This window comes from Bradyrhizobium liaoningense (assembly GCF_018130825.1).
GTDB lineage: Bacteria > Pseudomonadota > Alphaproteobacteria > Rhizobiales > Xanthobacteraceae > Bradyrhizobium > Bradyrhizobium liaoningense_B.
The window spans coordinates 56,452-112,601 of the sequence record NZ_JAFCJS010000005.1; the positions used below are offsets into that span (position 1 = coordinate 56,452).

Genomic DNA, 56,150 nt, shown 5'->3' on the forward strand with positions numbered 1-56,150 from the left:
GCGATGCTGGTCTACAGCCAGAACGGCGAGCGGCTCCGTCCGCAGCAAGGCTATCCGCTGCGTCTGCTCCTGCCGGGTTTCGAAGGCAACATGAGCGTGAAATGGCTGCGCCGCCTGCACGTGACCGCGGAGCCGGCTTATTCGCGCGAGGAAACTTCGAAATATACCGACCTCCTGCCCGACGGCACGGCGCGAGAATTCTCCTTCTACATGGAAGCCAAGTCGATCATCACCCGTCCCTCCGGCGGTCAGCGTCTGAGCGCACCTGGCTTTCATGAGATCACGGGTATCGCCTGGAGCGGGCATGGCAAGATCGCGCGCGTCGAGGTGTCCGTCGACGATGGGAAGAGCTGGCAGGACGCCCGCTTGCAGGAGCCGGTGCTGACGCGCGCCCTGACGCGCTTCCGCCTGCCGTGGCGATGGGACAGCAAGCCCGCCGTGATTCAGAGCCGCGCCATTGATGAGACCGGCTACGTGCAGCCGACATTGGCCGAGTTGCTTGCCGTGCGCGGAGAAAACTATTTCTACCACAACAACGCGATCTGGCCTTGGCGCATCGCGGCCGATGGCGAGGTGACCAATGCGCTGGCGTGAGACCTATGGGATCGGCATCGCAATTGGCCTGTATGCCATTCTCGAATGGAGCGCTGGCGCAGAGCCCGTACGGCATCGGGCGACCGGCGACAGCCGCTGAGATTGCGGGCTGGAATATCGATATCTGACGCGACGGCAGCAATCTGCCGGAGGGAAACGGCTCGGTCAGCCATGGGCGCGAGGTGTTCGCCCAGCAATGCGCTTCGTGTCACGGGGGGAGAGGTGAGGGTGGTTTGGGCGACCGGCTCGCCGGCGGACAAGGCACGGTCGGAACGCCCAAACCGATCCGCACCGTCGGCAGCTACTGGCCCTACGCGCCGACATTGTTCGACTACATCCGTCGCGCCATGCCGCAGAACGCGCCGCAGTCGCTGAGCGATGAGGACGTCTATGCGGTGTCCGCCTTTATCCTGAACCTGAACGGGCTGGTGGGAGCGGATGCGATTCTCGACGCGAAATCCTTGGCCGCCGTGAAAATGCCAAACCGCGACAGTTTCGTCGGCGATGCTCGCCCGGATGTGAAACGATGAACGGATCAAGTTCCGAGGGTTGGCGCGGAACTTGCTTAAGTCAAGCGGGGAACTCCGAGGGGCGCAATTGAATTAACCTGCGATAGGAAAATAGCGGATCCCTCAATGACGACTGATCGTTTCGCGAACTCCATCTCCACGGCGCTCCGTCATCCCGGCGTGATTGCGCTGATCGTGGCTGGCTTGACGATTGCCGCCATGCTGATCGTCGACCACGGACCGTGGAGTCGCGCCAAGACCCAGCCGGCCCATGTCGCGATGTATGCGACGACAGGGGAAGCTGCGCGCGCCGCAGGCGCTGCAGTGCTTCCGACCGAACCAAAGTCGCCGATCGAGCCCGCGCGGCCGGGGCCGAAGACATCCCCGACCGTCAATCCGGTGACGCCGTAATCCGCGTCAGCTCTTGCGACCGTAGTTGAGAAGGCCGCCGCTCGTTCTCGGCGGGTGCGCGCGCAATGCTTCCTCGTTCGGCTCAGTGCCCCAGCCGGGCCGGTCCGGGATAACCAGATGGCCATTCTGGATCTCGGGCTCGTGCGTGAAGAGCTCGCGGTCCCAGGACAGACGATCGATGTCGATCTCCATGATGCGCAGGTTCGGTACGGCGGCGCAGAAATGCGCGTTCATCATCGAGCAGAGATGGCCGTAGAAATTGTGCGGGGCGACGTTGACCTCGAACGCCTCGGCCGCGGCCGCAATCTTCATCGATTGCCAGACGCCGTTCCAAGGCGTGTCGATGATCGCGACGTCCATCGCCTGCTGATGGAAATAGGGCAGGAATTCCCGCAAGCCCAGCAGCGTCTCGCAGGACGAGATCGGATGCGGGCTTTGCCTGCGGATGTAGCCGAGCGCCTCCGGATTGAAACTGTCAATCTCGATCCAGAACATGTCGAGGTCCGCGATGGTGCGAAGTATCTTCAGGTAGCCCTCGGTTTTGGCGTTGAAGTTGCAGTCGAGCAGGATGTCGACGTCAGGGCCCGCGCCCTCGCGGATCGCTTCGAGATGCATGCGCAGGTCGCGCAGGATTTTCCTGTCGACATTGATCTCCGGCGCAAAGGGCGAGCCGAAGCCCGGCCGCCAGCCGGTCGGCTTGCCGTCGTCGTAGGAGAAAATGTTGGTCTTGAGCGCGGTGAACCTCTTCTCGCGCACCTCGTGCCCCATCGCCTTGACGCCGTCGAGGCTTTCGATCGGCGGCTTGTACCAGGAGGGATGATTGATCCGCCACGTCGCGCAATGGGACCAGTACACCCGGACACGGTCGCGGATCTTGCCGCCGAGCAGTTCGTAGCAGGGCACGCCGAGACATTTCGCTTTGGCGTCGAGCAGCGCGTTCTCGATCGCTCCGAGTGCCTGCGCCACCACGCCGCCGGCGGCGGGGCGGGTGGCTGCGAACAGCTCGGCGTAAATGCGCTCGTGCTGGAAGACGTTCTGCCCGATGACGCGGGCGGACAGGCGCTGGATCGCGGCGCCGACCCCGGGCGAGCCAAAGCCTTCGTCGAACTCGCTCCAGCCGACCACGCCGTCTTCGGTGGTGAGTTTGACGAAGTGGTAGTTTCTCCAGCCGGCATCACAGGCGAGGATTTCGAGGCTTGTTGCTTTTGATGATTTGGTCATGTTGCTCCCTGTTGCCCGGTCGGGACTTTGTTTTTGTCGTGGCGTGGTCGAAAGAGCCGCGCTCTGGTTGCAACTGTTAGGCCAAGAGCGGACCGGTGTGAAGCCCGCTGCAGCGCGCCGGGAGGCGCCTTGCGCCGACCTCGGCGAGGAGCCTGTAGACGACGGCACTGTCGCAAGATTGTCAGCCGATCACTGAGGAGCCGAGCAGCGCGAGGACGGCCAGCGCCATCAGCGCGGTGCCGAGCCAGCCCAGCGCGATCAACCACGACCGCGCCCTGAAACGGCCCATGATCGTGCGGCTCGATACGATGAGCATCATCATCGCCATGATCGGCACCGCGACGATGCCGTTGAGCACGGCGCTCCAGACCAGCATGTGCATGGAATCGATGCCAGTGAATCCCAGCCCGAAGCCGATCGCGGTCGCGGTCGCGATGATGGTGTAGAAGCCGACGGCCTCGTCGGGTTTCGCCTCGAGCGTGGCGTGCCAGCGGAAAATCTCCGCGACGCCGTAAGCAGCCGAGCCCGCCAGCACCGGGATCGCGAGCAGGCCCGTGCCGATGATGCCGAGCGCGAACAGGGCAAAGGTGAAATCGCCGGCGAGCGGCCGCAGCGCCTCGGCGGCGTCGGTCGCCGAATTGACGTTGGTCACGCCGTTGGCGTGCAGCACCGATGCCGTGGTGAGGATGATGAAGAAGGCGATGCCGTTGGAGAGCAGCATCCCTGCAATGGTATCGGCCCTGATGCGCGCGAGCTCCGGACTGCCGCCGTGCTTCAGTTCGCGAAGCGGCTGGTCGCGCGTGCCCTGGTTCATCTCCTCGACCTCCTGCGAGGCTTGCCAGAAGAAGAGATAGGGGCTGATGGTGGTCCCGAGCACGGCTACCACCATCATGAAATAGCCGGCACTGACATTCGCCTCCGGCCATACCGCGGCGAGCAGCGCCGTGCTCCACGGGATCTTCACGGTGAAGGCGGTCGCGACATAGGCGAACAGCGCCAAAGTGAGAAACTTCAGCACCGGTGAATAGCGGCGATAGGGCACGAACACCTGGAGCAGGGTCGAGCCGGCCGCGAAGATCAGGGCGTGCTCGTGGTTGAGGCCGCCGATGACGAGGGAGAGCGCCTCGGCCATCGCGGCGATGTCGGCGGCGATGTTGAAGGTGTTCGCGGCGACGAGCATGAAGACGAGCGCCAGCACCGCCCAGCGCGGCGCGACCCGCATCACGTTGGCGGCCAGCCCCTGTCCGGTGACCCGGCCGATCTGCGCGCTGACGAGCTGAATGGCGATCATGAACGGCGTGGTCAGAAACACCGTCCAGAGCAGCCCATAGCCGAATTGCGCGCCGGCCTGCGAATAGGTGGCGATGCCAGAGGGATCGTCGTCGGCCGCCCCGGTGATGAGACCCGGCCCCAGCCTTTTCAGGAATGTCGACGTGGATTTCGGCGGGGCGAGGGCGCTGTCGCTCATGAAGGGTCTCGGGCCTTTCCGGCGTACCGTTTGCGAAAGGGGGAAGTCCGGAAAAAACCCGGCGGGGGAACAATGGTTCCTGGGCAGGAAAAAGCAGCACCGGTGGTGTAATTCCGATTAATCGAAGTTCGGTTTGACCCGTCGGGCAAAACAGCTGTATAAGTAGATCATCGCAAGAGCAGTCGATGCGATGCGGCGCCGCCCGCTGCTCTTTGCCAATTCCTCCTCAGTGAAGTTCGTGTAACCGCTTGATTGCGCGCGCTCAGGACGATGGCGACAAATGCAGATAGCGCCCGTCGAACTGCGCCAGCTCCTGGAGCTTGTGCTCGTTGAGAATGTGTACGGTGCCGCGCTGGAGCTCCAGAACCCCGTCGATACGGAGATCGCGCAGGATGCGGTTGGTGTGAACACTGGTCACGCCCATAGCCTCGCCGAGCTGCTCCTGCGTCAGCGGTATGGCGAAGGTGTTGTCGATGACGCGGCCGACCAGGCGAAGCCGCTCGCGTAGCTCGACGATCAGATGCGCCAGGCGGTTGTAGGTCGAGCGCTGGCCGACATTGACGAGCCACTCCCGGGAGATGGCGGCGTCCACCAGCGTGTCGCGCCAGAACATCTCGCCGACGCCAGGCCGCTCCCTGATGAGCTCCTTCAGCGCCCTGTGACCGATGAAGGCGAGGGTGCAGTCGGACAGCGCGACGAGGTCGTGATCCACAGTCGCATAGTGCAGGTTCTGGAGGTTCGGCAGGTCGCCGGGAATGTGGATCGACAGGATCTGGCGCCTGCCGTCTGGAATCGTCTTGGAGCGGACGCAGAAGCCGTCGACGATCAGGCAGCACTCGCTCGGCTCCTCGCCGTCGCGCAGCACGGTCTGGTTCTCGCGGAAATCGCGCAAGGAGACCGGCAGCGCTGCCAGGAAAAGCAGTTTCTTGTCATCGGCGCCCGTCGTTGTTTTCAGGCGCTCGAACAACGATGCCCAAATCCTGTCGCTTGTCACGTCAACCCATCCCCACGCGACAGAGCGCGTCGGGGGCAGAGAGCACGAACCCGGCCTTGATGTTGATAACAAAGGTTAAATTGAGCCGCCGCCACTTCGCAACACTGTGGACGATGCGTTTCCAAAATGGGTGATCATAACAAATGTTAAGTCATGGGCCGTGCCGCCGGCAACAACGCCTGAATATTCGACAGGCTGCGCGCCCGGAAATAGGAACCAAACGGCGATGGAGCCGTTGCGCTGCCGTTTCATGGTCGTGGCCAAAGCGTGTCACGCCGCTTGCCGTCCTTCCGCAAGGCCAGAGACAGGGACCATCCATGTTTCGGGCGCGGGTGTTGGACGTGAAAAGGGGACTCGCTTGGCAGCCGATCTGATTTTCAAAGTCGCCATCATCGCCTTGTTCGCGTTCTCGGCGGTGCTCGCCTCGATGCTGTGGCTGAGCGTGTGAAGCGAGCGCGGACCGCGCGAACGCTTGTATGTTCGGTGCGCTTGGGAACGGCAGCTCCGTTGCCGCGTTTTCCCGCGGCAAGGAGGATCAGCGCATGGACAACCTGACGAAGCGCGCGCAGCCGGACCGCAGCAAGATCAACATGCACGAGGCCTTCGAGGTCAAGTACTGGACCCACGCGCTGGGCGTGTCGAAGGAGCAGCTGCAAAGGGCCGTCGACAAGGTCGGCAATTCCGCCGCCGCCGTGCGCAAGGAGCTGGCGGTGACCAGCGCGCGCGACGACGAGGCGCGGTCCTCTACTTGATGCTGACGAACTTGCCCCAGGCGGCGGCCAGCGCCGCGCCGGTGAAGACGACCACCGGGTTGTCGCAGAACGTGCCGCCATAACGGCACACGTTCGCGCCGAACTGGCCGAGCTCGTGATGGCCCGCGGAGTAGAACAGACCCGACAGCACCAGCAATGCGGCGGCGACGTAGTACATCGACGGTCTCTCCGAAGCTCTTCGATCCTCGCCCTCGTGGGCGGCATGTCTCAGCTTGGCGCGAACAGATTTCATTCCGCCAAATCCGATTTGCCGGATTTGATTAAAGTTTGCGCCGTCGGGCAAAACAGCGGCAGGATACATACGCGGCTGCCTGGAGATTATTTCGCTTCCTAGCGCTGCATCAATGAGAGCAGTCGTTGCCGGTCTTGCTGGCGCTGTCGCTGGTTCGCTCGCATGATTTCAAGCTCGGCCTCGGCGTCACTCGGATCTTGATGTTGCCGTTTCAGGTCGACGATCATCGCCTCCTGCTGGGCCAGCCGCCGCTCCCCTTCAATCACCTCACGTTCCAGCTGCCTCAGCTGGTCCAGGATGGCATCGTTGAACATCGTCAAGCGCCGCGGTCGCACAGTTAGAAACGGCCCCAGCACAACCCTAAATGCCGGGGCCGTCGGAGGTTGCCCGGCCAAATGCACCAGGCGGATCAAGCTTAAAATAGTCCCGGACTCTTTTTATGTTCACTTTTGAACAGAGGCCTTACCTATTTTTCCCGACTTGATTCACATAAGCTAATGCAGCCGAACAATCGGCCGCCTCCATTTGTCGCTGATCAAGCAGGCGATTGGAGTGTGATCCTTGACTGACAGTGAGCCGTCACAGAGCAGATTTTTCATTCGGATGGGTGGCAAAGGTTGGATGGTTTACGATCGAGACCGTAGGGGACCGGCGTTGATCGGAACCGATATGGCCGCAAATCTAACGAGGGAACAAGCCGAGCGATTGCATAGAATCCTGACATCGCCAGGCGCACGGAATCTTAAGATCTAGCCTGCTTGAATTTCGGAGAAAGCGCCCAGCTTGGATCAAACATCTCCAGGGCGCGGATCAGCCATGGTCTGCTAGTCCATAGCCGACGACGAAACAGTCCTGAAACAATCCCGAAACCCGATTGTCCTGAACGCCTTTTCCGCTCGTCTCGACCAACCAAGCGAAAAGGAGATCATCATGATCCAGGTCGGTTCGAAGGAAGAAGTCGCGTTTCTGCTGATGCTGTTCGGCACCCACACCCAGCCGGTCAAGCCGCCGAAGCCGAAGTCGCGGCAAGGCTGAGGACGAACCCATGCCCGGCTTGGCCGAATGCCAGAGCCTCTTGCGCCTTCTGATCGCAAGGGGCGATCCGAAGGCGATCCCGCAAGCCAAGGGCGCCATCGACCAGTATCTGAACACGGCGCCGGTCAGCGCCCGCGGGCGCGGCCTGCGCGTGCTGCAGCGCGATGCGCTCGACCTGCATGTTGCTGCGGTCGGCGTGCAGCGCTCGTTTGCCGAAACGGTGGATGCCTACATCGAGCGGAAGCTCGCTGAGGAGTGAGGCGGGCGGTTGTCGGGGCCCGTGTCTTCGGGCGAGGCTTCGGCAGACTGCGCCGCCTTCAGCAGGCCGATCCTGCGGCCGAGCTGCCAGACCTCGACGTCGCCCCGGCGCGTGAAACGCCGCGCGAACAGAAGCGCGGACGCATCGGACCGCGCCTCGAAGGCTTCGGCGGACTGAAACACCCCGTTCTCCCCGACGAGATAGGCGCGGTATTGCTGCATCATGTCGGCGCCCTCAGGCCGGGCGAGCGAAGCCAGGCTTCGATCTGCATCGCAGTCTCGTCCTGCCGCGCCCTGCGCAGCAGTATCTCGCGCTCGCGCCCGGCCGGCAGCGCGCGTGCCTCGTCGCGAAGGCGTGCCGCTTCCTCGGCAAGCCGCTGGTCGAGTGTCCTGGTCTGCTTGTAACGCCGCCGCGTCAGCATGGCGCTGCTCCCTCGGTTGGAGTGGGCGGGAGCGCAATTGGCGTTCTCATCACCGGTCGTTGCCACGGGCCTTGCGGTGATGGGTTAACCCTACGCTTCTGGCGCAGGGGGGACACAACATTTGATATGCTGCGAGGCACTTATTTCGCGCAAATATTGTGCTTTTTGAGCGACTTACTCACTTGGCGCGAGGCGCGCTTCCAAAGTTCACTTTTGAACCAAAGCGACTCCGGGTAGTTTGCAGGACATCACCGGCCGAGGCTCGTCCGTAGGCGCCGGTGGCTGAGAGACCGAGCGTGCTCCCGCCTGACAAGCAAGGGAGCATGACGATGAAGGTCTATCGGCCGTTACCGGCGGATCATGAGCAGCTCGAACAGATGCGCCAGCTTGCGCGTGAATGGCTTGGCCTCTTGACGCAGCCGCCGCCCGACACGTTTCTCGGTCGTACGACCAGCGAGCCATTCCTGGCGGAGCCTGGCGATCCCCCGGGAGGACGATCGCTGACCGTCAGCGCAATGGCGATGACCGGCAGCAGGCCGGATTGCAGCAGACGGGCTTGCCTCGCATGGCTGCAGATGGCCTGGGCGGCTGCAGCATTGCGCATCAGCGCGAGTCGAAGCTGCCTTGCCTCCTCCAGCGCAGCGTCGGCGCGCGCCTGGAGCGGATCCGGTGTTGTGCCTTGCACAAGAAGCGAACATTGCATGCTGCCGGTGGTTCCTGATTGGAGCCCGCGGGCGCGATAAGCGTTCGGAGTGCCGCTGTTAGCCTCCTTGCTGCAGCATAGCTCTTCACGTGGAGAGCTTCGCGCGGCAATGCGGACTCTCGCGGAGCCTGCAAGCACGGGGCACAATTTGACAATGTTCCCTTTTTGTTCTATTGAACGAGAACTCAACCTGTAAGCGAGCTGTGATCGGGCCACATCACGCCGCAAAGCTTCCGTGAGGCGACCGATGAGTAAGTCTTTTCTTGCCCTGGTCTTGCTGGAAACACCTGCGACGCCAGACATGGTTGCGCTTGCTGAAGCTCTTCGAGCGCGACATCCCGAGCTGCCGATGGAGGCGGACGGAGGCGGCGAGGGGAGCACGCGCCAGGGCTCGCCGCTGCTACGCTGTGGCAACGAATTCGTTGCGGTGATGTCGATGCCGGCGCCCATTCCAGACGATTCAAGTCTGTGGTCGCGTGCTGCCACGACATGGCCGGAGGGCAAGGCAGTTGCGGCACGGCACCGAGGCCATCTGATCGTCTCGGTACTCGGCCAAAACCAGCAACCATTGTCCGCTGCGCGTCTGACGACGGCTGTCATCGGCGCGTTGATTGCGACCATGCCGCAATGTTGCGGCGTGGTCTGGAATGGCAAGGTCGCGCGTTCTGCCGATCTATGGCTGGACATGTCCATCCAATCGTTCGCGCCTTTCCCCGACTATCCGTCCGCGCTGTGGGTCGACATACTGCCGTTCCGATCAGCGGCCGGCATCGGCGCAGTGACGATGGGGCTGTCGGCATTTGCCGAGCGTGAAATTCAGTTCGAGACCGACAAGCTGACACTTGCAACCTTGATGTCCAAGGTGGATGGGCTTGCCGTCTATCTGGTTGAAAACGGGCGTGTGGTCAAAGACGGCGATACGTTCGGCCGCGACGAACGCGAGCGCTTCGCGGTCAGATACAAGAACTCCGATCAGTTCGGGGGCCTGCCCGTGTTCTTCTGCAGCGACGGTTCGGTGCAATAGGCGGGATGATAGAGGGCGTCGCGTTCAGATAGGTCGTCTGACGCGTCGGGTAGAACACCGGCAGTGGGCATCGTCATCACGATGCTCTAGAGTGCATTAGACCTGTTGTGTAAACGAGAGAAGACGGATGGTTCGTTCCCTTCCAGAGAAGCGCCAGAGCAAAGCAAAAGTCCGAAGGTTCTATGTCGTAGGTCTGGACTTCAGGTTTCAAACGGCGCCGGGATGGGAGATGGAGAATCTCGTTGCTCTCGCCGGCGAGCGCAAGGTACTCATTCCGCCACCGGGGCGGGGCTTCGTGGCCTTCCCTGAACCACCGCGACTTGTCATCGACAAATCTCTCGGCCGGGCTCCCACGGACTGGGAGCTCTTTCACGACTACCGGCTCGTGTCCGACCGGATGAAGAGCCTTCTTGAGGTGTTGGATTTGGAGGGAGTTCGTTTTGTCAGATGCGAAACATGGTATCGCGACGGTCGCCCGGCGCCAACGTATTGGCTCTGCGACATCGTCAGAGTTCTCGATGCCGTCGACGAAGCGAACTCCGTTCTCGAGATCGAGTATCCCACGCCCGATCGAAAGGTTTACAACCTGAATAGAAGAAGTTGCCTTCTCTTCAAGGAGGACGCTGTTGGAACGGCTCATATCTTCAGGCTGCTCTTCTATCCCATGACCGTCTGCGACCAGGTCTTCAAGGATGCATGCAAAGAAGCGGGCATGAGGGGCATCGGATTCACCGATGCGACGAAGTATTGAGCTGATGCGCAGCTGCTGCCGATCTTGAAATCCTGTCGCATGGAAGTCCGCCGATTGGGCGGGAAAAGCCTCGCTCTCTTTCCGCGAGCTCATCGCGCGGAATGCTGTCGGGGCTGCTCGTTGACACGTCGGGCAAAACACTGGCAGAGTGGTATGATCTAGAAAAAGGTAGGCTCGCGACGATGTCGCGGGCCTTTTTTGTTGCCTGTTCTTCGCAGCCGGCGGGCGTCTCTTGGCGGCTCATGCGAATACCTCGCTTCGGGCAATTGCGTGGCGCGAGCTGTCATGAATCTCGAAGGCCCTATTAGTCGCTAGCTGCCGCTTCGCTCGACAGCAAAGACAAGCGATCAAAACTCACAGTTCATTTTCCTTCACTTGCATGCGGGCACCCAACGTCTTGGGGCCGCGCCGATCGATGCCTTGGCGCAACGCAAGAGGCTAGCATGATCCAGATTCATCACATCTTGCCGCAGAGCCTTGCTGGCCACTTCGCACTCAAGGTCTTGGGTAATCGTTTCAACCTCAATGGCATCAAGAATTTGATGGCTTTGCCATCAGATCAGCAAGCAGCTCGAGAGCTAGGATCAAGCCCTCACACGGGAGGTCATCTCGCGAGCTATAACAAGATATTTTGCAAGTTTCTCGGTGTACTCCAGTCGCATCCATCCTTCGCCGCTGCTCAGGAAGGCGATACCGCTGCTGTTGATCAACTGGATGCCGAGATGAGCAGCTTTCTGGCCGCTGCCAAGCATGCGCTGGCGAGGGGGCATTTGCTTACCAATACACCTTCGGGAATGACGAGCGAGGACGCGAACAAGCGTACTGAAGATTGGTACGCAAACTGGAAAGCGTATGCTGAAGAGCATCGAGACAGCATTCAGCAGATGCAGGACACCGTCGATCAACTTCATGCCGCTAGCCAATGGGAACACGCTTTGCGCGCCCCCATCCTCCTTCCGGACGGCACTCGCAGTCTCGCGGACAAGATAGCGATACTAGCGAGATATCCCAAAGGCTCACCTATTTCACAGCACTTCACAGCTGTTGGACCTGTTCCCGATCCGCCTGGCCTCGTGCCGCCCTTTGTCGATACGCGGCTTCCCCCCTTTATTCCGCCTTCGCCTGGAGATTTGAATCGACCGGAAGGATTCACGCCGAACCCGCTACCGAACTATGGATCACCTGGCTTCCCAGCGGCCAATCCGCAAGGCTTTGGACAATTGCCGCCCACTACGGCCGCCCCGACGGACCCGCTGGTCCTCCGATCCGATCCGCACACCGGAACGCCGCTTCCATTCTACGACAATTCGTTAGCCGGCGGGACATCTCTGGCGGATAGTGCTCTTCTTCCTTGGTTGGCAGGAGCAGCCGCGGTCGGTGCAGCGGCTCCCTTCATTCCTGCTTGGCTGCTTGGCATTGGAGGCATCTTAGCGCTTACGCGCGCTGCCAACGCGCAGGTTAGCCCAGACGGTGCGACGCCGGGTCCTTCCACTTCCGGCGGAGGAGTGTTCTCGACAGGAGCGCCGGCGCACAACACCAACGGCGATGGGCTTAACGTCGACAGCACGGCCGATCGCAGCGGCTCTTCGGTTTCATCGGCCTTCTGGCCCCAGCTAGGCGGAGCTTCCTCGCTTGATTCGGACGCCACCGCTAGCACCTTTGCAGGTCGCTTCGGCGAGTGGGCTACCACGCCAGCCGGCACCATGCCTGCGAAAGATCTGCCAGAAGCTACGCCCACGTCTGCCGCAGGATCAGTCGCGCCAGACGATGTCCGGCGTCTCACCCGTGTGAATGAGGCGAACTCGGCCAGCGTGTTCACGTCCGGGAGTGCGCCGGTCCCCTATCTCCCGCCGACGGAATTCAACGATCGGTTTGGCAACTGGACCGCGTCGACCGTGGACGGCCGGCCAACGCAGACGAGCAGGCCGATAGGTGTATTCGCGGATGAGCCCAGCTATCTTATTCCGCCACCGATCTTCGGAGTGGATAGTCCAGGCAATCCGCACAATGAAGCTGAGGAGTGGTTCTCCCGCTGGATACGGCCGATGCTTGGGCGAGAGTGAAGAAAGTTCATTGAGCTCTTCGCATGCCGCTCAAGGCCGATCGTTTGACACGTCGGGCAAAACACTGGCAGAATGGCATCATCGAAGAATTCGGATCAAGCCTGCGGGATGCCGCGGGCTTGTTTGTTTCGATGGCGAGTGAGCCGTTCGTCCGCTACGCCGCGGCCGGTCCAAGCCAGGACGTCAACGCCTCCGCAAGTCCGCGCCGGCTCTCGTCTCCGACCCAGGCCACGTGCCCGTCGGGCCGCACCAGCACGGCTTTTGGCGCAACGACTTGCCCGATCGCCGGAAGCTCCCACGCGCCGTCGTAACCGGCGCGGACGAGACTGACGCGATCCGCCCAGGGCACCATGTGGGAGTCCGGCGCCTCGCCGAAGCTCAGCAGCAGCGCCCGCGCGCCGTGCATCAGTGTGAACAATCTCCGCGGCCGGCCATCGATCATCACATCGAGATCGGGCATGCGGTGTCCGAGCAGCGCGTGCCCTTCGCCGAGATCGTAGCGGATGTCGAGCCCGCTCATCATGGCGCCGAAACGCCTGCGCGGCTCGTCCATGCCGAGCAGCTCGGACATGACCTCGCGCGCGGCGATGAGGCCGTCCTCGGCGCGGCGGAGCAGGGCGATCTGTGCCCGGGTGTTGCGCAGCACGCGCGCGGCCACGGGATGACGCTCAGTGCGGTAGCTGTCGAGCAGGTTTTCGGGCGAGATGCCCCTGACGACCTGCGCCAGCTTCCAGCCGAGATTGACCGCGTCCTGCAGACCGGTGTTGAGGCCTTGCCCGCCCACGGAGTGATGGATATGCGCGGCATCGCCGGCGAGCAGCACGCGTCCTCTGCGATAGGAAGCGGCCTGCCGCGCCGCATCGGTGAAGCGGGAGATCCAGGCGGGACTGTGCGCGCCGAAATCGGTGCCGTACACGGCGACGAGCGCGTCGCTGAGATCGCGCAAGGTGGGCTCGCCGGTGCGCGTGAGCGTCGCTTCGGTCACGACGACCAGCACGCGCCCGCTCTCCGCCTTGCTGAGGCCGTGAAAGCCCAGCGCGTCGTGACGCAGGCCCCATGCGGGCTCTTGCGCCATCTCGACCTCGGCCATGAGGTTGCTCAGCGTTGGATCGGAGCCGGCGAAGTCGATGCCGGCCGTCTTGCGCACCAGGCTGCGGCCACCGTCGCAGCCGACCAGATAATTTGCGCGCAACGTGCCGCCGCCCGATAGCGCGATGTCGATGCCGGTCTCGTCCTGCGCGAAGCCCGTCACCTCGCGATTCCGATAGACCGGCACCGCGAGCTCCGCGACCCAATCGGCCAAGATGCGTTCGATGTGGCTCTGCCGCAGCGCGAGCCCGTAAGCGTGGCGGGTCGGGAGATCGCTGATGTCGAGCCTGGTCCATGCGAAGCCGGCGAGCTGGACGATCTGCCCTTCGCGCAGGAAGCGGTCCGCGACGCCGCGCTGATCGAGGATCTCGATGCTGCGCGCGTGCAGTCCGCCGGCGCGCGTGCCGACGATGTCCTGGCTCGCACGCCGCTCGACCACGGCGACGTCGACCTGCGCTAGCGCGAGTTCTGCGGCCAGCATCAACCCGGTCGGGCCGCCGCCGGCGACGACGACCGCATGGCCGGTGTCTGCCGCGTTCGGCCGGGAGCGGGATGTCGGAAGCAGTACAGGCATGTCGTGACCCCTCGACTTGGTGTTCGGGTCGAGGGTTCTACGCGATCAACGGGGGCTTGAAGCAAGCCCCTTGCGCACCACATATTGAGCTGGGAGGAGGGGAGATGCGCGCCGCGCGTCAAACGGCCTAGTCGTCCTTCGACAAATCGCCGGGTTTTGCGGACAGATCGATGGTACCGCCATCGCCATGTACGAGATCGCGGTTCTTGTCCTCCGTCTCGCCGGCGTCTTCGATGATCGCCTCCCGCACCTTTCGTCCCTTGTCGATGCGCGGCTTTGGCCCTGGACGATTTCGTGACGTCCCGGGTGAAGTCGTCTGAAGCGCCATGGCGGGTCCTCCTGATCGCCTAACGCGGCTTGCGCGAATTCGTTCGTTTGACACGTCGGGCAAAACACCGGCATAATGGCATCATCGAAAAGAGTTTGGTTCAGCCCGCGCGGCGCAATCCGCTGGCGGGCTTTTTCATGGCCGCCTGATGCGACGACGATCACGCCCGACACGAGGTTTGACACGTCGGGCAAAACACTGGCAGAATGGCGTCATCGAAGCGAGTATAGTTCAGCCCGCGCGGAGCAATCCGCCAGCGGGCTTTTCCTTGTCCGCTTGCTGTGACGACAATCGCGCGCAACACGGGGTTTGACACGTCGGGCAAAACACCGGCAGAATGACATCATCGAGACGAGTTTGGTTCACCCGCGCGGAGAGATCCGCCGCGGGTTTTTTCGTCTCGGTTTCGAGATCGGACGGCGGCGGCGCATTGCGGCCACGCACTCGCTTGATACGCGTTTAGGGAGCGCCGATCGGCGCGCCGTCGTCCGAACCATTGCTGGCCGTGCACGCGCGAACGTGCCGGCCCGCGGCGCCGGGCTCGTTGCTCGCGCCGCTGCGGTCTCCGGGACCGGAGATAGGGTTCGCGCCCGAAACGATCGCGCCTCATTGCGCGATCTGCCGCGCATTTCTTTTCGTGGAGAGATGATGACCGCCTATCTGATATCGCTGGCCCTCGCAGGCCTCGTTGCAATCGCGCTGTGGGAGATGTTTTCGTGAGCGAGGAGATCGAATATGAGCCCGCGCGTGCACCGGTCCGTTTGCCCGCGCGGGGCAAGACGTCCAGGGCGCGCACCCTGACCGAAATTCGCTCGCTTGCACGCAGCCACACCAGAACGGCCGTCAGGGTGCTCGTCGGCGTCATGCGCAGCGAGGATGCAACACCGGCCGCCCGCGTCTCGGCCGCCAATGCGATCCTCGATCGCGGCTGGGGCAAGGCGGCCCAGCCGGTGGAGAACGGTGAAGACGGGGTGCTGGAATTGATTCACCGGATCGAGCGGATCATCGTGCACCCGGGGAGCTCGAACAGCGGTGACGCCGTCACGACGCTTGAAGCAGCGGAGATCCCAATCTGCAATCTTGCCTCGATTGATCGTTGACCCGTCGGGCAAAACACTGGCAGAATGGCATCATCGACAGAAGTTGGTGTTGCCCGCGCGGACGCAGTCCGGCGCGGGTTTTTCGTCTTGATGCCCCCGGCTAATTCCTGGCCGGCTTACCGGCCCGGCGCTTAGGCGCTGCACGTGGTCGCTGCAAGAACGGCGCCTTTCATCGAGGATGGTTGGCTCTGCCGCTTTTGCGCGCGAATTTCTTGACAGGAACGATACAAAACCTGGCCTTCGCCTTCCGGAGGTGGCGTCTTTGCTGGTTTCAATCAAGCTCCGCAACGACCATCCGACACCCCAGACACCGAAGACTGGTCGGCGATGTGGCGCAGGCGCACCGGCCTGCCGTAAGGCGAGCGAGCGCATCCATTGTCCATCCTGAAAATTCCGACGGCCAAGATCTTCGAGCCGTTGCTGCAACCCGCCCGCTACAAGGGCGTCTATGGGGGACGCGGCTCGGGCAAATCGCATTTCTTCGGCGAGCTTCTTGTCGAGACCTGCCAGGCCGAGCGTGGCACGCTCGCGGTCTGCATTCGCGAGGCGCAGCGGACGCTGGCGCAATCGTCGAAGCGTTTGATCGAAGGCAAGATTGCGAGCCTCGGGCTCGGCCACGGTTTCAAGCTGTTCAGCGACAAGATCGAGACGCCCGGAGACGGACTAATCATCTTTCGGGGGCTGCAGGACCATACGGCCGACTCGATTAAGCTCCTTGTTTGGGACAAGGTTCTCGGCCTCGGCACCACGGATGCCCTGGCGGGATTTGCGGCGATCACTGCCAATCTCGTTGTCTCCTTCTACTTTGCCAAGCGCGGGTTTGAGAATGTCGCAAGGATCATCAAGCGGTGAGGATGCCAGAGGACGAGATCAGGGCTATCGTTGCCGAAACGCTGGCTGAGCAGCACAGGCTCCAGCAGGATAGCATCGACGCGATCGTATTGAAGGCGGTGGCGTCGGTGATGGCCTCGTTTGGAATCGAAGATGATGACCGAAAGGAAGTCAGGGCGGACTTCCAGCATCTGCGGCGCTGGCGAAAGAGCGTGGAGCAGGCGCAGAGCTATACATTCAAGGCGGTGATCACGGTCATTGCGACCGGCCTTGTGGGCGCTGCCTGGCTCGGCGTCAAAGTCATGTTGGGCAAATGAACCGCGGTGGCGACCAAGTCGCCGTCGCTCGACCCGGAATTGTTTCCGTCAATGAACCATCCCATGTACAGAATTGGTGTCGTCGATGCGGACGACGAGGAGATCGTCGAGACCCTCGACGATCTGCACCGGCTGACGTTCTTCGATGGCGCCGCAATGCCGCAATTCGAGTTGGGTACATGGTGGCTTGCTTATCACAATGATGATCCGGTGGCCTTCGCCGGCGTCGTGGCGTCAACGTATGCACGAAACAGCGGCTACTTCTGCCGGGTCGGAGTCCTGCCGCGGCATTGGGGACGCGGTCTTCAACTCAGGCTGATGCGGGCGATCGAGGCGAGGGGACGGCGCGTCGGGTGGGATAATATCGTGTCGGATACAACGGACAATCCAGTCTCCGCCAATAATTTCATCCAGGCTGGCTATCGGCTCTACGTGCCTGAGGTGCCCTGGGCCTGGTCGCATACGCTGTACTGGCGAAAATGCTTGCGCTGAGGGGCGGCGGTTTCCCGTGATGCGGAACGTGGCCTTCGGTGGGTAGAACGACTTGCAACGAAGCCCGGCGCAGCCTTGTATGCCCGATGTGTCGAGAGGCCCGGCAGCTCGACGGCTGCCGGGCTCCTTTTGCGTTTTCAGGAATGTCGTTGAAGCACTTGCGGAGTCGGCTCGACCGGGCTTTAAGTTTGCTCTTGCAGGAAATTCGGCGACCACAAGCCGATGTAAGGGAGCGTCATCGATGTCCACCAAGCCTCAATTGCCGGAACGCCCCTCGCGAGCAACGGAAGGGCCTGCGGCGCTCGATGGTCTGCTGGTCGTCGATTTTACGCGCGTGGTTGCCGGCCCGGCCTGCACGCAGACGCTGGCTGATTTCGGTGCACGCGTCATCAAGATCGAGAACCCGGATGGCGGTGACGACACACGCGCATATGAGCACGCCGAAATCGGTGGTGAGAGCGCTGCTTATCTCAGCCTCAACCGCAACAAGCGCGGCATCGCGCTGGACCTCGCTGTGCCCGAAGCCCGCGGGATCGCACTGGATCTGATCCGTAAGGCCGACGTGGTCGTCGAGAATTTTTCGAGCGGGGTCATGAAGAAATTCGGCCTCGACTATGAAGCGGTCGCGCCGCTCAACCCTCGGCTGGTCTATTGCTCGATCTCGGCCTATGGGCGTTCCGGACCGTTCGCCTCGCGTCCCGGCTTCGATCCCATCACCCAGGCGGAAAGCGGCTTCATGTCGCTCAACGGATTTGCCGACGGTCCTCCCGTTCGCACCGGTCCGCCCATCGTGGATATTGCGACGGGGATGACGGCCTGTAACGCCATCCTTCTCGCCCTGCTGGCACGGGATCGGCTTGGTCGCGGCCAGCGTGTCGAAGTCGCCTTGTTCGACATTGCAATGGCGATGACTGGCTTTTACGGCATGGCCTATCTGATCAATGGCCAAAATCCCGGCCGGTTTGGAAATTCACCGAGTGGGTCTCCCACCGTCGGCGTCTATGAAGCTTCCGATGGGCCGCTCTATATGGCCTGCGCCAACGACCGGCTCTATCGCCGCCTGGTCGTCGAGGTGCTGAACCGGCCTGATCTCATCACCGATCCGCAATTCGCAACGCGCAAAGCGCGTTCCGAGAACAAGGAGCTTTTGCGAACGGCAATCGCGGAAGTCTTTGCCAGCGACACCCTGGAGAACTGGATGGCGAAGATGAAGCTGGCCAATATCCCGGTCGGCTATCTCCGCACCGTCGAAGAGGGCTTTAACGCACCTGAGGCCCGCGACCGCCATCGTTTGAGCCGAATTCGGCATCCTACGGCGGACTGGGTCCCCAACATCGAGACCCCGATTAACATGAGTCTAACCGGTGCGATTGATCCCGTGGCTGCGCCTCTATTGGGCGAGCATACTTTGGACGTCTTGCGTGACACGCTTGGTTATGACCAGCGCCAGATCGCAGAATTCGTCCAAAGGGGCGTCTTCGGATCAGGTAAGCCCTCGGTTTGAGCCCCGAGCGGTTGACCTCGTGGGGCGGCTTCCAGATCGCTGCTTCACGATACCGGTTCGCCCTGTCGCCTCCTGCCCGACGGCCAGGTTCTGGGCGATTGGCTTGATTTGGCGATATTCCCGCCGCATAAATGTAGGAAAGCGAGGGATGCGGAATGGCGCCTGGTCAAGAGCCGAGTGTGGGCCAGCCTGAGGAGCCGGGATCCGGCGGACGCGCCTATGCGGCAATGATCGCGAAGGCTCGGGCGCTCTTGCCACGACTGCGAGAGCGATCTGCCCGAACCGAAGAGCTGCGACACCTCCCGGCCGAGACCGAACGGGATCTGCACGACGCCGGCCTGTTCCGGATGCTTCAGCCCAAGCGCTTTGGCGGTGCTGAGCTCGATTATGTCGCTCTGATTGACTGCGCCGATCTGCTGGGACAGGCCGACGCGTCGGTGGCCTGGAATCTCGCCAACCTGGCGAGCCATCACTGGATGCTCGGCATGTTCGAGCAAAGGGCGCAGGATCTGGTCTGGGGCCGTGATCCGGATACCCTGATCGCCTCCTCGTTCATCTTTCCAGCCGGACGCGCCACGAGGGTCAAGGGCGGATACCAGTTGCACGGAAGCTGGCCATTTTCTTCCGGCGTCGCGTCGTGCGAATGGAATATGCTTGCAAGCGTGGTCTCCTCCGAAGATGAGGCAGATGGCATCGAGTATCGGATATTTCTGCTTCCGAAGGGCGACTATAGGGTCCTCGACACCTGGAATGTCGCCGGGCTGCGAGGCACGGGTTCTTGCGACGTGGAAGTCCGGGACGCCTTCGTGGCCGACGCTATGACTGTCGCGGTTGGCGAACTTACCGGCGGCCGGCCACCGGGAAGCAAGGTCAATCTCAATCCGCTGTATACGTTACCTGTGTTCTCGCTGTTTCCTTACGTCTTGTCCGGCGTCGCGCTGGGGAATGCCCAGGCATGCCTGAACGACTATATCGAGGTCGCCCGTCATCGCATTTCCACCTACAACCGTGCCAAGCTGAGCGACTTTCAGAGCACGCAGATCAAGATCGCGGAGGCTTCCGCCAAGATCGACGCTGCGCGCCTGATCATGCGTTCGGCTTGCATCGATGCCATGGAGAACGCAAGGCGTGGTCATGTTCCCGATATGCCAATCAAAACTCGGTATCGACGTGACGGGGCCTTTTCAGTGAACTTGTGTACGGATGCGGTCTCCATGCTGTTTGCGGCGAGCGGAGCGCGCGGCTTGTTCACGACAGGGGTTTTGCAACGGCAATTCCGCGATGCACACGCGATCAACTCACATCTCGCCTTCAATTTTGATGCGGCTGGAACCAACTATGGACGTGTGGCGCTCGGCCTGCCGTCCGAGAATCTCACGCTGTGAGGCCGGCCGATGAATGATCTGCCGAAGCAGCCGGCCGTTCCCGACCCAGCCAACGAACTTGCGAGCGACAGCTCGCCGATCGATCCCCGTGATTTTCGAAATGCGCTCGGCACATACGGAACGGGCGTAACGATCATCACCGCCACGGCGGCGGACGGAAAACCTTATGGCATCACCTGCAATTCGTTCGCATCGGTCTCCCTGAATCCTCCTCTAGTCCTCTGGAGCCTTGGGGTCTACTCCTCTAGCCTGCCGGTGTTTCAGAACGCCAGCCACTTCGTCGTGCATGTCCTCGGCACGTCGCAGCAGGCGCTTGCGAACAAATTTGCGAGGTCGTCCGAAGACAAGTTCGCTGGTGTCGACTGGACGCCGGGTCTCGGCAATGCCCCGGTGCTCGCCGAAAGCGTTGCCAGTTTTCAATGCCGCTCCGTCAACCGCTATTATGGCGGCGATCACGTGATTTTTCTCGGAGCAGTCGAGGCTTATGCCTACAATGCCGGGGCAGCTCTGCTGTTCGCGCGGGGAACATATGGCCGGTTCTTGGCCGACGATGAACGCAAGAAGTCGCCATAACGCGCTTCTGGATGAACTCGATAGTTCAATGCTCTGCCGCTGAAAGCTTGTAGATCTCCAGCGCGTCCGCATCCGCGCCGCGCGCTGCTTTGGCCAACCTGAAAAGTTGACCCGCAAGCGATGCCATCGGCACCGGGGTCGACGTCGTCTGCGCGACGGCGGCGACCGTATCGAGGTCCTTGAGCATCGTGGCGATGTGACCGAGTGGCGGCGAGTGAATGCCCTGGACCATCCGTGGCACAAACAGCTGAAGCGGAATCGAATCCGCAAAGCCGCCGGCGAGCGCTTCGGGCAACCGGGCGGCATCAATCCCAGCGTTCACGGCAAGGCGAGTTGCTTCAGCGAGGACGGCCATCGCACATCCGACGATCACTTGATTGCACAGCTTTGTCGTCTGACCTGCGCCGGTAGGTCCCATATGGGTGAACCTGCGTGCCATCGCGAGGACGTAGGGGCGCACCCTCTCGATGTCGGCGGCCTCTCCGCCGGCCATGATCGCAAGCGTGCCTTCCTCGGCGCCCTTGGTGCCGCCGGACACTGGTGCATCGATCCAGCCTGCGCCGTTGGTATCCCTCAATCGACTCGCGAGGTCGCGCGCCGCGTCAGGATGGATCGACGAGAAGTCGACGACGAGCTTGCGGGCGCCGTCCGCGGCCGAAAGACCTTCAGCTCCGAATATCACTTCCTCAACCGCAGCGGCGTCCGTCACGCACATGAAGACGATGTCGGCGTCCCTCAAAAGGTCGCGGGGGGTCATTGCGCGCCGTGCACCAGCTTCGACGAGCGGAGCGACCTTGCCCTCCGAACGGTTCCAGACGGTGACCTGATAGCCGGCCTTGAGCAGGCGGTGGGTCATGGGTGTTCCCATCAGTCCGAGGCCGACATAGCCAAGCCGCTCGGCGCGCTGCGGGTTTGTCTCGCTCGTATCAGCCATAGGTTGCCTCCTCCTGTCGCAGCGCAATTGCGCACGACCGCCGCCCTACCATACATTGCGCGCTCTCCGGCGAAACCGGCCGGCTTGCATGGCTTGCCTGATTGTTTGAACCATGAAACATTTGGGCCGGTCGGGTTGGGTGGCGCCGATCGGCGCCGGAGCAACGGAGTGGGCGCGATGCGAACGGTTTCGAGGTTGATGCTGGCAATGGGGGCGGTGGCGGTCGTGATTGCGATCGCAGGTCCCTCACGGGCGCAGCAGACGATCCGCGTCGGTTGGACGATCCCGGCCGAGGAGTCCAAGTACTGGATGATGCGTCGCCCGGCTGAATTCCCCAATATCGGCAAGACCTACAACATTGAATGGACCCAGTTTCAGGGCACGGCGCCTATGACTCAGGCATTGGCGGCGGGCGCTCTGGATTGTGCAACCCAGGCGCCGCTGTCGCTCTCCAACGGCGTTGTTGGCGGCAATCTCAAGGCCTATATCGTCGCGCAACATGTCTTCGAGAAGCCCGGCGGCTTTTCGGTCTATTGGGCGGTGATGGATGACTCGCCGATCAAGACCATCGCCGACCTCAAGGGCAAGACCGTTGGCATTTCCGTGATCGGCGGCGGCACGCAGGGACCGTTCAACCTGCTGCTGAAGCAGAATGGTGTCGATCCGGCCAAGGATATCAAGCTGGTCGAAGTCGGCTTCGCTGTCTCGGAAGACGCGTTGCGCCAGGGCCGCGTCGACGCGGTCAACATGAACCAGCCGTTTGCCGCGCGCGCGGAAGCGAAGGGTGGCACCCGCAAGCTGTTCTCGCTGTCGCAGGCCATGCCGAACATCGTGCACATTCTTGAAGCCTGCCGTGCCGATTTCGTCGACAAGAACCCGGAACTGGTCAAAGCCTATGTCCGTGACATCACGTCGGGCATGAAGAAGGCTCTGGCGAACCGCGAAGAGACCTTGAAGGTCGTGTCCGAGGTGCTGAAGGCTCCCGTTCCGGTGCTCGAGACCTACCTGCTCAAGGAGAACGACTTCGGCCGTGACCCCGGAGCTGCGCCGAACTTCCCCGCCATTCAGAAGATGCTCGACATCTACGCAGAGACGGGAATGCTACCGAAGCTCGACGTTGCGCAGTTCAAGCATCCGACGATCGTCGCTCCGCTGCAATAGGCGGTAGAACGAGATATCCGAACAGTCAGATAGCAGTATCCCGGTCAGCCGGGATGTTGCATGAAGAAGATGCACGCATGAAGAAGTTGCGATCACGGGTGACGACGGACGGGCTTGACCGGGCCCCGCACCGCGCTTTCATGCGGGCGATGGGCCTTGACGACGCCGCGATCGCCAAGCCTATGGTTGGCGTCGTCAGCATGAAGGGCGAGCAAACGCCCTGCAACATGACCCATGATTTCCAGGTGGCCGCGGCCAAGACGGGAATCGAGGAGGCCGGCGGGACGCCGCGCGAATTCTCGACCGTGTCGGTCTCCGATGGCATCAGCATGAATCACGAGGGAATGAAGTTTTCCCTGTTTTCGCGCGAGCTGATTGCCGACTCGATCGAAGCGGTCGTCCATGGCCTCGCCTACGATGCGCTGATCGGATACGGTGGATGCGACAAGACGCTGCCCGGCGTGATGATGGGCATGGTTCGTTGCAACGTGCCGTCCATTTTCATCTACGGCGGCAGTTCGCTGCCTGGGCGCGTGGACGGGCGGACGCTGACGGTGCTCGATTCCTATGAGGCCGTCGGCAGTTTCATGACGGGCGAGATCGACGGAGCCACGCTCGAACGGATTGAGCGCGCATGCCTTCCGACCATCGGCGCGTGCGCCGGCCAGTTCACGGCGAACACCATGGGGATGGTGTCGGAGGCAATGGGCCTGACCATTCCAAACGTTTCGATGGTGCCCGGTGTCTATGCTGAACGCGCGCAGATATCGCGCCGCGCCGGGCGACTGATCATGGAAATGCTGGAACGAGGCGGGCCGCTCCCGCGCGACATCGTGACGCGGAAATCCCTTGAGAATGGCGCGGCCATCGTGGCCGCGACAGGTGGGTCGACCAACGCCGCGCTGCATTTGCCCGCGATTGCGAACGAGGCAGGCATCGCATTCACGATCGACGATGTCGGTGAGGTCTTCGTCCGAACACCGCTGATCGGAAATCTGCGCCCAGGGGGGAAGTACACGGCGAAGGACGTCTATGACATCGGCGGCGCGGCCGTGGTCATTCGCGAGCTGATCCAGAGCGGCCACATTGATGGCAGTTGCATCACCATCACGGGCCGCACGCTCGCCGAAGAATACGGCACGGCTAACGCGCCCGATGGGGAGATCGTTTACGCGGCGCGCGCGCCGATCATGCCGGATGGCGGAGTGGCAGTACTGAAGGGCAATCTTTGTCCAGACGGAGCGGTCATCAAGGTCGCCGGTCTCAAGAGCCTTGTCTTTGAGGGTATCGCACGCGTTTTCGAAGACGAGGAGGGCTGTGTCGCGGCTGTGCGTGACCGCAGCTACAAGGCCGGCGAGGTCCTTGTTATCCGTAATGAGGGGCCGGTCGGCGGCCCCGGCATGCGCGAGATGCTCGGCGTCACCGCGCTGATCTACGGGCAGGGCATGGGCGAGAAGGTGGCCCTGATCACCGATGGCCGGTTCTCCGGTGCCACCCGCGGCATGTGCATCGGCTATGTCTCGCCAGAAGCGTTCGTGGGCGGTCCGCTGGCGCTCGTTCGCGACGGCGACAAGATCCGGATTGATGCGGCTGGCCGCCGCATGGATGTGTTGATCGACGAGCAGGAGCTCGCCGCGCGGCGACGCGACTGGAAGCCGCGACCGCCTCGGCATCGAGCCGGCGCACTGGCGAAATATGCGCGTTTGGTTGGCCAAGCGCCGGGCGGAGCGGTCACGCACGAGGGCCCGGCGGAATGGCCCTGGTTCGAGTGACGAGCCGCGGGGGTGCCGAAGGTAATCGTCCGTCTGGCAGACTTCTTGCTAAGCTCGTGCCGCAGGTGGACGACTTTCAGCAGTCGATTGCGTGATGTTCGCGGATGCGTGAAGTGAGAGTAGGATGAAGGTAGTGCCTTCGAGATCGAGCGAATGGGTGGGACCGGTGACGTCACAAAAGCCGGCTTCTGCGATCATAGAGATCGATCGCGTCTCGCAGGTTTTTCAGACCTCGGCGCGCAAGGACCATTTGGCACTTTCGGACATCTCGCTGACGATCGACGAAGGGGCCTTCGTCTCCATTCTCGGGCCGTCCGGCTGCGGCAAGTCGACACTGCTCTACATCGTCGGGGGCTTTGTCACCCCAACCAGCGGCGCGGCGAAGATTAAGGGGCAGGCGATCACGGGACCCGGCCCTGATCGCGGACCCGTTTTCCAGGAGTTCGCGCTGTTTCCCTGGAAGACGGTGTTGGGCAATGTGATGTACGGGCCGCGCCAGCAGGGTGTGCGGACGAGCGAGGCCGAGGCGCAGAGCCGATCGCTGATCGAGATGGTCGGCCTCAAGGGCTATGAGAATTTCTATCCCAAGGAGCTCTCGGGCGGCATGAAGCAGCGCGTGGCGCTCGCCCGGACGCTTGCCTACCATCCCGAAGTCCTGTTGATGGACGAACCGTTTGGAGCGCTCGACGCTCATACCAGGACGCGCTTGCAGAACGATCTCCTGAACATCTGGGAGCGTGATCGCAAGACGGTGTTGTTCGTCACCCACTCGGTCGACGAAGCTGTCTTTCTCTCGGACAAGGTGGTGATGATGTCGAGATCGCCCGGGCGCATCCGGCAAGTCATCGACATCGATCTGCCGCGGCCACGTCGCCGTAACGAATTGCTCCTCGATCCGCGTTACCAGAAATACGTCGTGGACATCGAACGCATGTTCGACGAAAGCGACGAGGGCGGGGCACCCTCATGATGTCGCCGGCTGCCGTGCTCAAGCGTGCCGCCCCGGTGCTTGCCTGCGTCGGGTTATTGGCCATATGGCAGGCCGCTGCGCTGGTGCTGAAGAACGACAGCTTTCCAACGGCGATCGAGGCGATCCGCGCGATCCCGGATATCCTTGGCGACAAGGAATCCCTCGTCAATATCCTGGCCTCGCTTCGTCGCATGGCGTTGGGGTTCGGTGTAGCCGTGCTTTTTTCGATTCCACTTGGCCTGTTGATGGGGCGCAGCCGGGCCGTCGCAGCCTTCTTCAATCCGCTTTTAATGGTGATCTATCCGGTCCCGAAGGCAGCGTTGATGCCCATCATCATGTTGTGGCTGGGCGTCGGCGATATCACAAAGACGCTGGTGATCTTCCTCGGCGTCAGCCTGCCCGTGATCTATCACAGCTTCGAGGGCGCCAAGGCCGTCGAAGAGAAGATGCTGTGGTCGGGTGCTGCGATGGGTCTCTCGTCCGTGCAACGTCTGATCCGGATTGTACTGCCTGCCGCGCTGCCGGAGATCCTGACCGGATGCCGCACAGGATTGGTGCTGGCGCTGATCACCATGATCACCAGCGAGATGATCGCCCGCCAGTCCGGTGCAGGCAACATCCTGTTCAATGCGCTCGACATGGGGCAATACGACACAGTCTTTGCGATGATCATCATCGTGGGAGCAATGGGCATCTGCCTCGATGCGATCTTCGAGGGGATTCGCGCCAGGCTGGTGCGCTGGTCCGAGCCTCAGTTCGACATGCCGCTGAGCTTCTCATGATGTCGCGCCTCGTCTCAGCAAACCTCCTCCTTGGCCTCGCGCCGATCGCGTTGGTGATCGCCGTTTGGCAGGGCCTCGTCTCGTTCGGCTTTGCACCCGCGACCTTGCTGCCGCCCCCGGGCTACGTCTTTGGCCGCCTCCTGCAGCAGTTCGTGACATGGACGTTTCAGCAGGAGATCGCGGCGACCCTGATCCGGCTGTTTGCCGGCTTTGCGATCGCGGTCGTGCTCGGCGTCGGCTTCGGCATTGCGGCGGCCGCTAGTCCCACAATCAACGCTGTCGTTCGGCCGATCGTGCGCGTGCTGGCGCCGTTGCCCAAGGTCGCGCTCTATCCGGCGCTGTTGCTGCTGCTCGGGTTCGGTCACGGATCGAAGATCACGTTGGTCGCAGCAGACGCACTTTTTCCCATCTTGCTGTCTACCTATTACGGCGCATCGACGGTTGAGCAGAAGCTGATCTGGTCGGCTATGGCGGCGGGAACGCCGCGCTACGAGATCCTGTTCAAGGTGGTATTACCGGCGGCGATGCCCTCAGTCCTGACCGGCTGCCGGATCGGCCTTGTCATTTCCTGCATCGTGGTGTTTCTGGCCGAGATGATCACGTCGACGGACGGGCTGGGCCATGCTCTCGTCACGGCAGCCCGGACGTTCCAGGCCGTCGACATGTTCGTGCCGTTGATCACGATCTCGCTGCTGGGGTTGATCCTGAACGCCCTGTTGGGCGTCGTGCGATCGTACCTCTTGCGGGGCTTCCCCGAAGCGTGATCTGACTGACCAAGAAACCACGATACCGGGAGTGAACCATGCTGGCCGATCGCATCGAGGCAAAGTGGATCGACGCATTCTGCGAGATTTTTGAGCGATGCGCCGTCAAGGCCGGCGATACCGCGGCGATCCTCTCGGAGACCCAATCGCGCGCATTGAATGTTCATCTGGCAGAACTCGCGCTGCTGCGCATGGGCGCGCGGCCGTTCCACGTGGTGATGCCGACGCCCCGCAACCGGAACATCGTTCCGGTTCGTTCGACCGGGGCGAGCGAGGCGATCCAAAAGCTTGGTCCGGTCGTCACCGCACTTCAACAGGCCGGCTTTGTGGTGGATTGCACCATCGAGGGCTTGATGCACGCGGTGGAAACGCCTGAAATCCTGAAAGCTGGCGCACGAATTCTGGTGATCTCCAATGAGCATCCCGAGGCGCTGGAACGGATGGTGCCGGATCCGGCATTGGAGAAGCGCGTCCGCGCCGCAGCCAAGATGCTACGAGGAACCAAGCGCATGCGGGTGACCTCGAAGGCTGGCACGGCGCTCGACGTCGATATGGTTGGTGCTTCAACCGTCGGCGTGTGGGGCTGGACCGATAAGCCCGGCACGCTGGCGCATTGGCCCGGCGGTATCGTCGTCAGCTTTCCCAAGAGCGGAACGATCAACGGCACGCTGGTGATGGCACCCGGTGACATCAATCTGACCTTCAAGCGTTACCTGGCCTCGCCGGTGAAGATGACGTTGAAGGACGATTATGTCGTCGAACTGGAAGGCGAGGGTACAGATGCCGCTATGATGCGCGCCTATCTCGCCGCCTGGGGCGACCGCGAGGCCTACGCCGTGTCGCATGTCGGCTTCGGCATGAATCCGGGCGCGCGTTACGAGGCGCTGTCCATGTACGATCAGCGCGACACCAATGGCACGGAGATCCGCGCCGTCTCCGGCAATTTCCTCTTCTCGACCGGAGCGAACGAGTTCGCCGGCCGCTACACGGCAGGGCATTTCGATCTACCGATGATGGGGACGACCATCGAGCTCGATGGCGTCGCGGTGGTCCGGGAGGGCGTCCTGCAGGATGTCTTCGGCTAGCCGCGGTCGATCACGGGCGGGCGAGCCAGGTCGAAGTGCCGAAGCAGGTCCACCATGGCCTGCAGCCGCTTGACGCGATAGGCATCGACGTCCATGTCTGAATAATCGAGAAAGCCGGCCCCCGTGCGGAGACCGATCCGGCCTTCGTGCATGTTCTTCGAAATCACCTCGGGCGCGCGATAGCGGTCGCTGCCGAGCGCGCCCTCGAGATAGCGGCTGGCGTAGTACAAAATGTCGCCGCCGCCCCAGTCGATGAATTCGAGCAGCCCGAGCACGGCGTAGCGGAAGCCGAAGCCGTAGCGGATCGCCTTGTCGATCTCCTCGGCGCTGGCGACGCCTTCCTCCACCATGCGTGCGGCCTCGTTCATTGCCAACGCCTGGATGCGCGGGACGATGAAGCCGGGCGTCGCCGCGCAGACCACTGGCACCTTGCCAATGCCTTCGAGCAGCGCCTTGACCTCGTCGACGATGGCGGGATCGGTGGCTTTGCCCGGCGAAACCTCGACCAGCGGAATCAGATAGGCCGGGTTGAGCCAGTGCACATTGAGAAAGCGACGAGGGTTCACGATCGCGTCGGAGAGGTCGTCGACGAGAATGGTTGATGTCGTCGATGCGATGATCGTGTCCGGCTTGACTTGCCTTGAGGCTGTCCCCAGCACCTCTCGCTTGAGTTCAACGACTTCTGGAACACCTTCGAAGACCATTCCGGCTTCGGTCAATGCTGCGCCGCTCTGGCTGGCCGGCACCACCGACACACGAGCGATGAGGGGATCGACATCTGCCTCGGTAAGCAGCCCCAAGCTTGATAGGCTGGAAAAAGTCTTCCTGACTTCCCCGAGCGCGTCCGCCTCCAGCTTGTCGAAATCCTGCGGTGAGCGAGCCTTGACGTCGACCATCGTGACCGTATGCCCGGCATAGGCGAACGCGACGGCTATGCCGCGCCCCATGCGGCCGGCCCCGAGACAGGCGATGTTGGCGCGACGGGTCATCGATCAGAATCCATTGCGAAGAAGTGTCTGCAATTCGGCCTTGCTGAGGTTGCCAAGGCCAAGCGTATCGAGCGTTCGGCCGCCTTGTGCGAAGTCCTCGCCGCAGATCGCGCCACCGATCGCCAGGAAAGCGTTGGCCAGCGGCGTGGCCACGCCCGCCAGGCCGGCGACGGAGACCAGCAGCGCTAGCCCAAGCCGCAGATCCTCACGCATGTAGCGATGCTCGGTCAGCACGATGCGTTCGCGCCAATCGCCGGAATCGGTCAGGCGGTCATGCGAGCCGCGGCCGTACATCCAGATCTCACCCTCCTTCGCGTAGTGATGGGCGAGCGGGAAATGCGGCGCGCCGTAGCCGAGCGCCTCGCGTACCGCGATCCGCTCCGCGTCGAGTGCGTCGGTCACCCGGCGGATCGCGGCTTGTGTTCCTTCCTTGTGGATGTCCCATCGCTCGAAATGCTCGATCGGGCCGGCGTTCATCACGATCAGTGGTGGATGGATGATCGGGCCCGCATTCATCAGCGCGCCGGATAGCGCGTCGCCGCACGGCTCGATTGCACCAGGGAAGGCACGTCCGATCACTTCGAGCGCATGCGGCGCCTGGTCCAGCGGGAACACCCCGACCGGCAGCCGCTTTGCGCGGATGGTGATCGCGACTTCGAACGGCCCATGCTTGCGGGTGAGCCAGGGCAGCGTGCCGGTCTCGGCAAAGCTCACCTGAGCGTGGTTGCCGACATCCCGTGCGGCCTGTGCGAAGATCATCGAGCCGAATGTCGCCGGCGGCAGGAATACGACCTGACCGTCCCGCAGATGTGGCGCGAGGAGCCGGGCAATGTCCGGCTGAGCGAAAGCCGGGGCAGGGCACAGGATCAGTTCGGCGCCGCTTGCCGCCTCGGCAATTTCGGTCGTAACCAGCGCCAGTTTGACGTCGTGCCGGCCGTGATGATCCTTCACCACGATGCGAGAGCCGGCGTCACGATGTGCTGCCACCTGGTCTGCGTCGCGGCGCCAGAGCCGGACCTCGTGCCCAGACAGGGCAAAATCGCCTGCGGCCGCGAAAGAGCCGTTTCCCCCACCCAGGACCGCAATCTTCAAGATGCTTCTCCTTGCGCGCGCGAGCGCGCATCAAGCTGTTTCAGCAGGAAATGCTGGACCTTGCCCAGCGCCGTACGTGGCAGGTCGGTGACGAAGACGATGTCACGCGGCACCTTATAACGCGCGAGCTGCGTCTGAAGATGCACTCTCAGTTCGTCCGCTTCGAGCCGGCAGCCTGACCGCCGGATGACATAGGCGATCGGCACCTCGTCCCAGCGCGGGTCGGGCCGGCCGATCACGGCGCATTCGCTGACATCGGGGTGTTCGAGCAGCACACGTTCGACCTCGGCCGGATAGACGTTCTCGCCGCCGGATATGATCATGTTCTTCTTGCGGTCGCGGACCCAGAGATAGCCGTCGGTGTCGCACAGGCCGATATCGCCGGTGCGATACCAGCCGTCGTGCAGCGCATCGCGTGTGGCATCCGCATTGCCCCAATATTCGAAAAACACATTCGGGCCGCGCACCGCGATTTCCCCCGGCGTGCCGGCCGGCACTTCAGCGCCGGCTTGGTCGATCACCTTCGCCTCGCAGTACAGGCCGGCAAGTCCCGTCGATCCCGCACGCGAAAGGTCGCCGCCAAGCCGCGTGTAGACTGCGATGGGGCAGGTTTCCGTCGAGCCGTACACCTGAAGCACCGGGACGCCGCGCGCGACGAAGCGCTCGATCAGGTGGGGCGGCACGATGGTCGAACCGGTGGCGACGGCCTTGAGGGATGAGAGATCGGTCGAAGACCAGGCCGGATGCTCGCTCACGGCCTGGATGATCGCGGGTACCATGACCGTCAGGGTTGGACGTTCCTGTTCAATGGCAGCTAGTGCCGTGTCGGGCGTGAAGCGGGCATGTATCGTGACCGTCGCGCCGAGCTGAAGTGCCGGCGTGGTCTGGATGTTGAGACCGCCGACGTGGAAGAACGGCAGCACCGTCAGCACATGATCGTCGGACGTCATGTTGTGCATGTGCTGGCTCATTACACCGTTCCAGAACAGCGCTTCCTGGCGCAGCACGGCGCCTTTCGGCCTTCCGGTCGTTCCCGACGTGTAGACGATCAGGAGCGGACAGGAGAGATCGGTGTGCGGGTTGCGACCGTTGCCTTGGCCACAGGTCAGCAGGCTTTCGAATGTCGTGCCGCGAGGCGGCGTGAAATCGAAGCCGATGACGGCGGTACCCGGCGCAGTCTGCGCAAGCTCCGGGAGAATTCCCTCGAACGCCTGCTCGAGCACCAGCACCTTGGCACCCGCATCGGTGAGAATGAAGAGCTGCTCGGCGACCGCCAGCCGCCAGTTCAATGGCACCAGCATAGCCCCGAGTCGCGCGCATGCATAAAGCAGAACCAGATAGTCCGGCCGATTCAGGCTGAGGATCGCAACGCGGTCGCCGCGACCGACGCCGAGCTCTTGCTTCAAGGCCGTGGCCGTTCGCTCGATGCGTGCGGCGAGTGCCGCGTAGCTCAGCCGTTCGCCTTCGAAGGCAATCGCTGTCTTGTCTGGCGCGAACGCCGCGTTGCGGTCGATCAGACTACAGAGGTCCACCGTCAGTCGTCCGTCTCACCGGCCTCGTACAGCGCCTCGCGCCCGATCCGGTCGAGACAGAGCTCGGCCGTCCAGGGCAGCATCAGGGAGCCGCACCGGCTATCGCGGTAGATGCGCTCCAGCGGCAACGACCGGAGCATGGCCTGGCCGCCGCAGGTGCGGATCGCAAGCGCCGCGAGCTCATTGGCACCTTCCATCACCGAATATTGTGCGGCGTAGGCGCGCAGAACCTGCTCCTTGCTCGGATTGGCGCGGGCTTCGGTGACCGCCTGGAACCAGATCGACTTGATCTGCTCAAGCTTGATCTGCATCTGCGCGACCGCGATCTGCTTGGTCGGATACATCCGTCGCTTGACCGGCGGCATCCCGGGCACCTCGCCGCGCAGATAGCGCACCGTGAAGTCATAGGCTGCCTGCGCGAGGCCCATATAGGTCGGCGACAGCGTCAGAAACATGTGCGGCCAGCGCATCGCAGCCTGAAAATAGACCCCGCGCGGCATCAGCGCCGAATCCTCCGGGACGAACACATCCTTGAACAGCAGTGTTCGCGAGACCGTTCCACGCATGCCGAGCGGATCCCAATCGCCGACAACGGAGACGCCATCCGATTTCGCGGCGATCGCGAGGTAAAGGGTGTTGCGGCGCGAGGCCTTCTCGCCTTTCTCGATCTCGGTGCAAAGCACGCCGTAGTAGTCGGCGTGGCCGGAGAGCGACGCAAAGATCTTCTTGCCGTTGACGATCCAGCCACCGTCCACCGGCCTTGCTTCCGTGCCGAAGGCAACGCCGCCCGCAGCCGCCGCGCCGCCCTCGGAGAAGGGCTGTGAATAGATCGCGCCGTCCTCGACGATGCGCTTGTAATGGACTGCGCGCCGCCGCTCGTGCTCGGCGCGGATTTCCGTATCCATGTCGAGATCGTCGGCGAGGGGCCCCGACCACAGGGTCGAGCAGACATGCATGTTCCAGGTTAGCGCTGTCGCGCCGCAATAGCGGCCGATTTCGGCGGCTGCGAGCGCATAAGTCTGGTAGTTCGCGCCAAGCCCGCCATGCTTTTTGGGGACGGCGATGCCGAGCAGACCGGTCCGGTGCAGATCGCGATAATTCTCCGTCGGAAAGATCGCCTCGCGATCGTAGGTCGCCGCGCGGCCGGCGAACACGCTCTGGCCGATTTCACGGGCGCGCGTGATGATGCCGGCTTGCTCGTCACTCAGGCGGAATGCGACAGGGTCGAAGATCGGCGCATCCAGCGCGACCTTGTCGCTCGCGCCGATAGTCTTGCTGACTTGCATGGTCATTGCCTAGTCACCTTACGATTTGGTCGCGACGGAATGCAGGAATCGGCCGAGTGCCTCATCGAAAGCGTCGGGCCGCTCAAGGTTGGCTAGGTGGCCGACGCCGGCGAGTTCGATATATTCGGCAGAAGGGATGTAGGTCGCCGTCTTCGCCATCATTGGCGCCGGCGCATTGTTGTCCTTGGAGCCGGACAGCAGCAGCGTCGGCACGGAAATGTCCTTGAGCGTGCTGCGCTGATCAAAGCCGATCAGGGCCAGCATCATGGCGCGATAGCTTGCCTCCGGCACGCTCGCCATGCACTCGCGCGCAAGCTCAATTCCGCTCGGATCCGGATCGTCGCCGACAAGCTCTTTCACAAGCGAGGGCGCCAGCGACCTCATCGTCTCGCCGCGGTCGAGCGGCCCGAGCCGTGCGGCGATGAACGATTTCTGCCAGTCGCCGTCGGCCTTGCCGAAAGCCGGGCTGGTCTGCGCCAGGACGACTGCGCGCGCTAGTTTCGGCGATTGCACCAGCCATTTCTGGACGATCATGCCGCCAATGGAATGGCCGACCAGAATTGGCTTGGTCGCACCAAGCTGCTCGATGAATCGCTGGAGCGCATCCGCCAGGGCAGCGATACTGACGCTGGCGAGCGGTTCGGACCCGCCATAACCCGGCATGTCCCATGCCATCGCGCGAAAGCGGCGGCCGAATGTGGCAAGCTGGTGCCGCCAGGCGCGCGCCGCGCCGCCGATGCCGTGTAGAAAGATCAAGGGTACCGCATCGGAAGCGCCCGCAGCTTCATAGGCGAAGCGTCCGTCCTTTGTTATCATTGGCGCAGACTGCGACACGCGACATCCTTTTGCTTGGCCCCATGATGCTAACAGGCCTGTGGGGGATGGAAAGAGATAATTTTATACTTAAAGCAATTTCCGGGCCGGTCTCTGACACGCAACCGTTTACGGGCAATCGGCGCTTTCGTTGCAAAAATTTGAAGTTTAAAATATATCCGAACGAGCGATCAGAATATCCCGAGGAGCCAGCGCATGTCCGCATTGCCGCAATCGCCGCACGCGCTGGTGACCGGTGGCGGCCGCGGCATCGGTCGCGCGATTGCAGCCGCTCTCGTCGGGGCCGGCGCAACCGTGACGGTGCTCGGCCGGAACGCCGCAACTCTCGAAGAGGCGATCAAAGCGGGAGCCGCGCATTTTTCAGCCGTCGCCGACGTCTCGGACGAGGTGGCGCTGAACGCTGCGGTCGCGGAAGCGGCTGCGCGCCAGCCGATCGATATCCTGGTCGCCAACGCGGGCAGCGCCGAATCCGCACCGTTCGTGAAATCGGACAGCGCCCTTTTCTCGCGCATGATGGACGTCAACTTCATGGGCGTGGTCCATGCTATCCGCGCAGTGGTGCCGGAGATGAAGGATCGGCCCTATGGACGCATCGTGGCAGTTGCCTCGACGGCCGGACTCAAGGGGTACGCTTATGTCAGCGCGTACACTGCGGCCAAGCACGCCGTGGTCGGTCTCGTGCGATCGCTCGCCCTCGAAATGGCCGGCAGCAATGTGACGGTGAATGCCGTGTGTCCGGGTTTCACCGACACGGATCTCGTCGCCGGCAGCATCGAAAATATCATGAAGAAGACGGGCCGGAGTCGGGAGCATGCGATTGCGGACCTCGCCAAGCACAATCCGCAAGGGCGGCTGATCACACCGCAGGAGGTGGCGGACGCCGTGCTCTGGTTGTGCGGCGAGGGCGCCGGTGCGATCACCGGGCAGGCGATCGCGGTTGCCGGTGGTGAGATCTAGCGTGACGTGGGTTCAGAACAGGACGGCCAAGGAGATCATATGAGCAGACCAGCCAATCCCGTGACCGTACCGCTCGCGGATTATTCGCCGCAGCACTTCCTGCTGGCCGTTGTCGACGGTGTTGCCACGGTGACACTCAACCGTCCCGAGCGGAAGAATCCGCTGACGTTCGAGAGCTACCGGGAACTGACGGATTTTTTCCGCGCCTGCGCCTTCGACGACGCGGTTAAGTCCATCATTGTGACTGGCGCCGGCGGCAATTTCTCGTCCGGCGGTGATGTGTTCGAGATCATCGGCCCGCTGGTGAAGATGGACACCAAGGGGCTGACGGCCTTCACGCGGATGACCGGTGATCTCGTCAAGGCGATGCGAGCCTGTCCGCAGCCGATCGTGGCTGCGGTCGAAGGCATCTGCGCCGGTGCCGGCGCGATCATCGCCATGGCCTCCGATATGAGGCTTGCGGCCAGCGGTGCCAAGGTCGCATTCCTGTTCAACAAGGTTGGCCTTGCCGGCTGCGACATGGGGGCCTGTGCCATCCTGCCGCGGATCATCGGGCAGTCCCGCGCCTCCGAGTTGCTCTATACGGGCCGGTTCATGACCGCGGAGGAGGGCGAGCGCTGGGGCTTCTTCAGCCGCATCGTCACGCCGGAGCAGGTGCTGCCGCAGGCGCAAATCCTGGCCAAGCAGGTCGCGGAAGGGCCGACCTTCGCCAACACCATGACCAAGCGGATGCTGGCGATGGAATGGGCGATGTCGGTGGAGGAGGCGATCGAGGCGGAAGCCGTTGCCCAGGCGCTGTGCATGACCACGGCGGACTTCGAGCGGGCTTTCGAGGCCTTCGCCAACAAGGTCAAGCCGGTCTTCAGGGGCGACTGAGCCGCCAGCTATTATCCGCAGCCAAGCCAGCGACGGGGACTTGCGTGGAATTATTTTAGGCTTAAAATAGTTTTCATGGCCGGGTGAATTGGCGAGGCTCCCATGAAAGTCGCGATCATCGGTGGCGGACCTGCGGGTCTCTACGCTGCGATCCTGCTGAAGAAGCAGCGGCCAAGCGCCGACATCACGGTGTATGAGCGCAATCGGCCCGACGACACCTTCGGCTTCGGCGTGGTGTTCTCGGATGCGACGCTCGACAATTTCGAGAAGCACGATCTTCCGAGCTATCGCCGCATCACCCAGGAGTTCGCCTATTGGGACGATATCGCCGTGCATTTCCGCGGCACCGTCCATCGGGTCGGCGGCAACGGCTTTTGCGGTTGCTCACGGCAGAAGCTGCTGCTGATCCTCCAGGAGCGCGCGCGCGAGCTTGGCGTCGTGCTGCTGTTCGAGGTGGACATCGACGATGAAGCCCGCTTCGCCGATGCCGATCTCGTCGTGCTCGCCGATGGCATCAACAGCCGCTTCCGCGAGAAATACGTCGAGCATTTCCAGCCGGAGGTCGATGTCCGCGCCAACAAGTTCGCCTGGATGGGCTCGACCAGGCCGCTCGATGCCTTCACCTTCATCTTCCAGGAGACCGAGTGGGGGCCGTTCATCGCCCACGCCTATCAGTACGAGGCTGGGCACTCGACCTGGATCTTTGAGACCGATCCGCAGACCTTCGAGCGGGCAGGGCTGACCGGGCTGAACGAGCAAGAGTCCGCCGCGCGGATGGCAGACATCTTCGGCTGGTTCCTCGACGGCCATAAGCTGCTCACGAACCGCTCGATGTGGCGCAATTTCCCGATGATCCGCAGCAAGCGCTGGGTCAAGGACAACATGGTCCTGCTCGGCGACGCCAAGGCGAGTGCGCATTTCTCGATCGGCTCGGGCACCAAGCTCGCAATGGAGGACGCGATTGCGCTCGCCGAGGCGATGCAGAACGCTCCCAGTATCAAGGCGGCGCTGGAAGTTTACGAGCACGGCCGCCGTGAGGAGGTCGAAAAGACGCAGCACGCCGCCGACGTCTCGCTGGTCTGGTTCGAGCACGTCGATCGCTTCTGGGATTTCGATCCCGTGCAGTTCGCCTTTGGCGTGATGACGCGCTCGAAGGCGATCACCTACGACAACCTCAAACTTCGTGCGCCCGATTTTGTAGCCGAGGTCGAAAAATCCTTCGCAAAGCAGGTTCGCAGCAGCGGCTTCGACGTCGACACCAATAAGCCCATGGTGCCGCTGTTCCAGCCGTTCCGCTTGCGCGAGATGGAGATCGCCAATCGCGCCGTGATGTCGCCGATGTGCATGTATTCGGCGAAGGAGGGCGTGCCGACAGATTTCCACCTCGTGCATTACGGCTCGCGCGCGATCGGCGGCGCCGGGTTGATCTTCACCGAGATGACATGTGTCAGTCGCGATGCCCGGATCACGCCCGGCTGCGCCGGCTTGTGGAACGACGAGCAGGAGACGGCGTGGCGCCGGATCGTGGATTTTGTTCACGGTAATTCGGCTGCAAAGATCTGCCTGCAACTCGGGCATGCCGGCCGTAAAGGTGCGACCAGGCTGATGTGGGACGGAATGGACCGTCCGCTGGCGGAGGGCGGCTGGGACGTGGTCTCGGCATCGCCGCTACCTTATTTCCCGGATAGCCGGGTCCCGCGCGAGCTTGATCGCGCCGGCATGAACGCGGTGAGGGACTCTTTCGTTGCAGCGGCCGAGCGCGGCGAACGCTGCGGCTTCGACATGTTGGAGCTGCATAGCGCTCACGGATATCTGCTCGCGAGCTTCATCTCGCCGCTGACGAACTCCCGGACGGACGAGTACGGCGGCTCGCTCGAAAATCGCCTCCGTTTCCCGCTCGAGATCTTCGAGGCATTGCGCGCGGTGTGGCCGTCGCACAAGCCGATGTCGGTGCGCATTTCCGCGACCGACTGGGCTGATGGCGGCATCATTGGTGACGACGCGGTAGCCATCGCCCGCGCGTTCGCTGAGGCCGGTGTCGATCTCGTCGACGTCTCGACCGGGCAGACCGTGCGCGATGCGCAGCCGGTCTATGGGCGCATGTTCCAGACGCCGTTCTCGGACCAGGTCCGCAACGAGGCGCGCGTCGCCACCATGTGCGTCGGCAACATCACGACGGCAGATCAAGCCAACACCATCCTGGCGGCCGGCCGGGCGGATCTCGTCGCGCTCGGGCGCCCGCATCTGGTCGATCCTTTCTTCACCATGAAGGCGGCGGCCTGGTACGGCGCGGACGACGCCTTCTGCCCGCCGCAATACCTTCCCGGAAAGGATCAGATTTTCCGGAACAGCGTGCGTGACCGGCAGGATCTCGAGGAGCTTAGAATTAAGGCTAAGCCCAAGACCCGGGCCGAGCTGAAGGCGGAGGCGACAAAGCCGCTTGCGGCGGAGTGACCGCCCATGCGACGTTAACCCCATTGCCTGGCGTATTTCGAGTGGAGTAAGGGCGATGAAGGCGATTATCGTCGGTGGCGGTATCGGTGGGCTCACCACGGCATTGATGTTCCGCTCGCGCGGCATTGATTGCGAGGTCTTCGAACAGGCCGAGACCATCCGCGAGCTCGGTGTCGGCATCAACACGCTGCCGCATGCGATGCGCGAGCTCGCAGGCCTCGGTCTGCTGCAGAAGCTCGACGACGTCGCGATCCGCACCGACCAGCTCTACTATCTCAACCGCCACGGCCAGGAGGTGTGGCGCGAAGCCCGCGGCATCGACGCAGGCCACGACGTGCCGCAATTCTCGATCCATCGCGGTCGCCTTCAGGGCGTCATCCATCGTGCCGTCGAGGAGCGGCTCGGCGAGGACGCGATCCACACCGGATGTCGGCTCGGCGCCTTCACGCAGGACGAGGGTGGCGTCACCTCCTATTTCTTCGATCGCGCCGGCGCGCACATCCATACTGCGCGTGGCGATATCCTGATCGGCGCCGACGGCATCCATTCACGCGTCCGAGAGACATTGTTCCCGAACGAGGGGCCGCCGTGCTGGAACGGCCTGATGCTGTGGCGCGGTGCGCGCGATTGGCCGCTGTTCCTCACCGGCAAGTCGATGATCGTGGCCGGCGGCCTCAACGCCAAGGTGGTGATCTATCCGATCGCGGAGGGATCGAGCCCCGCAAGCCGATTGACCAATTGGGCGGTGCTGGTGAAGGTCGGCGAGGGCAATGCGCCGCCGCCGCGCAAGGAGGACTGGTCACGGCCGGGCCGGCGCGAGGAGCTGATGCCGCATGTGGCGCGCTTCTCGGTGCCCTATATCGACGTCAAGAGCCTGATCTCGGCCACGCCCGAATTCTACGAGTACCCGACCTGCGACCGCGATCCCTTGCCGTACTGGTCGTCCGGACGCGTCACGCTGCTCGGCGACGCCGCACATCCCATGTACCCGGTCGGCTCCAACGGCGCCTCGCAGGCGATCCTCGATGCGCGCTGCCTCGCGGATGCGCTGGTGCGTGCCGAGCATCCGCGCCAGGCCCTGCTCGAATATGAGAAGAAGCGCCTGCCGATGACCGCAGATATCGTCCGCTCAAACCGCCGCGGCGGCCCCGAGGGCGTCATCGATGCCGTCGAGCAGCTCGCGCCCGACGGCTTCGACAATGTTGATAACGTGCTGAGCTATTCCCAGCGTGAGGCCATCGTGCGCGGCTACGCTACCAAGGCAGGCTTCGCCGCCGTGCCGGGACTCGCGGCGGTTCGCGCCTGACGCGTGTCGCTAGCCGCCGGGAGGCGGCGGCAGGAAGTGGATGTTGAACTCGGCGGCCATCGCCACCACGTCCTCGGGCTTCTGTTCCTTCATGTTGTGAAGGCCCCAGAACAGATCGAACAGCTTGCGGCTCGGCGAGACCCAGAACAGCACCTTTGCGGTCTGCTCCGATTTGTTGAAGATGCCGTGCGGCACGCCCATGCCGAGACGGATCAGGTCGCCGGCGGTCGCCTGCGCCTCCGAATTGCCGAGCACGAAGTCGAGCTTGCCCTCCAGCATGTAGAGATATTCATCCTGGTCGGGATGAATGTGTGGCGGCACGAACGTGCCCGGCGGCAGCGTCGCGTGCCAGGAGAAGCTGTTCTCGGCGTAGCTCTTGGGCACATAGGTCTGGCCGAGGATGTTCCAGGAGATGCCCTGGATCCCTTCGTTGGCCCGCGTGATGCCGGTGATTTCGCTCTTCATTGCAGTCCTCCCGTAACGCGACGCGCGGCCTCAGTTGGCCGCCTTGCAATCCTTGGCATAACGGTCGCCGTAATTCTCAAAGACCTTCTGGACGATCTCGGTCTGGAACTTGCCGTCCGGACGCTTGGCGACCTTGGTCAGGTAGAAATCCTGGATCGGATAGCCGTTGGTGTTGAACTTGAAAGCGCCGCGCAGTGAGGTGAAATCCGCCTTCTTCAGCGCGGCTCCGACGGCATCCTTGTTCGAGAGGTCGCCCTTCACGCTCCTGATGGCGCTGTCGATCAGCATCGCGGCGTCATAGGCCTGGAAGGCGTAGGTGCCGGGCACGATGTTATAGGCGGCCTCATAGGCCGCGACGAACTTCTTGTTCTGGGGATTGTCGAGATTGGGTGCCCAGTTCGCGCCGCCGAACATACCCACCGCGGCGTCCTGCTGTGCCGGCAGCGTCGACTCGTCGACCGTGAACGCCGAGAGCACCGGAATGGTGTCGGCGAGGCCCGCCTGGCGGTACTGCTTGACGAGGTTGACGCCGAGGCCGCCCGGCATGAACGTGAACAGCGCATCGGGCTTCTGCGAGGAGATCTTGGACAGCTCCGGCTGGAAGTCCAGCGTGTTCAGCGGCATGTAGGATTCTTCGACGATCTCGCCCTTGTAGTCGAGCTTGAAGCCGGCGACCGAGTCCTTGCCGGCCTGATAGTTCGGTACCATCAGGTACATGCGCTTGTAGCCGCGATCCTGCGCGACCTTGCCGAGGATCTCGTGCACCTGGTCATTCTGATACGACGTCACATAGAAGTATGGGTTGCAGTCCTTGCCGGCAAAAGTCGACGGCCCGGCATTGGGGCTGATCAGGAAGGTCTTCGATTCCGTGACGGGCCGGTGGATGGCCTGGAGGATGTTGGAAAAGATCGGGCCGACCACGAAATCGACCTTGTCGCGCTCGAGCAGGCCCTTGACCTTGGTCACCGCCGCGTCCGGCTTGAGCTCGTCGTCGACCACCACGACCTCGACATCGCGGCCGCCCATCTTGCTGCCGAGGTCCTTCACCGCGAGTGCAAAGCCGTCGCGAACCTGCTGGCCAAGCGCGGCGGCGGGCCCCGACAGAGTCACGATCACACCGAGCTTGATCTTCTCCTGGGCGAGGGCGGGGCTCATTGCGGTGCCGAGCAGCAAGGCGGCTGCGGTCAAGGTCAATTGCATTTTCATTTCTTGTCCCTCGTGACATCAGGGCCTGCGCAGCAAGCCGCGTACTCCAATCCAAGCTTATGCCGATGATGGCTGCCGCGGCAAGCAAGGCTCAAGACGTCGCCATCCCGGGGCACAGCGAGCATGCAAGCGGCGCGCCAATTATTTGAAGCCTAAAGAAATCGACGTGCGGTCGATTGCTGCAGCTTTGGACTTGCGGCCGGCCTCAATTTATTTGAAGCTCAAAACGTTGGGGAATCCGTGCCGGCGCCAATGCCTGCCGTCAATGACTGCATCAGATGCTTGATTCCGAGACCAAGGCCGTCGAGACGCCGGAGGACCATGCCGAAGAGCTTCGGCTATGGCTGCGCTTGCTGACCTGCACCACCCTGATCGAGGGCGAGGTCCGCGGCCGGCTGCGGCAGCGCTTCGACGTCACGCTGCCTCGGTTCGACCTGATGGCGCAGCTCGACAAGGCGCCCGACGGCATGACGCTGTCCGACGTCTCCAAGCGCATGATGGTCTCCAACGGCAACGTCACCGGTCTCGTCGAACGTCTGGTGGAATCGGGCCATCTCGACCGCCGTACCTCGGAGACCGACCGCCGCGTCCAGGTGATCCGCCTGACAAAGCTCGGCCGCGCCGAGTTTCGCAGGATGGCCGCGGAACACGAGACCTGGATCGCCGATCTCTTCGCCGACCTGACGCCGAAGGACGTGCGCGAGCTGATGCGCCTCCTCGCCAAGACCAAGGCGTCGGCGCAGAAATCGGCCGCGCGCCGCCGGCCTTAAGGCCACCGTCGGCCGGTCTGCCAATCCACTTTGCCGCAGCAAAATGCACGGGATGCCCAAAATCCGCTATTGCGCCAAATTGTTTTAAGCCTAAAATGTTTCCCAGATAGTGCTGCCGGGTGCTTTCCATGCGCAAAGGAGCGTGCGATGGCCAACGCCGCCAAGGTTCAAGCGTCGGGCTCGTATGACGGCAACGCCGCGACAGCCCATGTCGATACATTCGCGCGGCAGCATCTGCCGCCGCGCGAGCTCTGGCCCGAATTCATCTTCACGCGGCCGGAGCTGCACTATCCACCGCGGTTGAATTGCGTCAGCTATTTTGTCGATCGCTGGGTGGAGCAGGGCCACGGCGATGCGCCTTGCGTCATCAGTCCCGCCGTGAGCTATACCTATCGCGAGCTGCAGGCGCTCGTGAACCGCATCGCCAATGTGCTGGTCGGCAAGCTTGGTCTCGTCACCGGCGGACGCGTGCTGCTGCGTTCGGCCAACAATCCGATGATGGTCGCGACCTATCTCGCCGTGATCAAGGCCGGCGGAATTTGCGTGGCGACGATGCCGCTGCTGCGCGCCAAGGAGCTGTCCTATCCGATCCAGAAGGCGGAAATCGCGCTGGCGCTCTGCGACGGAAAGCTCGCCGACGAGATGGAGAAGGCGAAGCAAGCTGCGCCCGGTCTCAAGCGGGTCGTCTATTGGGGCAATGGCGCGCCCGACTCGCTCGAGGCGCTGATCGCCGATGCCAGCCCCGAGTTCACGGCCGTCGATACCGCGTCCGACGATATCTGCCTGATCGCCTTCACGTCGGGCACGACCGGCGATCCCAAGGGTACCATGCACTTCCATCGCGACATGCTGGCCGTCTGCGATGGATACGCGCGCAACATCCTGCGCGCCGACCAGAAGGATCGCTTCGTCGGCTCGGCGCCGCTCGCCTTCACCTTCGGCTTCGGCGGCGTGTTGTTTCCGATGCATATCGGCGCTTCCTTCGTGGTGCTGGAGAAGACGACGCCGGACGACATCCTGACGGCGATCGAGCAGTACAAGACAACGGTCTGCTTCACCGCGCCGACGGCGTACCGGGCGATGATCGGCAAGCTCGCGGGCCGCGACATTTCCTCGCTTCGGAAGTGCGTCTCGGCCGGTGAGACACTGCCAAAGCCGACATTCGACGCCTGGCTCAAGGCCACAGGCATCAAGCTGATGGACGGTATCGGCTCGACCGAGCTGCTGCACATCTTCATCAGCGCGACCGAGGACGAGATCCGCCCGGGCGCCACGGGCAAGCCGGTGCCGGGCTATGAGGCGAAGATCGTCGACGATGCAGGCAACGACGTGCCGCCTGGGACGATGGGGCGACTCGCGGTGCGCGGGCCGACCGGCTGCCGCTACCTCGCCGATGAGCGGCAGCGCAAATATGTCCAGAACGGCTGGAACATCACCGGCGACACCTATCTGATGGATAGCGACGGCTATTTCTGGTACCAGTCACGCTCCGACGACATGATCGTGTCGGCGGGCTATAATATCGCAGGCACCGACGTCGAGGCGGCGCTGCTGACGCACCCTTCTGTTGTCGAGTGCGGCGTGGTTGGTGCGCCGGACGAGGCACGTGGGATGATCGTGAAGGCCTATGTCATCGCCGCACCCGGCGTGACGCCGGACGCTCAGCTCGCAGCCGAATTGCAGGAGCATGTCAAACGCGAGATCGCGCCGTACAAATATCCGCGCGCCATCGAGTTCGTGACGCAACTCCCGAAGACCGAAACCGGTAAGTTGAAACGTTTTGCCCTGCGGCAACTCGCGCAGGCCGCGGCGACGTCCTCGGGCGTCGCGGCAGAATGAGAGAAGGATAGAGAATTGTCCGTGACGACGCCGAAAGGCCCGCAGCTTGCGGTGCTGCCGACCGCCGACGAGAATGGTGCACGTTTGGCGGCGCAGATCCTCCAGCCGTCCGGTTGGCCGGTGCCGAAAGGCTATGCCAACGGCATGGCTGCCGAAGGGCGGATCGTCGTCACCGGTGGCGTGATCGGCTGGGATGCCGACGAACGGCTCGCCGACGGATTCGTCGCGCAGGTCCACCAGACCCTGAGCAACATCGCCGCAATCCTGAACGAGGCCGGCGCACGCCCCGAACACCTCGTGCGCCTGACCTGGTATGTCGTCGATATGGACGAGTACCTGGCGAACCTGAAGGAACTCGGCAAGGTCTACCGCAGCGTCTTCGGTGCGCATTATCCGGCGATGGCGCTGGTCCAGGTCGTGCGGCTGGTCGAGAAGGCGGCTCGCGTCGAGATCGAGGCGACTGCCGTCATTCCCCGCTGAGACGCGCCAACTCCTCAGTTCGCCCTGGCAGCTTGTCTTGTCAGCTCGCTTTGGCGAGATCGTCGTCTTCAGGCGAGTTCAGATAGACGCCGGACATCGTGTCGACCCAGCACAGATGGTCGTGCACCTTCTTCACGCCTTCGACATTCTCCGCCGCGACGACCGCGGCCTGCCGCGCGCGTTCCTCGGTGATGACGCCGCTGAGATGGACGATGCCGTCGCGGACGATGACGTTGAGCCCGAACGGACACCAGTCGTTCTTTTCCATGGTGTCGATGATGCGGCTGCGAATGTGATCGTCGTCGGCCGTCGGGTCCGGCACTTCGCGGGCCAGCCCTGCGACTGCCTGCAGCAGATTGGCGCGGGACACGATCCCGACGACCACGTTGCCGCGCACCACCGGCAGGCGCTTCACGTTGTTCCGCTCCATGAGATCGACGATCTCGGCAAGTGCCGTATCTTCGGTGATGGTCACGGGCGAGGGGGTCATCACCTCGGAAACCTTTCGGCCGTGTTCCTGGACGAAGTCACTGGCCGATGTTCCCGGACCCAGGATGAACCGCAACCAGCGACCCCGCTTGCGCCCGGTGCCGATTTCGCTGCGGCGGATGAAATCGCCTTCCGAGACGACGCCGACCAGCCGGCCGGCCTCGTCGACCACCGTCAGGCCGCTGACATGCCGCTTCAGCATGATGTTCGCCGCCTCCACGATGCTGGTGTTGGGGGTGACCGAGATGACCGACCGGGTCATGATCTGATGGGCGCGCATGGAAAAACTCCGCTGGCATGTCGAATTTCACTGCGCAAAACCTAGCCCGACCGTCGGGCTGCGGTTTGACCCAGGTCAAGCGGACAAAGCCGTTTTGTCCTGATTGAGCAATCGTGATCCCTGCCGGGATTTGATGCAGCTCAACGCGCGGCGGAAGCGTCGCAATATCCTGCTGCAAGCGTAGAACGGAAGCCGCAGGAACAATCAGTTATGAGCGTCGTGAAGATCTTTCCACGGGCCGAAGCGCCGCTGCAAGCTCCTTCCGTCGAGCCGGTTGCCGAGATCTCTGTCGCGATTCCCGAAAGGGTCGCAGGGACGCCGGCTGCCTGCGATTGCCCGCCCGCGTCAGATTCGTATCCGCTCGACCGCGCGTTTCATGCCATGCTGGCGCGGTTCACGGGCGGGATTTCGCCCGTCGCCTTGTCGCTCGCCTGGCTCGATTGGGCCGCGCATCTTGCGGCGGCGCCACAGCACCAGATCGAGCTTTCCCGCAACATTCTTCGCGATACCGGCCGCTTCCTGCAAGCTGCCGCGCACGCGGCGTCGCAAGAGCCGTGGTCCGTCATTCGGCCGCAGGGGCGGGATCGCCGCTTCAAAGATCGACAATGGGAAGCCGCGCCGTTCAATCTGCTCGCGCAGGGGTTCCTGCTCACGGAGCGCTGGTGGCACGATGCCACGACCGGCATACGCGGCGTGTCCCAGGCAAATGAAGCCATCGTCGAATTCTCGATGCGCCAGATGCTCGACATGCTGGCGCCCTCGAACTTCGCGGCCACCAATCCGCAGGTTCTGGAAAAGGCGTTCCAGAGCGGCGGAGAGAATTTTGTGTTCGGCTGGCAAAACTGGTGCAGCGACCTGATGCGCCTGCTCTCCGTCTCGAAGCCGGCTGGCGACGATCAGTTTGTCGTCGGCAAAACGGTGGCCGCCTCGCCCGGCAAGGTCGTCTACCGCAACGCCCTGATCGAGCTGATCCAGTACCATCCGACGACCGCGCAGGTGCGGCCGGAGCCGATCCTGATCGTGCCGGCCTGGATCATGAAGTACTACATCCTCGATCTGTCGCCGCAGAATTCCCTGGTCAAATATCTGACCGGTCAAGGTTTCACCGTCTTCGCGATCTCCTGGCACAATCCGGATGAGAACGACCGGGATGTGGCCTTCGACGACTATCGCAAGCTGGGCGTGATGGCCGCATTGGACATGATCGGTCAGATCGTGCCCGGCCGGAAGGTTCACGCGCTCGGCTACTGTCTGGGAGGCACTTTGCTGTCGATTGCCGCTGCGGCCATGGGACGCGGCGGCGATAGCCGTCTCGGCACCATCACGTTCCTCGCCGCGCAGACCGATTTCAGGGAGGCCGGCGAATTGACGCTCTTCATCAACGAGAGCCAGGTTGCCTTCCTCGAAGACATGATGTGGCAGCGCGGCTATCTCGACACGACACAGATGGCCGGAGCGTTCCAGCTGCTGCGCTCCAACGAGCTGATCTGGTCGCGGCTGTCGCGTGACTATCTGATGGGCGACGGCTCGCCGCCGAGCGACCTGATGGCGTGGAACGCCGACGCCACACGGCTGCCCTATCGTATGCACTCGGAGTATCTGCGCAAGCTGTTCCTGCACAACGATCTGGCCGAAGGTCGCTATCGCGTCGAATGCAAGAGCGTCTCGCTATCCGACATTCACACGCCGATGTTCGTGGTCGGCACGCTCGCCGACCATGTCGCGCCTTGGCGATCGGTCTACAAGATCCATTACCAGGTCGACGCCGACGTGACGTTCGTGTTGACCAGCGGCGGTCATAACGCCGGCATCGTCGCGCCTCCCGACGAGGCCTGGCACAGCTACCAGGTCAAGACCAAGGCCGCGGATGCGCCTTATGTCGGTCCGGAGGAGTGGGTGAAGCTGGCGCCGCATGTCGAGGGCTCGTGGTGGCCGGAATGGGCGCAATGGCTGGCGGCGCGCTCAGGCGCGCCTTGCGACCCACCGTCGATCGGGGGCGGAGACATTGACGGACTGCCCGACGCGCCGGGCGACTACGTTCACACCTAATCGTCAGGCGTGGAATTCGGCGCAAGATCTGACGAGCGGAACGGCTTGGCCTTGTCCAGTTTCCGGTACGCTTTCGAGGCACTCCGCAACAGCTTCTTTTCCCGTTTGCGGTCGAGGAAGCGAATGCCGGCCTCGGGGCCGGCGCCGTTCAACGAGGCGGCCAGCGCCTGACCGCGCGCATCGTCGTTCAATTGTCCCAGGGATTTTTGCGCCTTCTTCAGTTGCTTGAGGATCGACTTCTGCTTCGTCAAGGATTCGTCGGCGAACAGGTCCGCGAGCGACTCGACCGAATAGGTCATCCGCTTGTTGAGAAGCCGAAGCTTGTGACGCCTCTCGACGTCGAGCTTGCGCAGCTTCCGGGCCTTCCTGAGCAGCGTCTCTTCCCATTCGGTCAGGCGGGCCGTCGCGTGGTCGGCCAGCGGGCACCGGCGCAACCTGACCGCCTCCTTGCTGCGCCGGGTCGACCAGGGGCCGCTCTCGATCCAGGTCGAGGTCTGCTCGACCAGGCGCCGAAAGCGCGCGGACTGCAGGGCGCGCGCGAGCAAGCGGTGGCTCTCGGCGCGTTTCTCGTCCCAGTGCTGGAGCTCGGCAATCACGTCAAGCTCGCCACCGCTCTCGGCGATCACCCGGTCGATCGCTACGTCGAGGTCGCGCACCATGCCTAGCTGGCTATTCAGCCATTTCAGCTCGGCCCAGACGTTTGGCCGCAGGCCGTCGTCGACCATGGGCGAGAAGAAGCGGATGGCGGTGCGCAGATGCGTCAGCGCGATCCGGATCTGATGCAGTGCCTCCGGGTCGCCAAGGCATGTGCCGTCGTGCTGAGCTAGCACGGCATCGAGATGGCGGCGGGCGATGATGCGGAATGCGGTGTCGCAGGCCATGCCGGGGCTGAGGCGGCCGGGCAGGACATTTCGTCGCGTCGTCGGCTTGGTGGGCGCCGTCGAGCTCTTGGTGGGTCGCGACATCCTTGCCCGCGTCAATCAGATTGCCTTGCTTGCCTTGCGATCGCGTCCCGGCAGCTCTGGAGCGTCTGCTCCCGTGTGCCGGATGCATCGATGGTCGCCCACCCGATGTGACCGATATTATAGTGCTCTTGCTGCGCGGCAACCTCCTGCGTGGCATCGGAGGCATCGCCATGGCGGCCGCCGATGCGGGCCTGACGGGTCGCAAGGTCGGCGACGAGGAATAGTCCGCTCAACGGCACATTGCGTTCGCTGGCCAGAGCGGCCAGTTCGTCCCGTTCAGACTCGCGTGCAAAGACCGCATCGATGATGACGGAATGGCCTTGCGCCAGCGCCCGTCCGGCACGCTGCGCCAGCAGCTCGTAGACGCGCGCGGTGACCTCAGGCCGGTACGTGGACGGCGGCAGTCGGTCGGTGTGTCCCACCTGAAACAGCTGCTTGCGGATGACGTCGCTGCGCAGCACGACGGCTCCCGGCTGCGGCGCGACGTAGGGCGCCAGGGCGCGGGCGAGGACGGATTTGCCGGTGCCTGATAGTCCGCCGACTGCAATCAGGCGCGGGGCGGGGGGAGCGATCAGAGCCCGGGCGAGATCGAAATAACGACGGGCTTCGCCGAGAATTCCGCTCAGGTCGGCATCGGGCCGCGTCAGCCGCGCCAATGCCACCTGCGCACGAATTGCCGCGCGAATGGACATGAACAGGGGCAGGGCGGACAGCGCATCGAGAGTTTCGACGGGCGAGGTGGTCAGATACTGGTTCAGCACGATGTTGGCTGCCGCGGCCTGGTCATGGCTTAGCAGGTCCATCAGGGCGAATGCGAGATCGTAGAGCACGTCGACGGTTGCCATCTGCGCATCGAACTCGATGGCATCGAACAGGACGGGCTGTTCGCCGATCAAGACGATGTTCGCAAGATGCAGGTCGCCATGGCAACGGCGCACGAAGCCCTGCCGGCCGCGCTCCTCGAGCAGCGGCTGCAGGCGCAGCAACATCGCGTGCGAGGCCTCGCCGAGCTGCTCGATCTTCTCGGCTTCGAGATGGTTGCCCTTCCGCAGGCCATTGCTGTTTGCATCGATGAGGCCCGGGATGGAGGCAACCCATGCCTTGCCGTTGGCGCTGGGCGCCGCCGCATGCGAAGCCGCGATGGCGTCGGCGGTTGCCGAGGCGAGGCTCGCATCGAGCGGACCGGCCTTCGCCAGATGATCCAGCGTCCGGCTTTCATCGAAGCGGGACATGTCGACCGCATACTCGACCGGCCGGCCACTGCCGTCGACCTTCAGCGATCCGTCCGCCTCCTCGGTGATCGCCACGACGCGATGATAGATCTGCGGCGCCAGTGGCCGGTTGATCCTGATCTCTTCCTCGCAGGCCGCCTTGCGTTTCTCGAGCGTCGAATAGTCGAGGAACGGAAACCGGACGGCTCGCTTGATCTTCAGCGCCCGCGGTCCGTCGAGAAAGACCGAAGCGGCATGGGTATCGATCCGCGTCACGCCGGAATGGGTGCAGAGCGCCGCGAAGATCCGTTCCTGGGCAGCCGTTTCGTCTGTCATCGGAGCTGGTGTTCCAAGATGCGGTCAGGGCTTCAGCACGGCGGCGCCGAGAACTTGTCCATTCCGCAGCTTGTCCAGGACCTCATTGGCCTGATCGAGCGGGAACGCGGTCGTTTCGGTGCGCACGCCGGCTTGCGGGGCGATGCTCAGAAAATCGAGACCGTCTTGTCGGGTGAGATTGGCAACGGAGATCAACTGCCGTTCCTGCCAGAGCAGATCATATGGGAAGCTCGGAATGTCGCTCATATGGATGCCGGCGCAAACGACGCGGCCGCCTTTGCGAACGGCGCGCAAAGCGGCCGGCACGAGTTCGCCGGCAGGCGCGTAGATGATGACGGCGTCGAGCGGCGTGTCCGGCGTCTCGTCCGAAGCGCCGGCCCAGACGGCGCCGAGCCGGCGTGCGAGGTCCTGTGCGGCCACATCTCCGCGCCGCGTAAACGCATGAACCGATCGCCCCTGCCAGACGGCGACTTGCGCGACGATGTGGCCGGCGGCACCGAAGCCGTAGATGCCGAGCCGCTCGGCCTTGCCGGCCAGGACCAGCGAACGCCAGCCGATCAGGCCAGCACACAGCAGAGGGGCGAGAGCCACGTCGTCGCCGGCCTCGCCGAGCGGAAAGGCGTAGCGCGCGTCGGCGATCACGTGCGTTGCATAGCCGCCGTCCCTTGTATAGCCGGTGAAGAGCGGGCGGTCGCAGAGGTTTTCCATTCCCTCCCGGCAAAACTGGCAATTTCCGCAGGTGAAGGCGAGCCAGGGAATGCCGACCCGGTCGCCCAGCGCATGGGTTGTGACATTGGGGCCGATGAGATCGACGCGGCCGACGATTTCATGGCCGGGCACGATGGGATAGCGGATGTCGGGCAGTTCGGCATCGACGACATGAAGATCGGTCCGGCAGACGCCGCAAGCGCTGACCCTGACCCGGATCTGGCCCTCGCCCGGGATTGGATCGGGGCGCTCCTCCATCCGGAGCCGCGTTCGCGGGGCCGCCAACACCATCGCACGCATCAGTCTCTCCGGGGCAGACCGCTCCGATCGAACTATCCATAGAATGGCAGCGCGCGGCCAGTCCTTGACTTCCGTCAATGCCCGTCCTTGCCGGTCGGGCAGTTCCCGAGGCTTGACGAGGATCAAGCATCCTGACGAAAGCCGGCCTATTCTGGCAGCTAAGGAGAATGCCGATGCCCATCAAGGACGTCTTTCTGCCGCTTGTCGGCCAGCCGCGTGGACCGGCCCTTGCAGTGATCGAGAAATGCGTTTCTGTCGCCGCCGATCTCGGTGCCAGGATCACCGCGCTTGCGCTCGAGGAAGATCTCTTCGTGCGACCGAAAGTGCTGCTGCCCGACGATTTCGAGGCCGCCGAGGCGAGGGGGACGCCTGCAGCCGGCGATGTGCAACGTCTGCTGGACGCCTTCACCGGTGCGGCATCCCGCGCCAACGTTCGGGCCCAAAGCCGGTCGGGCAAGGTGCCGGCGGATCAGATCGCGCCGATCCTGGCCGAACATGCGCGTTTCAGCGATCTCATCCTGGTCCCCGTGAAGCCGCATGACAGCCGAACGGAGCATATCATCGAGACGCTCCTGTTCGAATCCGGGCGACCGCTGTTGCTGTGCCCGGAACAGCATGTGGAGGTACTGCGACCGGAATTCGAGAACGTCATGATTGCCTGGGATCACTCCGCGCGTGCGGCACGCGCAGTTGGCGACGCGATGCCTGTCCTTCAGGCTGCGGCCTCGGTCCGCGTGGTAACTGTGGCAGACGACAAGACGGACGAGATCGTGCAATCCGGAACCTCGCTCGTCGAGCATTTGAGGGAACACGGTGTCTACGCCTCGTTCGAAACGGCGAAGGGCGGCGGCAGCTCGGTCGGCAAGGTGCTCGGAAGCTGGGCGAATTCCAACGCCATCGATGCGATCGTGATGGGGGCCTACCATCATTCACGCCTGAACGAGATCGTTTGGGGCGGTGTGACAAAGACCGTCATTGGCCAGCCACCGTGCTGGGTTATGATCTCGCACTAGGCTCGCCGTCAGCTTTCCAGCCTGATCACCATCGGAACCGCCCCCGACCGGGCGCATTTGCTTTCATGTCAACCTATCGCCTGAAGAATCTGCTGTCGCCGCGTTCAGTCGCGCTTGTCGGTGCGAGCTCCCGCCCGGTCTCCGTGGGACGCGCCGTTCTGGAGAACATTCGCAAGTCTGAGTTCACGGGACAGTTCGGCCTGGTGAATCCGCGCCACGCGGAGATCGCCGGCGTTGCCTCGGTCAAGAGCCTGGACAGGCTGGAGTTTGTGCCCGAACTGGTGGTCATCACCGCGCCGGCGCGAGAGGTTCCCGGCATCATCGACCAGGCCGGGCGGCGCGGCTCGGCAGGCGCGTTGATCGTCTCGGCCGGATTGGGCCATGGGCCGGGATCGCTGCAGGAGGCCGCAATCGCTGCAGCCCGCAAATACGGCATGCGGCTGATCGGGCCGAACTGCCTCGGCATCATGATGCCCGGCGTGAGCCTCAATGCCAGCTTTGCCGCGCACATGCCGGGAGCGGGAAATCTCGCGCTGATTTCACAATCCGGCGCGATCGCCGCCGGCATGGTGGATTGGGCCGCGCAGCGCGGCGTCGGCTTCTCCGGCATCGTCTCGATCGGTGATCAGATCGACGTCGACATTGCCGACCTGCTCGACTATTTCGCGTTGGATCACAAGACCCGCGCGATCCTGCTCTATATCGAGTCCATCAAGGACGCGCGCAAGTTCATGTCGGCGGCGCGTGCTGCGGCGCGCGTCAAGCCGGTCGTCGTGGTGAAGTCCGGCCGCATGGCGCAGGGGGCAAAGGCGGCCGCGACCCATACGGGCGCGCTCGCGGGCGCCGACGCCGTCTATGATGCGGCGTTCCGCCGTGCAGGTGTCCTGCGGGTTTCCGATCTGCGCGAGCTGTTCGACTGCGCCGAGACGCTCGGTCGCGTCGAATCGCCGAGCGGAAAGCGGCTGGCCATCCTTACCAATGGCGGCGGCATCGGCGTCCTCGCGATCGATCGTCTGGTCGAGCTTGGCGGCATCCCTGCGACCATCTCGGCCGATGGACGCAGAAAACTCGACGACGTGCTGCCGCCGACCTGGTCCGGTGCAAATCCCGTGGATATCGTCGGTGACGCCGATGCCTCGCGCTACGCCGCGGCGCTGGAGGTTCTGCTCGCCGATCCCGACAATGATGCCGTCCTCGTCCTCAATGTGCAAACCGCGATCGCTTCGGCCGCCGACATCGCCACGACCGTGACGGAGCTCGTCGGCAAATATCGCAAGCAGCACGGCCGATGGTCGAAGTCCGTGTTGGCCGCCTGGGTTGGAGCCGACCAGCAGATTGTTCGGGCGCTGTCCGACGCCGGCATGCCGAATTATCCGACCGAGGACGATGCCGTGCGCGGTTTCATGCATCTGGTCCGGCATCGCGAAGTGGTCGAGGAGCTGAGCCAGGTTCCCCCCGCGATGCCCGACACGTTCGTACCCGACGCCCGGGCTGCCAGGCAGATCGTCGCCGCAGCCATCGCCGACGGCCGCAAATGGCTCGAGCCTGTCGAGATCAAGCACCTGCTCGAAGCCTACGACATCGCGATGGTGCCGACCTATGCCGCCGGTGATGTCGAGCAGGCCGTGGTCTGCGCGAACGAGATTTTTGCACAAGGCGGGACCGTCGTGCTGAAGATCATGTCGCGCGACATCGTGCACAAATCCGATGTCGGCGGCGTCGTGCTCAATCTGACGACGGCGGAGGCGGTGCGCGCGGCCGCTACCGATATTCTTGCCCGGGCCAGGAAGCTGCGGCCCGAGGCCCGCATCGGCGGCGTCATCGTCCAGGCGATGGTCGTCAAGGCGAAGGCGCGCGAGCTGATCCTCGGTCTTGCCGACGATCCCACCTTCGGCACTGTCGTGGTGTTCGGCCGGGGCGGAACGGCGGTGGAGATCATCAATGACAAGGCTCTCGCGCTGCCGCCGCTCGATCTGCAGCTTGCCCGTGACTTGATTGATCGCACGCGGGTCTCGCGGCTGCTGCGCGCCTATCGGGACGTGCCTGCCGTCAAGCAGGACGCCGCCGCCATGGTGCTGGTCAAGCTGGCGCAGATGGCGGCCGATATTCCGGAGATTCGCGAGTTCGACATCAACCCGCTGCTTGCGGATGAGACCGGCGTGACGGCGGTCGACGCCCGTGTCGTGGTGGCGCCGTCGCAGCGGAAATTTGTAGGCTCTGGCCCCGCCAACTTCGCCGTTCGCGCCTATCCGTCGCAGTGGGAGCGTCGCCTCAAGCTCAAGGACGGCTGGCGGATCTTCGTGCGGCCGTTGCGTCCCGAGGACGAGCCGACCATCCACGAGTTCCTGCGTCACGTGACGCCTCATGACCTTCGCCTGCGCTTCTTCGCGCCGATGAAGGAGTTCACCCACGAATTCATCGCGCGGTTGACCCAGCTCGACTATGCTCGCGCGATGGCGTTCATTGCGTTCGACGAGGCGACCGGCGAGATGGTCGGCGTCGTCCGGCTCCATTCGGATTCGATCTACGAGAGCGGCGAATATGCGATCCTGCTGCGATCCGATCTCAAGGGCAGGGGGCTCGGATGGGCCCTGATGCAGCTGATCATCACCTACGCGAGGTCGGAAGGGCTGAAGGCGATCTCGGGCGATGTGCTTCAGGAGAATACCGTGATGCTCGAGATGTGCCGGCAACTCGGTTTCGAGGTCAAGCCGGATCCGACCGAGCCTGATATCTGCGACGTCCGGCTCAAGCTCTGAGCGCCTCTGCTAGGAGGGCGCTTCAGCCGAATTTGCAGCGGCGGATGTCTTGCCAGATGTCTTCGCAGTGGTTCGCAAAGACTTGACGATAATCGCGATCAGGGGCACCAGCACCGGCACAATCGTGCTCAGCGGATGATGCACCGCGCCCGACACCTGAGCCTGAAGCGCGCGTGCCTCGAGCTGAAGGGCCTCGATGGAGGCGCCATGGATCTCATTGGCGAGCTCGATGTCGCGGCCGGACGGAGCGCGGCCGGCAATGACGAAGAGGACCGCCGCAATGGCAAAATTGACGGCGCCGAGAATGGCGGCCGCGGCGATGGCGCTCCAGATCTGGACCAGCGCGAAATAGGCCGACAGCTCCAGCATCAGGAGCCCGAACGCCGCGATCAGCGCCGCAAAGGCGCGCAGGCCGAGGCCCGTCAGGAGGTGGCGCAGCCTGATGTCCGCGATGATCCTGTCGGTGCGCCATAAGAGGCGCAGATGTTTGACGACATTCTCGCTATTCACCTAGTGTCTCCTCAGCATGAAGCCGACGACCACGCCGAGCGCGAAGGCCGAGGCGAGCGATGTGATCGGGCGCTCCGTAATGAGGCCTTGAAGCTGCTCCTGCTCGTCGCTGACGGTCTCGCCGAGTTCGGCAAGCGCGGCCTTGATCTGATCGGCCAGAGCCTCGGCACGCTCCTTCGAACTGTCGAACATCTCCTCGCCGGCCGTGCTCAAGAGGCGCGTGACGTCCACCTTCAAAGTCCGCAGTTCTTCGCTCATCCTGTCGCTGTCGAACATGGATTTGATGTCTCCATTGAATGGAACGAACCTAGGGCCCGCCGGCACGACTGCGCTTGACCTGCGTCAAGACGTCGGCAGGTTCTGCTCTTGAGACAAGTCAAACCGGCCGCCACACGCTGGCCTAGAAGTGGCGGCTGAATGGGGATCAGTTGTCCCGATGAGGTGGAAGCGTGAACACCGAACCGCTGTTGCTGGCAACGCCCTCTGGCGATGGGCTGAAATTGCGCCCGGAAGGGCCGTGGACCGCGGCGAATGTGGCCACGCTCGAAACTCTGTCCCGGTCGGTCGGAGCCGAGGTCGATCGGTCGAGAGTTGTGACCCTGGACATGTCGGGCATCAGCGCGCTGGACACGCTCGGCGCTTGGGTCCTGGAAAAGCTGTCGCGCCGGGCCGCCTCATCGGGCAGGCCGGCGGAATTCGTCGGTGTCGCCGACCATTTCAGCGGCCTCATGGAGGAGGTGCGCCAGGTCAACCGCCATCCGTCGGCGCCGACGTCCGCAGCCAATTCGGTTCTGCTCAGGTTGAACGATCTCGGCAAGGCCACGGTCGGTGCACGCGAAGACGTCACGATCTTCCTTCAAATGCTCGGCGCCTTGTTCATGGCCGTCGCGGGGGTGCTGCGCCGGCCGCGTACGCTGCGGCTGACGTCGCTGGTCTACCAGCTCTACCGCATCGGGTGGCAGGCGATCCCCATTGTTGTTCTGATCACGTTCCTGATCGGCGCCATCATCGCCCAGCAGGGATTCTTCCATTTCCGCAGGTTCGGCGCGGAGTCCTACACCGTCGACATGGTCGGCATCCTGGTGCTGCGCGAGCTCGGCGTGCTGATCGTCGCCATCATGGTTGCGGGACGTTCGGGCAGCGCCTACACCGCCGAGCTCGGTTCGATGAAGATGCGCGAGGAGATCGATGCTCTCTCGACCATGGGGCTCGATCCCGTCGACGTTCTGATCCTGCCCCGCGTTGCGGCTCTGGTCATCGCGCTGCCGATCCTGGCCTTCATCGGATCGATTGCCGCGCTCTATGGCGGCGGCCTGGTCGCGCAG

Annotated in this window: 55 protein-coding genes and 1 pseudogene (2 of these 56 only partly in view); 33 read left to right on the forward strand and 23 right to left on the reverse strand. The window is 63.2% G+C overall.

The features are described 5' to 3' along the window. From soxC to JQ603_RS22150, 3 genes and pseudogenes are all read left to right on the forward strand, one after another. Positions 1–594, forward strand: the 3' end of a protein-coding gene (gene soxC / locus JQ603_RS22140; protein WP_212342531.1) for a sulfite dehydrogenase. The gene continues 678 nt to the left of window position 1, outside the view; the window shows 594 of its 1,272 coding nt (coding positions 679–1,272); its start codon lies off the left edge, out of view; it ends in the stop codon at positions 592–594. After that, positions 581–1,124, forward strand: a pseudogene (locus JQ603_RS22145) (c-type cytochrome). Before soxC ends, JQ603_RS22145 begins: the two are co-directional and overlap by 14 nt. A 105-nt stretch (positions 1,125–1,229) precedes the next feature. After that, the gene (locus tag JQ603_RS22150) at positions 1,230–1,514 is read left to right on the forward strand and encodes a hypothetical protein (protein WP_130364392.1); all 285 of its coding nucleotides are present in this window, start codon (positions 1,230–1,232) and stop codon (positions 1,512–1,514) included. 6 nt (positions 1,515–1,520) lie between these two features. Here JQ603_RS22150 and JQ603_RS22155 read toward each other — a convergent pair whose 3' ends face one another. The 3 genes from JQ603_RS22155 to JQ603_RS22165 all read right to left on the reverse strand — a co-directional run bounded on the left by JQ603_RS22155 (position 1,521) and on the right by JQ603_RS22165 (position 5,197). Beyond that, positions 1,521–2,735, reverse strand: coding sequence for a mandelate racemase/muconate lactonizing enzyme family protein (locus tag JQ603_RS22155; RefSeq protein WP_212342532.1), 1,215 nt, complete (start codon positions 2,733–2,735; stop codon positions 1,521–1,523). Between the two features lie 181 nt (positions 2,736–2,916). Further along, positions 2,917–4,203 (reverse strand): NRAMP family divalent metal transporter, encoded by a 1,287-nt coding sequence (locus JQ603_RS22160; RefSeq protein WP_212342533.1) that lies wholly within the window; start codon positions 4,201–4,203, stop codon positions 2,917–2,919. 262 nt (positions 4,204–4,465) lie between these two features. Next, positions 4,466–5,197 (reverse strand): Crp/Fnr family transcriptional regulator, encoded by a 732-nt coding sequence (locus JQ603_RS22165; RefSeq protein ID WP_212342534.1) that lies wholly within the window; start codon positions 5,195–5,197, stop codon positions 4,466–4,468. A gap of 542 nt (positions 5,198–5,739) precedes the next feature. Between JQ603_RS22165 and JQ603_RS22170 the strand changes: the two genes are divergently transcribed. Continuing rightward, a complete protein-coding gene (locus JQ603_RS22170) occupies positions 5,740–5,949 on the forward strand; it encodes a DUF3606 domain-containing protein (RefSeq protein ID WP_212342535.1) in 210 nt (69 codons plus the stop codon). Here the strand turns inward: JQ603_RS22170 and JQ603_RS22175 are convergent. Both JQ603_RS22175 and JQ603_RS22180 read right to left on the reverse strand, forming a co-directional pair. Further along, positions 5,942–6,127 (reverse strand): hypothetical protein, encoded by a 186-nt coding sequence (locus JQ603_RS22175; protein ID WP_212343288.1) that lies wholly within the window; start codon positions 6,125–6,127, stop codon positions 5,942–5,944. The two genes, JQ603_RS22170 and JQ603_RS22175, sit on opposite strands and share 8 nt — an antisense overlap. Positions 6,128–6,300: 173 nt before the next feature. Further along, positions 6,301–6,516 carry a hypothetical protein gene (locus JQ603_RS22180; RefSeq protein WP_212342536.1) on the reverse strand — a complete coding sequence of 72 codons (216 nt, stop codon included), beginning with the start codon at positions 6,514–6,516 and terminating at the stop codon, positions 6,301–6,303. Positions 6,517–7,247: 731 nt separating this feature from the next. On the opposite strand from JQ603_RS22180, the gene JQ603_RS22185 reads away from it, so the two are divergent. After that, positions 7,248–7,496: a hypothetical protein gene (locus JQ603_RS22185; protein ID WP_018644764.1), complete on the forward strand. Its 249-nt coding sequence runs from the start codon at positions 7,248–7,250 to the stop codon at positions 7,494–7,496. Here JQ603_RS22185 and JQ603_RS22190 read toward each other — a convergent pair. Beyond that, on the reverse strand, positions 7,466–7,720 hold the full coding sequence (locus JQ603_RS22190; protein ID WP_212342537.1) for a hypothetical protein: 255 nt from the start codon (positions 7,718–7,720) through the stop codon (positions 7,466–7,468). The genes JQ603_RS22185 and JQ603_RS22190 overlap by 31 nt on opposite strands. Beyond that, positions 7,717–7,917, reverse strand: coding sequence for a hypothetical protein (locus JQ603_RS22195; protein ID WP_212342539.1), 201 nt, complete (start codon positions 7,915–7,917; stop codon positions 7,717–7,719). The genes JQ603_RS22190 and JQ603_RS22195 overlap by 4 nt, the downstream gene beginning before the upstream one ends. Positions 7,918–8,867: 950 nt before the next feature. On the opposite strand from JQ603_RS22195, the gene JQ603_RS22200 reads away from it, so the two are divergent. From JQ603_RS22200 to JQ603_RS22210, 3 genes are all read left to right on the forward strand, one after another. Beyond that, positions 8,868–9,644 (forward strand): DUF4261 domain-containing protein, encoded by a 777-nt coding sequence (locus JQ603_RS22200; protein ID WP_212342541.1) that lies wholly within the window; start codon positions 8,868–8,870, stop codon positions 9,642–9,644. Positions 9,645–9,771: 127 nt separating this feature from the next. Beyond that, positions 9,772–10,395, forward strand: coding sequence for an imm11 family protein (locus JQ603_RS22205; RefSeq protein ID WP_212342543.1), 624 nt, complete (start codon positions 9,772–9,774; stop codon positions 10,393–10,395). Positions 10,396–10,838: 443 nt separating this feature from the next. Next, positions 10,839–12,458, forward strand: coding sequence for an AHH domain-containing protein (locus JQ603_RS22210; protein ID WP_212342545.1), 1,620 nt, complete (start codon positions 10,839–10,841; stop codon positions 12,456–12,458). A 154-nt stretch (positions 12,459–12,612) separates the two neighbouring features. Here JQ603_RS22210 and JQ603_RS22215 read toward each other — a convergent pair whose 3' ends face one another. After that, on the reverse strand, positions 12,613–14,121 hold the full coding sequence (locus JQ603_RS22215; RefSeq protein ID WP_212342547.1) for an FAD-dependent monooxygenase: 1,509 nt from the start codon (positions 14,119–14,121) through the stop codon (positions 12,613–12,615). A 127-nt stretch (positions 14,122–14,248) separates the two neighbouring features. After that, positions 14,249–14,449 carry a hypothetical protein gene (locus JQ603_RS22220; RefSeq protein WP_212342548.1) on the reverse strand — a complete coding sequence of 67 codons (201 nt, stop codon included), beginning with the start codon at positions 14,447–14,449 and terminating at the stop codon, positions 14,249–14,251. Between the two features lie 309 nt (positions 14,450–14,758). On the opposite strand from JQ603_RS22220, the gene JQ603_RS22225 reads away from it, so the two are divergent. From JQ603_RS22225 to JQ603_RS22260, 8 genes are all read left to right on the forward strand, one after another. Beyond that, a complete protein-coding gene (locus JQ603_RS22225) occupies positions 14,759–15,169 on the forward strand; it encodes a hypothetical protein (protein WP_212342549.1) in 411 nt (136 codons plus the stop codon). Between the two features lie 41 nt (positions 15,170–15,210). Continuing rightward, entirely contained in the window at positions 15,211–15,549 is a 339-nt protein-coding gene (locus tag JQ603_RS22230) for a hypothetical protein (protein ID WP_245003814.1), read from the forward strand. Positions 15,550–15,924: 375 nt separating this feature from the next. After that, positions 15,925–16,401 carry a phage terminase large subunit gene (locus JQ603_RS22235; RefSeq protein ID WP_245003778.1) on the forward strand — a complete coding sequence of 159 codons (477 nt, stop codon included), beginning with the start codon at positions 15,925–15,927 and terminating at the stop codon, positions 16,399–16,401. A gap of 2 nt (positions 16,402–16,403) precedes the next feature. Beyond that, positions 16,404–16,697: a hypothetical protein gene (locus JQ603_RS22240; RefSeq protein ID WP_245003779.1), complete on the forward strand. Its 294-nt coding sequence runs from the start codon at positions 16,404–16,406 to the stop codon at positions 16,695–16,697. 63 nt (positions 16,698–16,760) lie between these two features. Further along, on the forward strand, positions 16,761–17,189 hold the full coding sequence (locus JQ603_RS22245; protein ID WP_212343289.1) for a GNAT family N-acetyltransferase: 429 nt from the start codon (positions 16,761–16,763) through the stop codon (positions 17,187–17,189). 241 nt (positions 17,190–17,430) lie between these two features. After that, entirely contained in the window at positions 17,431–18,693 is a 1,263-nt protein-coding gene (locus JQ603_RS22250) for a CaiB/BaiF CoA transferase family protein (RefSeq protein WP_212342551.1), read from the forward strand. Positions 18,694–18,848: 155 nt separating this feature from the next. Next, a complete protein-coding gene (locus tag JQ603_RS22255) occupies positions 18,849–20,078 on the forward strand; it encodes an acyl-CoA dehydrogenase family protein (RefSeq protein WP_212342552.1) in 1,230 nt (409 codons plus the stop codon). 9 nt (positions 20,079–20,087) lie between these two features. Then, positions 20,088–20,651: a flavin reductase family protein gene (locus JQ603_RS22260; RefSeq protein WP_212342553.1), complete on the forward strand. Its 564-nt coding sequence runs from the start codon at positions 20,088–20,090 to the stop codon at positions 20,649–20,651. Between the two features lie 25 nt (positions 20,652–20,676). Here the strand turns inward: JQ603_RS22260 and JQ603_RS22265 are convergent, their stop codons facing one another. Then, the gene (locus JQ603_RS22265; protein ID WP_212342555.1) at positions 20,677–21,585 is read right to left on the reverse strand and encodes an NAD(P)-dependent oxidoreductase; all 909 of its coding nucleotides are present in this window, start codon (positions 21,583–21,585) and stop codon (positions 20,677–20,679) included. Positions 21,586–21,762: 177 nt separating this feature from the next. On the opposite strand from JQ603_RS22265, the gene JQ603_RS22270 reads away from it, so the two are divergent. The 6 genes from JQ603_RS22270 (at position 21,763) to JQ603_RS22295 (ending at position 28,119) form a co-directional block, all read left to right on the forward strand. Then, positions 21,763–22,746 carry an ABC transporter substrate-binding protein gene (locus JQ603_RS22270; protein WP_212343290.1) on the forward strand — a complete coding sequence of 328 codons (984 nt, stop codon included), beginning with the start codon at positions 21,763–21,765 and terminating at the stop codon, positions 22,744–22,746. 77 nt (positions 22,747–22,823) lie between these two features. Then, positions 22,824–24,518 (forward strand): dihydroxy-acid dehydratase, encoded by a 1,695-nt coding sequence (gene ilvD, locus JQ603_RS22275; RefSeq protein ID WP_212342557.1) that lies wholly within the window; start codon positions 22,824–22,826, stop codon positions 24,516–24,518. Between the two features lie 124 nt (positions 24,519–24,642). Beyond that, a complete protein-coding gene (locus tag JQ603_RS22280; RefSeq protein ID WP_212342559.1) occupies positions 24,643–25,488 on the forward strand; it encodes an ABC transporter ATP-binding protein in 846 nt (281 codons plus the stop codon). Next, the gene (locus JQ603_RS22285) at positions 25,485–26,270 is read left to right on the forward strand and encodes an ABC transporter permease (RefSeq protein WP_212342561.1); all 786 of its coding nucleotides are present in this window, start codon (positions 25,485–25,487) and stop codon (positions 26,268–26,270) included. The genes JQ603_RS22280 and JQ603_RS22285 overlap by 4 nt, the downstream gene beginning before the upstream one ends. Then, positions 26,267–27,034 (forward strand): ABC transporter permease, encoded by a 768-nt coding sequence (locus tag JQ603_RS22290; RefSeq protein WP_212342563.1) that lies wholly within the window; start codon positions 26,267–26,269, stop codon positions 27,032–27,034. The genes JQ603_RS22285 and JQ603_RS22290 overlap by 4 nt, the downstream gene beginning before the upstream one ends. A 38-nt stretch (positions 27,035–27,072) precedes the next feature. Continuing rightward, a complete protein-coding gene (locus JQ603_RS22295; RefSeq protein ID WP_212342565.1) occupies positions 27,073–28,119 on the forward strand; it encodes a peptidase M29 in 1,047 nt (348 codons plus the stop codon). Here the strand turns inward: JQ603_RS22295 and JQ603_RS22300 are convergent. Genes JQ603_RS22300 through JQ603_RS22320 form a run of 5 tightly spaced genes read right to left on the reverse strand, consistent with a single transcriptional unit; the run spans position 28,116 to position 33,852 of the window. Beyond that, complete coding sequence (locus JQ603_RS22300) at positions 28,116–29,108, reverse strand: 3-hydroxybutyryl-CoA dehydrogenase (protein WP_212342567.1); 993 nt, start codon at positions 29,106–29,108, stop codon at positions 28,116–28,118. The genes JQ603_RS22295 and JQ603_RS22300 overlap by 4 nt on opposite strands. 3 nt (positions 29,109–29,111) lie before the next feature. Next, positions 29,112–30,200, reverse strand: coding sequence for an NAD/NADP-dependent octopine/nopaline dehydrogenase family protein (locus JQ603_RS22305; RefSeq protein WP_212342569.1), 1,089 nt, complete (start codon positions 30,198–30,200; stop codon positions 29,112–29,114). Beyond that, positions 30,197–31,732, reverse strand: coding sequence for a class I adenylate-forming enzyme family protein (locus tag JQ603_RS22310; protein WP_212342571.1), 1,536 nt, complete (start codon positions 31,730–31,732; stop codon positions 30,197–30,199). Before JQ603_RS22310 ends, JQ603_RS22305 begins: the two co-directional genes overlap by 4 nt. Before the next feature lie 2 nt (positions 31,733–31,734). Beyond that, complete coding sequence (locus tag JQ603_RS22315; RefSeq protein ID WP_212342573.1) at positions 31,735–33,024, reverse strand: acyl-CoA dehydrogenase family protein; 1,290 nt, start codon at positions 33,022–33,024, stop codon at positions 31,735–31,737. A 12-nt stretch (positions 33,025–33,036) separates the two neighbouring features. Then, a complete protein-coding gene (locus JQ603_RS22320) occupies positions 33,037–33,852 on the reverse strand; it encodes an alpha/beta fold hydrolase (RefSeq protein ID WP_212342575.1) in 816 nt (271 codons plus the stop codon). Between the two features lie 195 nt (positions 33,853–34,047). Between JQ603_RS22320 and JQ603_RS22325 the strand changes: the two genes are divergently transcribed. From JQ603_RS22325 to JQ603_RS22340, 4 genes are all read left to right on the forward strand, one after another. Beyond that, positions 34,048–34,809 carry an SDR family NAD(P)-dependent oxidoreductase gene (locus JQ603_RS22325; protein ID WP_212342576.1) on the forward strand — a complete coding sequence of 254 codons (762 nt, stop codon included), beginning with the start codon at positions 34,048–34,050 and terminating at the stop codon, positions 34,807–34,809. A gap of 39 nt (positions 34,810–34,848) precedes the next feature. Further along, positions 34,849–35,685 (forward strand): enoyl-CoA hydratase family protein, encoded by an 837-nt coding sequence (locus JQ603_RS22330; RefSeq protein ID WP_212342578.1) that lies wholly within the window; start codon positions 34,849–34,851, stop codon positions 35,683–35,685. Positions 35,686–35,787: 102 nt separating this feature from the next. Continuing rightward, on the forward strand, positions 35,788–38,139 hold the full coding sequence (locus JQ603_RS22335; protein ID WP_212342580.1) for a bifunctional salicylyl-CoA 5-hydroxylase/oxidoreductase: 2,352 nt from the start codon (positions 35,788–35,790) through the stop codon (positions 38,137–38,139). A gap of 55 nt (positions 38,140–38,194) precedes the next feature. Continuing rightward, positions 38,195–39,445: a flavin-dependent oxidoreductase gene (locus JQ603_RS22340; RefSeq protein ID WP_212342582.1), complete on the forward strand. Its 1,251-nt coding sequence runs from the start codon at positions 38,195–38,197 to the stop codon at positions 39,443–39,445. Between the two features lie 9 nt (positions 39,446–39,454). Here JQ603_RS22340 and JQ603_RS22345 read toward each other — a convergent pair whose 3' ends face one another. Next, a complete protein-coding gene (locus JQ603_RS22345) occupies positions 39,455–39,910 on the reverse strand; it encodes a cupin domain-containing protein (RefSeq protein ID WP_018643141.1) in 456 nt (151 codons plus the stop codon). Positions 39,911–39,940: 30 nt separating this feature from the next. Beyond that, positions 39,941–41,116, reverse strand: a complete 1,176-nt coding sequence (locus tag JQ603_RS22350; protein WP_212342584.1) for an ABC transporter substrate-binding protein — start codon at positions 41,114–41,116, stop codon at positions 39,941–39,943. Between the two features lie 278 nt (positions 41,117–41,394). Between JQ603_RS22350 and JQ603_RS22355 the strand changes: the two genes are divergently transcribed. The 3 genes from JQ603_RS22355 to JQ603_RS22365 all read left to right on the forward strand — a co-directional run bounded on the left by JQ603_RS22355 (position 41,395) and on the right by JQ603_RS22365 (position 44,205). Further along, complete coding sequence (locus tag JQ603_RS22355; protein WP_035971233.1) at positions 41,395–41,886, forward strand: MarR family winged helix-turn-helix transcriptional regulator; 492 nt, start codon at positions 41,395–41,397, stop codon at positions 41,884–41,886. Between the two features lie 147 nt (positions 41,887–42,033). After that, positions 42,034–43,725, forward strand: coding sequence for a benzoate-CoA ligase family protein (locus JQ603_RS22360; protein ID WP_212342586.1), 1,692 nt, complete (start codon positions 42,034–42,036; stop codon positions 43,723–43,725). A gap of 21 nt (positions 43,726–43,746) precedes the next feature. After that, positions 43,747–44,205: a RidA family protein gene (locus tag JQ603_RS22365; RefSeq protein ID WP_433996650.1), complete on the forward strand. Its 459-nt coding sequence runs from the start codon at positions 43,747–43,749 to the stop codon at positions 44,203–44,205. Positions 44,206–44,245: 40 nt separating this feature from the next. Here the strand turns inward: JQ603_RS22365 and JQ603_RS22370 are convergent, their stop codons facing one another. Further along, a complete protein-coding gene (locus tag JQ603_RS22370; RefSeq protein WP_212342590.1) occupies positions 44,246–44,974 on the reverse strand; it encodes a CBS domain-containing protein in 729 nt (242 codons plus the stop codon). Positions 44,975–45,184: 210 nt separating this feature from the next. On the opposite strand from JQ603_RS22370, the gene JQ603_RS22375 reads away from it, so the two are divergent. Next, positions 45,185–47,023, forward strand: coding sequence for a PHA/PHB synthase family protein (locus JQ603_RS22375; RefSeq protein ID WP_212342592.1), 1,839 nt, complete (start codon positions 45,185–45,187; stop codon positions 47,021–47,023). Here the strand turns inward: JQ603_RS22375 and JQ603_RS22380 are convergent. The 3 genes from JQ603_RS22380 to JQ603_RS22390 are packed head-to-tail and all read right to left on the reverse strand — an operon-like array spanning position 47,020 to position 50,543. Then, positions 47,020–47,988 carry a CHAD domain-containing protein gene (locus JQ603_RS22380; protein ID WP_212342594.1) on the reverse strand — a complete coding sequence of 323 codons (969 nt, stop codon included), beginning with the start codon at positions 47,986–47,988 and terminating at the stop codon, positions 47,020–47,022. The genes JQ603_RS22375 and JQ603_RS22380 overlap by 4 nt on opposite strands. Before the next feature lie 11 nt (positions 47,989–47,999). Continuing rightward, positions 48,000–49,535: an AAA family ATPase gene (locus JQ603_RS22385; protein ID WP_212342596.1), complete on the reverse strand. Its 1,536-nt coding sequence runs from the start codon at positions 49,533–49,535 to the stop codon at positions 48,000–48,002. Positions 49,536–49,559: 24 nt separating this feature from the next. Further along, entirely contained in the window at positions 49,560–50,543 is a 984-nt protein-coding gene (locus JQ603_RS22390; protein WP_212342598.1) for a zinc-dependent alcohol dehydrogenase family protein, read from the reverse strand. A gap of 173 nt (positions 50,544–50,716) precedes the next feature. Here JQ603_RS22390 and JQ603_RS22395 point away from each other — a divergent pair, with 173 nt between their 5' ends. Both JQ603_RS22395 and JQ603_RS22400 read left to right on the forward strand, forming a co-directional pair. After that, positions 50,717–51,556 (forward strand): universal stress protein, encoded by an 840-nt coding sequence (locus tag JQ603_RS22395; protein WP_212342599.1) that lies wholly within the window; start codon positions 50,717–50,719, stop codon positions 51,554–51,556. A gap of 65 nt (positions 51,557–51,621) precedes the next feature. Beyond that, entirely contained in the window at positions 51,622–54,315 is a 2,694-nt protein-coding gene (locus JQ603_RS22400) for a bifunctional acetate--CoA ligase family protein/GNAT family N-acetyltransferase (protein ID WP_212342600.1), read from the forward strand. Between the two features lie 9 nt (positions 54,316–54,324). On the opposite strand, the gene JQ603_RS22405 is transcribed toward JQ603_RS22400, so the two are convergent. Beyond that, positions 54,325–54,825, reverse strand: coding sequence for a phage holin family protein (locus JQ603_RS22405; protein WP_212342601.1), 501 nt, complete (start codon positions 54,823–54,825; stop codon positions 54,325–54,327). Next, the gene (locus JQ603_RS22410; RefSeq protein ID WP_212342602.1) at positions 54,826–55,101 is read right to left on the reverse strand and encodes a hypothetical protein; all 276 of its coding nucleotides are present in this window, start codon (positions 55,099–55,101) and stop codon (positions 54,826–54,828) included. 173 nt (positions 55,102–55,274) lie between these two features. On the opposite strand from JQ603_RS22410, the gene JQ603_RS22415 reads away from it, so the two are divergent. Further along, a protein-coding gene (locus JQ603_RS22415; protein WP_212342603.1) for an ABC transporter permease crosses the window boundary here: on the forward strand, positions 55,275–56,150 show its 5' portion. 261 nt of this gene lie beyond the right edge of the window; the window shows 876 of its 1,137 coding nt (coding positions 1–876); it begins with the start codon at positions 55,275–55,277; its stop codon lies off the right edge, out of view.

Coding starts and splice junctions, on each gene's coding strand:
- JQ603_RS22150 (WP_130364392.1), top strand. CDS start 1,230: ATGACGACTGATCGTTTCGCGAACTCCATCTCCACGGCGCTCCGTCAT.
- JQ603_RS22155 (WP_212342532.1), bottom strand. CDS start 2,735: ATGACCAAATCATCAAAAGCAACAAGCCTCGAAATCCTCGCCTGTGAT.
- JQ603_RS22160 (WP_212342533.1), bottom strand. CDS start 4,203: ATGAGCGACAGCGCCCTCGCCCCGCCGAAATCCACGTCGACATTCCTG.
- JQ603_RS22170 (WP_212342535.1), top strand. CDS start 5,740: ATGGACAACCTGACGAAGCGCGCGCAGCCGGACCGCAGCAAGATCAAC.
- JQ603_RS22175 (WP_212343288.1), bottom strand. CDS start 6,127: ATGTACTACGTCGCCGCCGCATTGCTGGTGCTGTCGGGTCTGTTCTAC.
- JQ603_RS22180 (WP_212342536.1), bottom strand. CDS start 6,516: ATGTTCAACGATGCCATCCTGGACCAGCTGAGGCAGCTGGAACGTGAG.
- JQ603_RS22185 (WP_018644764.1), top strand. CDS start 7,248: ATGCCCGGCTTGGCCGAATGCCAGAGCCTCTTGCGCCTTCTGATCGCA.
- JQ603_RS22190 (WP_212342537.1), bottom strand. CDS start 7,720: ATGATGCAGCAATACCGCGCCTATCTCGTCGGGGAGAACGGGGTGTTT.
- JQ603_RS22195 (WP_212342539.1), bottom strand. CDS start 7,917: ATGCTGACGCGGCGGCGTTACAAGCAGACCAGGACACTCGACCAGCGG.
- JQ603_RS22200 (WP_212342541.1), top strand. CDS start 8,868: ATGAGTAAGTCTTTTCTTGCCCTGGTCTTGCTGGAAACACCTGCGACG.
- JQ603_RS22205 (WP_212342543.1), top strand. CDS start 9,772: ATGGTTCGTTCCCTTCCAGAGAAGCGCCAGAGCAAAGCAAAAGTCCGA.
- JQ603_RS22210 (WP_212342545.1), top strand. CDS start 10,839: ATGATCCAGATTCATCACATCTTGCCGCAGAGCCTTGCTGGCCACTTC.
- JQ603_RS22215 (WP_212342547.1), bottom strand. CDS start 14,121: ATGCCTGTACTGCTTCCGACATCCCGCTCCCGGCCGAACGCGGCAGAC.
- JQ603_RS22220 (WP_212342548.1), bottom strand. CDS start 14,449: ATGGCGCTTCAGACGACTTCACCCGGGACGTCACGAAATCGTCCAGGG.
- JQ603_RS22240 (WP_245003779.1), top strand. CDS start 16,404: ATGCCAGAGGACGAGATCAGGGCTATCGTTGCCGAAACGCTGGCTGAG.
- JQ603_RS22245 (WP_212343289.1), top strand. CDS start 16,761: ATGTACAGAATTGGTGTCGTCGATGCGGACGACGAGGAGATCGTCGAG.
- JQ603_RS22250 (WP_212342551.1), top strand. CDS start 17,431: ATGTCCACCAAGCCTCAATTGCCGGAACGCCCCTCGCGAGCAACGGAA.
- JQ603_RS22255 (WP_212342552.1), top strand. CDS start 18,849: ATGGCGCCTGGTCAAGAGCCGAGTGTGGGCCAGCCTGAGGAGCCGGGA.
- JQ603_RS22260 (WP_212342553.1), top strand. CDS start 20,088: ATGAATGATCTGCCGAAGCAGCCGGCCGTTCCCGACCCAGCCAACGAA.
- JQ603_RS22265 (WP_212342555.1), bottom strand. CDS start 21,585: ATGGCTGATACGAGCGAGACAAACCCGCAGCGCGCCGAGCGGCTTGGC.
- JQ603_RS22270 (WP_212343290.1), top strand. CDS start 21,763: ATGCGAACGGTTTCGAGGTTGATGCTGGCAATGGGGGCGGTGGCGGTC.
- ilvD (WP_212342557.1), top strand. CDS start 22,824: ATGAAGAAGTTGCGATCACGGGTGACGACGGACGGGCTTGACCGGGCC.
- JQ603_RS22280 (WP_212342559.1), top strand. CDS start 24,643: ATGAAGGTAGTGCCTTCGAGATCGAGCGAATGGGTGGGACCGGTGACG.
- JQ603_RS22285 (WP_212342561.1), top strand. CDS start 25,485: ATGATGTCGCCGGCTGCCGTGCTCAAGCGTGCCGCCCCGGTGCTTGCC.
- JQ603_RS22290 (WP_212342563.1), top strand. CDS start 26,267: ATGATGTCGCGCCTCGTCTCAGCAAACCTCCTCCTTGGCCTCGCGCCG.
- JQ603_RS22295 (WP_212342565.1), top strand. CDS start 27,073: ATGCTGGCCGATCGCATCGAGGCAAAGTGGATCGACGCATTCTGCGAG.
- JQ603_RS22300 (WP_212342567.1), bottom strand. CDS start 29,108: ATGACCCGTCGCGCCAACATCGCCTGTCTCGGGGCCGGCCGCATGGGG.
- JQ603_RS22315 (WP_212342573.1), bottom strand. CDS start 33,024: ATGACCATGCAAGTCAGCAAGACTATCGGCGCGAGCGACAAGGTCGCG.
- JQ603_RS22325 (WP_212342576.1), top strand. CDS start 34,048: ATGTCCGCATTGCCGCAATCGCCGCACGCGCTGGTGACCGGTGGCGGC.
- JQ603_RS22330 (WP_212342578.1), top strand. CDS start 34,849: ATGAGCAGACCAGCCAATCCCGTGACCGTACCGCTCGCGGATTATTCG.
- JQ603_RS22335 (WP_212342580.1), top strand. CDS start 35,788: ATGAAAGTCGCGATCATCGGTGGCGGACCTGCGGGTCTCTACGCTGCG.
- JQ603_RS22340 (WP_212342582.1), top strand. CDS start 38,195: ATGAAGGCGATTATCGTCGGTGGCGGTATCGGTGGGCTCACCACGGCA.
- JQ603_RS22345 (WP_018643141.1), bottom strand. CDS start 39,910: ATGAAGAGCGAAATCACCGGCATCACGCGGGCCAACGAAGGGATCCAG.
- JQ603_RS22350 (WP_212342584.1), bottom strand. CDS start 41,116: ATGAAAATGCAATTGACCTTGACCGCAGCCGCCTTGCTGCTCGGCACC.
- JQ603_RS22355 (WP_035971233.1), top strand. CDS start 41,395: ATGCTTGATTCCGAGACCAAGGCCGTCGAGACGCCGGAGGACCATGCC.
- JQ603_RS22360 (WP_212342586.1), top strand. CDS start 42,034: ATGGCCAACGCCGCCAAGGTTCAAGCGTCGGGCTCGTATGACGGCAAC.
- JQ603_RS22370 (WP_212342590.1), bottom strand. CDS start 44,974: ATGCGCGCCCATCAGATCATGACCCGGTCGGTCATCTCGGTCACCCCC.
- JQ603_RS22375 (WP_212342592.1), top strand. CDS start 45,185: ATGAGCGTCGTGAAGATCTTTCCACGGGCCGAAGCGCCGCTGCAAGCT.
- JQ603_RS22380 (WP_212342594.1), bottom strand. CDS start 47,988: ATGTCGCGACCCACCAAGAGCTCGACGGCGCCCACCAAGCCGACGACG.
- JQ603_RS22385 (WP_212342596.1), bottom strand. CDS start 49,535: ATGACAGACGAAACGGCTGCCCAGGAACGGATCTTCGCGGCGCTCTGC.
- JQ603_RS22390 (WP_212342598.1), bottom strand. CDS start 50,543: ATGCGTGCGATGGTGTTGGCGGCCCCGCGAACGCGGCTCCGGATGGAG.
- JQ603_RS22395 (WP_212342599.1), top strand. CDS start 50,717: ATGCCCATCAAGGACGTCTTTCTGCCGCTTGTCGGCCAGCCGCGTGGA.
- JQ603_RS22400 (WP_212342600.1), top strand. CDS start 51,622: ATGTCAACCTATCGCCTGAAGAATCTGCTGTCGCCGCGTTCAGTCGCG.
- JQ603_RS22410 (WP_212342602.1), bottom strand. CDS start 55,101: ATGTTCGACAGCGACAGGATGAGCGAAGAACTGCGGACTTTGAAGGTG.